We start from the raw sequence: 55,290 nt of genomic DNA on the forward strand, positions 1-55,290 counted from the left end.
TGGCTTTGGCGCTGGCATGCGCATCGCTTGCCGCGCTGCTGCGGGTCCTGAAGGGTCGGCACTTCCTTTCCGACACCCTTGGATCGGTTTTGTTCGTGTCATTGGTCGCCGTTCTGCTGCACTGGCTTCTGGTCGGAAAAGCGGCTGGCAAGCAAAGGGATCCAGCGCAAAAGGCATGACGGCTATGCGGATTTCGGCTTGCCTGCGCGTTTTTTCTTGGGCGCGGCCGGACGTTTCGCCTTTGCTTTGTTCTTGAAGCCACGCGGTTTTCGACCGTTTTCCGGGCGCTTGTGTTTTTTCCCGCGGCTCTTCCGTGGATTATCCGGTCGGCGATTGTTTTCAACGTCGGATTCGTCCGGTTGATATTCGCCGATATGCTCGATCGTCAGATCGGGCTCGACACACCCGTCGTCGCTGATCTTCTTCCAGAACGCGACCACGCAGTCCGGATCGATCTCGAAGAGCGTGTAAGAATTCCTGATCTGGATCGATCCGACAGAGCGGCGCGTGATGCCGCCGGAGCGGCATATGATCGGCAGGAGCCGCCTCGGCTCCGCTTTCTGCTTCCTGCCCGTGCTGATGCGGAACCAGACCCCGTCCTGGAATTCCCGTGTCTTTTTCGGTTCGCTTTCGTCTTGAGCAACGACCGAGATTTCTTCGGCCGCCGGAAGGAAGGACCGGTGCATACGGCAGAAGGCGGCCGCGATCTGCTCAGCCGTGTATCTTTGGAGCAGGGTGCCGGCAAGGTCCCGTTCGCCGTCATCCGGATCGCCGCTCAAATATGCGCTGTTCAAAAGCCTGTCGTCATCGCGCTCGGTGATCTGATCGAGGCTGGGTGCCGGGATCCAGGTCAGCTTTATCTTTGCGCCGCGCACCAGGCGCTCGGCGCTGCGCTTCCGGTCGCCGCCTACCACCACGGCGCAAACGCCCTTGCGTCCGGCGCGGCCCGTGCGGCCGCTTCTGTGCAGCAGTGTTTCCGGATCGTTCGGAAGATCGGCGTGGACCACGAGATCGAGCTCCGGCAGGTCGATGCCGCGCGCCGCGACGTCGGTGGCCACACAAACCCGGGCGCGCCCGTCGCGGATCGACTGCAATGCATGCGACCGTTCGCTCTGGCTCAGTTCACCTGAAAGCGCGACCGCGGAAAAACCGCGATTTGCCAGGCGGCTGGACAGGCGTTTGACCTCGCCACGGGTACCGCAGAATACGATGGACCGGGGCGCATCATGGAAGCGCAGGAGGTTGATGACCGCGTTTTCGCGCTCGTTCGGGGCCACCACATGGGCGAAATAGGTGATATCGGCGTGATGGCTTCGTTCTCCATGGACCGATATGCTTTCCGCGTCCCGCTGATAGCGTTTCGCCAATGCGGTTACCGTGCGCGGCAGGGTGGCCGAGAACATCAGCGTGCGGCGGTCCTGCGGCGCGGCATCGAGAATGAACTCCAGATCCTCGCGAAATCCGAGGTCGAGCATCTCATCCGCTTCATCGAGCACAACCGTTCGCAGCTCTGTTGTGTCGAGCGAGCCGCGTGTGATGTGATCGCGAAGCCGCCCCGGCGTTCCGACGACAATGTCCACGCCGCGCTCAAGGGCACGCCGTTCGCTGCGCGGATCCATGCCGCCGACGCAGGAGGAAACACGCAAACCGGTCCGTTCGAACAGCCATTCGAATTCACGGCGCACCTGCAATGCAAGCTCGCGTGTCGGCGCGACGATAAGCGCGAGGGGCGACGCGCCTTCCGCATCGTTTCGGGCATCGATCACACCGCGCGAAATCGCAAGGCCGAAAGCCACCGTCTTGCCCGAGCCGGTCTGGGCGGAGACGAGAAGATCGCCGTGATCCTTATCCAGAACGGCGGACTGAACGGGTGTGAATTCGGTAAAGCCGCGTTGGTTCAACGCGGCGGCAAGCGCCGGATCGACGCGCTCGAAGGCAGACATATGAGCAGAACTTTCGTGAAGGCGCTTTGAGTTGCCGCGCCGCTTGGCCGCCTGACTGTTCAGGCAGGTTCCGCGCTGCTCTACAGCCTGACGCCCGGAACGTCAATCCGACCAGTTGTTGGTCACGACAATGAAATCCGTGCCCTTGTGGGCTTCGTCGTTGATGCCTCCGTCGGCAATGACGATCGAGGAACCGGCGACGGTCATGACAAGAAGGCGCGAGCGCACATATTGCGGCAGGTGAACGCGGTCGAGCGTGGCATGGACCCCTGACGCGCGGATGGCGCTGTATTCGTCCAGTTCGAGCAGTGGCGAAGTGGCCACGCTATCCGCGAGCTGCATATGCTGCCATTGAAGCTTGTCAGGCTCCATGCGGTGGGCAATCGCCGACAGGAAATGCGTGCCGAGGGGCTGGGTCGGGTTGTCTATGAAGACCGGCGCGTCGAAGAGCGGCCGGAAGCCCTGGCGAACATAGATATGCCCGGTGGAGAAGCCGCCACGGCCGGTGTCCTGCGACAGCTCGCGGGCCAGAGCCACCGAAACCGCCCCGGTCGGCTCCAGCTCCCGGTCCCTCTGGTAGCGCAGGATCGCATCGCCCATCTCGCTGCCGATCAGACCGTCTTCGCTGCCGGCCTCGAAGCCGAGCTGATTGAGCATGGACTGGATGTCGCGAACGAGCTCGCGGCCCGTCCTCTGGGTGATCAGAATGCGAATGGGATCGCGCGATGACGGCATGACAAAACCGTCATCGGCATCAACGAGTTCCATATGCGCGTCAAAGCTGCTGCGAAGCTCGAGATTGTCGGAGGTTGTGTCCGCGTCGCTGCCCGATTCGGCATTGCCTGATCCGAACACCACCATCGAACCGGTGGACTTGCGGTTCATCGGCTTGACCACCACCGGCGTGATGGCCGCAGACCGCGCCACGGTCTGAGCGGGTTTGCCGCCCGGATAGAACAGCTTGTTGTGGGCGATGGGGCGCGGCAGGCGCTCATCTTCCGTAATCAGCACATGTGCCCCGGTTCCGGTAAAGCCGAAAAGCTGTTTCGCAAATGCGCCCGGCATTCGAATGCAGCCATGCGATGCCGGATAATCGGGAACGTGATCGGATTCGTGCAGCGCGATGCCCGACCAGGTCAGGCGCTGCATGAAGGGCATGGGCGCCTGGCTATAGATGTTGGATTTGTGATGACGCCGTTTTTCCAGGATGCTGAAGATGCCCGTCGGTGTTCTGTGACCTTGTTTTCCGGTCGATACATGGGTGCGCGCGACAATTTCGTCGCCGACGATGACCCGCATGGACTGATTGTCCAGCGAAACAAGCATCAGTACCGGCTCGACCGGCCGTTCATTCGGAAGAATGGACGGTATGGCGCCCGAATCCCTGACATGGACGCTGGCCGCCTGTGCCGGCCCATCGGCAAAGAGCGCGGTCGTCGAAATCGCGAGCGTGATGCCTATCGAAGACAGAATACGCATGACAAGGGCTGCCTCCCGTTTGCAGCCTGACCATACGGCCACAGGATTAGAAATCCGTAAACCGGTTTTGCTGCAAGGAAGCGCCCCGCACAAGCAGCCATTAGGTAAGGGAACTCCATTGCCTTTTACGTAAACGTTATTTATCCCTTGTGGACGCTGTCGAGGCGCGGCGCTTGATGTCGCCGCCGAAGGTTACCGTCCAGGAGGTTGGAATTGTCCAAAACCATTGATTTTTATTATGATTTCGTAAGCAGTGCATCCTATATCGCCTACAAGCGGCTGCCTGAGATGATCGAGAAGGCCGGCGGCAAGATCAATTGGAAACCGATGGTTCTGGGCGGTGTGTTCAAGGCGGTCGGCAATAGCGGACCCGCCAATATCCCGGCCAAGGGCAAGTGGATGTTCGACGACATGATGCGGATCAGCGGCAAGCACGGCTTCAAATTTTCCGTCAACCCGAAATTTCCTCTCAACACGATCATGGTCCTGCGTGGAGCCGTGGCGGCGGAAAAGTTCGGCGACGATGTCCTCAAGAAATATATGGATGTCATGTTCGATGGCGCCTGGGCCAATGACGACGATATTTCCGACCCCGCGGTGGTCATGGAGCTGATGGACAAGGCCGGCCTGCCCGCGCAGGAGATCGCCAACATGGTGCAGGACCAGGCCATCAAGGACGAGCTTCGCGCCAATACGGAAGAAGCGGTCGAGCGCGGCGCATTCGGGGCCCCGACGTTCTTCGTCAACGGCGAGATGCATTGGGGACAGGACCGGATTGACGATGTCATGGAGGCTTTCCACAAGGAAAGCTGAGGCAGCATTGACCGGGGATTGCAGCAGTCCGTAACGTCTTGATCCTGGTTGCGGAGGAAAAGGATGCGGGCCCATGTTTGACCTGATGGCGCCGATTCTGTTGCTGGCGGCGCTGCTGGTCGTCGGCCCGATCCTGGGAACCATAGCTTTTTTCAAGGTGCGGACCCTGCAACGGGAAGTCGACAAGCTGCGTGCAAGCCTGGCCGGTTCAGCGCCGGATGTATCGGCAGCGGTGTCGGTCCCGTCCGTCGGGTCCAGGTCCGAGGCTCCTGAGCGGCAGCCGGAAGAAGACGATATCAGGGCCGATGAACCGGCGGCGTCCGAAGAGCCGGCCGATGACGACGGCGATAAGGACGCACCACCCGAAGCGCCCGCTGCGCAGCCGGATACGGGAGGACGGGGCCTCGAAGAAACCGTCGGCGCCAAATGGGCCGTCTGGGTCGGAGGGCTGGCGCTGGCGCTCGGCGCCGTTTTCATGGTCCGCTACTCCATCGAGCAGGGTATTCTCGGGCCGGGCGCCCGTATCCTTGCCGGCCTGTTCTTTTCAGCCGCGCTCATCGCCGTCGGCGAGTGGACACGCGGGCGCGGCGCAGCCTACTCCGTCGGCGGTTTCGAGAGCGCCAATGTTCCGGCGATCCTGACCGCGGCGGGAACACTCGGAGCATTTGCGACCATATACGCGGCTTACCAGCTTTATGGCTTCCTCGCGCCCGGTATGGCCTTCATCGCGCTCGGGCTTGTCGCGGTTGCAACGATGATTGCCGCACTGCTGCACGGGCCGCTGCTTGCAGCAATCGGCATTGTCGGCAGTTACGTCGTTCCCTTCCTGGTCAGTTCGCAGGAGCCGAATACGGCCGGTCTTGGCCTTTACGCATTCGCGGTCTCTATTGCCGCCTTCGGTGTCGGTCGCCTTCGCCTCTGGCGATGGCTGGCGGTGATCGCCGCGCTTGGGCTCGTCTTCTTCGGCGCCCTGATGTTTATCCTTGCAACGCAAGGTGAAAAGCCGATTGTCGGCATTTATATTCTCGCCACCTGGGCAGCCGTCTTCTACGTCTTTGTCTCCAGCCTCTATCAACGGTCGATATCGGAATGTCCGGTCAATGACCGGATTGCCGTTCTGATGCTGTCTCTGGTGCTTGTGTTGGCGCTGGGCTTCGTGGTCACCGATACCGATGCCGCCACCGTAGTCGGCCTGCTGTTGCTGGTCTTCATTCCTTTCGCTTCCGCCTTCTTTTATCCGGCGATCCGCCTGATTGTTCCGGTTGCCAGCCTGGTTGTCGTGCTCGGCTATGCGGGTTGGGAACTCACGGCCGATAGCTGGGCGCCGCTCGCCTATGGTCCCGATGCGCCGGGTTCGATCAATCCGAACATCCTCCCGGGTTATCAGCAGAAGGTGCTGTCGCTCTTCGGCGGCTTGGGCTTTGCGATCGCGGCGCTGGCCGGTGCCATAGGCCTCTTCGGAGCGTTGCGATCGGCCGCCCGGGTGCCGCTCGCCTTTGGCGGCGCGTTCGTGCCGCCGCTGATCCTCGCAGTCTGTTATGCGCGCACCGACTTTCTTGACGTATCCGTGCGTCTCGGCGTCATTGCGCTGGTCTTGAGCATCGCGCTTTACGCGGTGGCGCAATATGCCGATCGCCGGCTGTCGGATACGAGCGCGGGCAGGGCGGGCGTTGCCGCCAACTATATGATCGCGGCTCTTTCGACCTTGACGCTCGGTCTGTGCATGGTCCTCGAACGCGGCGCACTCACGGTCTCGCTTGCGCTGATGGCACCGGCCACCGCTTATATCTACAGTCGCAACCCGCTGGCGGCGCTGCGGCCGCTGGCGCTGGTTCCGGCGGTGCTCTGGGCGGCGCGCATTGCCTGGGATCCGGCCATCGTGGGCGGGTCGCTGGGCGACACACCGGTCTTCAACTGGCTGCTTTACGGTTATGGAATTCCGGCAATCGGTTTCGTTGCGGCCGCCTGGCTGCTCGCCCGCCACGGCCGCGACCGCTGGCTTGACGTGATGGAGGCCGTGGCCGTGGCGACGGTGACGGCGGCTCCTGCGATTGTCGGCTTGCACGCGCTCGATCCCGAGGCCGTTTTCACACCGATCGACACGCTGCCCGAAGCGGCTCTGCTGGTGCTCGTTGGTGGAGGGGTGGCCCTCGGCATCCTGCAGTTGCGGCTGGCAGGCGTCAGCGCGACACTGCGCGTGGCCACCGATATCCTGGGCTATGCCGGCATGATTGTCGCGGTCTTGTGCCTCATCGGAATTTACAATCCGTTGTTGACCGGCGCCACCATCGGAAAAAGCTGGTTCTTCAACATTCTGGCCTTCAGCTATCTGTTGCCCGGTTTACTTTATGGCGTCCTTGGTCTCCGGAGCGCTGCAGTTCGGCCCGTCTATGCGATTGGAGCCTACAGCGTCAGCGGCGTCCTGCTCTTTGCCTGGATCAGCCTTTCCATCCGCCACTGGTTCCATCCGGTCGCCCTTGATGTCGGTCCGACGAGCGATCCGGAGCTGTACACCTATTCGGCGGCGTGGCTGGCCATCGGCATCGCGACGCTTGCGGCAGGCATGATAGGCGGCGTCCGGACGTTGCGCCTGCTTTCCGGTGTCATCATCGTGGTTGTCGTCGCCAAGGTTTTCGTGGTCGATATGTCGAGCCTGACGGGTTTCCTGCGGGCGTTGTCATTCATCGGCCTCGGCGCCGTGCTCGTCGCGATCGGACTTGTCTATCAGCGGCTGTTGCGCCGGCATGCTTAGCCCTTTGACGCATCCTCGTATTCGCCGGACAGAAGCAGCCACTGCTCCTCGGCTTCGGCCAGTTGCGCCTGCGCATTGCTGCGCTCCTTGGCCTTGAGCGCTGCCCTGTCCGGTGACTTTTCGTAGATTTGCGGGTCCGCCAGCTCCGCATCGAGCTGTTGAATCAGCGCCTCAAGACGCCCCGTCAAGGCTTCAATTTCATTGATCTTTTTCTTCAAAGGCGCCAGTTCCTTGCGTCGGTCGGCGGCGGCCCGGCGCTGTTCCGCCTTCGACGCTCCGCCCGGAACGTCCTTTTGCCGGCTCTGCCCGCGCGATCCGCTCACCACAATGCTGCGGTATTCCTCCAGATCGCCTTCGAAACTCTGGACGGTTCCGTCCTTGACCAGCCACAGCCGGTCCGCCGTCGCCTCGATCAGGTGCTGGTCATGCGAAATCAGGATAACCGCGCCATCGAAGGTATTGAGCGCATCGATCAGCGCCGACCGGCTGTCGATATCCAGATGGTTGGTCGGCTCGTCGAGGATCATGAGATGCGGCCCCTCGAATGTCGCGAGACCCATGAGGAGGCGGGCTTTCTCGCCGCCGGAAAGATCGCGGGCAGGGGTGTCCATCTTTTCCGTCGATAGCCCCATCTGCGCCACACGCGAGCGCACCTCGGCTTCCGGCGCATCCGGCAGCCGTTTGCGCACATGTTCATAGGCGCTGGCGGTTGGCACGAGGTCGTCGATCTGGTGTTGCGCGAAATAGCCGATCTTGAGGTTCGGCGCGCGGGTCATGACGCCGCTACCCGGTTGCAGTTTTTCCGATATCAGCTTCGCGAAGGTGGATTTGCCGTTGCCGTTGGCGCCAAGCAGGGCAATGCGGTCGTCATTGTCGATGCGCAGGTTCAGCCTGCTGAGCACCGAATCGCCCGGATTGTATCCGACCGAGACCCCTTCAAGCTTGATGATGGGGGAGGCGGGCTGTTTCTTCGGTGCCTGAAAGGCAAAGCCCTGCACATGCTCCTCGACAACCGCTGAAATGTCGCCGAGGCGTTCGATCGCCTTGAGGCGCGACTGGGCCTGGCGCGCTTTCGAGGCCTTGTAGCGGAAGCGCTCGACAAAGGCTTCCATGTGCTTGCGCCTGGCCTGCTGCTTCTCGCGCGCCTTCATCTGCAACTCGCGCGCGGCGGCGCGCTGGCGCTCGAACTGGTCGAACGGGCCGCGATAGAACACAAGCTTCTTGCGCTCCAGATGCACGATGGAATTGACGGCCCGGTTTAGCAGGTCGCGGTCGTGGCTGATGATGATTACCGTGTGCGGGTATCGCCGCACATAATCCTCAAGCCACAGCGTGCCTTCCAGGTCGAGATAGTTCGTCGGCTCGTCAAGCAGCAGCAGATCGGGTTGCGCGAACAGCACGGCGGCAAGGGCCACGCGCATGCGCCACCCGCCGGAAAAACTCGAAGCCGGGCGCTTCTGTGCCTCGTTGTCGAAGCCGAGCCCGGAGAGAATGCTGGCGGCGCGCGACTCCGCCGAATGCGCACCGATATCGGTCAGCCGGGTCTGAATCTCGGCAATACGGTGCGGGTCCGTTGCCGTCTCGGCTTCCTGCAACAGGGCGACGCGCTCGGTATCGGCCTCGAGAACGATGTCGATCAGCGGCTCCTCGGTTCCCGGCGCTTCCTGCGCGACCTGGCCGATGCGGCAGTTCCTTGGCAGGCTGACCGTGCCGGTTTCGGCGGTAAGATCGCCGCAGATGACGCGAAACAGGGTCGATTTGCCGGCGCCGTTGCGGCCGACCAGACCGGCCTTGGTTCCTTCCGGCAGAGTCAGGGAGGCGTGATCGATCAGCAGGCGTCCGGCGATGCGGGCCGAGATGTCGGACAGGGTCAGCATGCCCGCTTATTGGATCGGCGGCTGCCCGATGGCAAGCGGAAAGTTGCCGTCAAGCGCTGGTGCGCGTGGCAAATTCGGACGCGTAGTGATCGCGCTGCAACCGCGCCGCCGTTACCGAATTCTTCAAAAGGGTCGCCACCGTGACGGGGCCGACACCACCGGGCACCGGGGTGATCCAGCCGGCGACATCCGCGCAGCTTTCGAAATCGGCATCACCGACAACCTTCGGGCCGTCGGCCGTATCGATCTGGTTGATGCCGATATCGATTAGGACCGCGCCGGGTTTGAGCATGGCGCCGGTCACGAGGCCCGGCTTGCCGACGGCGACGAAGACGGCATCCGCCGAGCGCGAATGCATGGCAATGTTGCGCGTCTCGTGATGACAGACCGTAACGGTCGCGCCCTGCGCCATCAGCAGAAAGGCGATCGGCTTGCCGACAATGGCCGAATGGCCGATAACCGTGACCTCCAGGCCTTCCAGATTGACGCCCGTCGACTTGAGCAGCTCCACGGCGGCCACCGCGGTGCAGGGCCCCATCTTCAGGTCGTTGTAAACGATGTCGCCGATATTCGACGGGTGCATGCCCTCGACATCCTTGAGTGGATGCACCGTTCGTTGCAGTCGCCGCTCGGTTAGATGCTTCGGGGTCGGGCGCTGGATGATGATGCCGGTGACGCGCGGATCCGTATTAAGACCCTGGATGATGCCGAGCAGTTCGTCACGGCCGATTTCCGCCGGATAGTGGCGTGCCTCGAAGGCGATGCCTGTTTTCTCGGCTGCTTTCTGCTGGTTGCGGACATAAAGTGCCGACGCCTCCACATCGCCCATGGAAATCGAGACCAGTTTCACCGGCCAGCCTTCCGTCTTGAGCGTTTCCACCTCGGACGCGACATCCTTGCGGATCTGTGCGGCTATCGCCCTGCCATTGAGCAGCTTGTACGAATTGGGCATCGTTTCGCCTCCCTCATTACGGCGCGATCATAGTGTGGGTAAGGCCTGACGATACAGCCCCAAATGCGGCGCATGATGGAGCCAATGCGTCAGCGGTTTACAGCATACTATCAAATTAAGGTGACACGGGAGTGCCGGCTCGCGAAGCTGTTGAAACGCCGGGCAAAAACGGCACAATGCCGCAAAACGCATCCAAGGCAACCATCGCGGAGTATTTCATGACCATCATGCTTTACGAACTGGCCGGCCGTGACGCGGCGCGGCCCTTCAGCCCCCATTGCTGGAAGACCGTCATGTCGCTGGCACACAAGGGTCTGGAATTTGAGCGTTCGGCGGTTCCCTTTACCGGCGTGCCGGAGGTCGAAAACCGTTTCGGCAAGACCGTTCCGGTGCTGCGCGACGGCGACAAGGTCATATCCGACTCCTTCGACATCGCGCTTTACCTTGAGGAGACCTATCCCGACCGGCCGACGCTCTTTGGCGGCGAGGGCGGCGTCGCGCTTTCCCGCTTCATGGAAGCCTGGTCTGCATCGCAAATTCACACGACGATCGGCGGCCGGCTGCTGCTCGACATCCACGCCATGCTGGAGCCGCAGGACCAGGCCTATTTCCGCGAGAGCCGCGAAGCGCGCTTCGGAAGGCCGTTGGAGGATGTTGTCGAGGCCGGCGCTGAGCGGATCAGGGAGTTCGGCGCCAAGCTCGAACCTCTGCGCCTGATGCTCAAGCGACAGCCCTTCATCGGCGGTGAGGGACCGCTTTTTGCCGACTACATTGTCTTCGGCGCTTTCCAATGGGCGCGTGTCTGCTCAGCCGAAGAGTTGCTGGAACCGGACGATCCGGTGTCGCTCTGGTTCGATCGCTGCCTCGATCTTCACGCCGGCATTGGCCGTTCCGTCGCGGCCGCGGCCTGAAGGCAGGGTAATTCCGCAAAGAGCGATACCGGCTGCCTATACGGTGCGCCGAGCCCTTGTCTTGCCAGCCCCGCAAGGCTATAGAGCGCGCAAATCTCCCGCAAACCGATGCAAGGACAAGAATTTCATGGCGATCGAACGCACCTTTTCGATGATCAAACCCGATGCCACAAAGCGCAATCTGACCGGCGAAATTACCAGGATGTTCGAGGATGCCGGCCTGCGGGTCGTCGCCTCGAAGCGGGTCTGGATGAGCCTGCGCGAAGCCGAAGGTTTCTATGCCGTCCACAAGGAGCGTCCCTTCTTCGGTGAACTGACGGAGTTCATGTCGTCCGGCCCGACGATCGTCCAGGTGCTTGAAGGCGAAAACGCTATCGCCAAGAACCGCGAGATCATGGGTGCGACCAATCCGGCCGACGCCGACGAAGGCACGATCCGCAAGAAATATGCGCTGTCCATCGGCGAAAACTCCGTGCACGGTTCCGATGCGCCCGAAACGGCTGCCGAGGAAATCGCCTACTGGTTCTCCGGCACCGAGATCGTCGGATAATTTCCCGACCGTATTCGAGATAAGCCGCCGCCCGCCCGGGCGGCGGTTTTTATTGCCAGCGCTCCAGCGCGTCGTGATCGGTGTCGCGTGCGTCCACCCAGGCGCCTTCACTGCCATCCTTGCGGATTTCGCGTTTCCAGAACGGCGCTTTCGATTTCATGAAATCCATGAGGAAGGCAGCGCTGTCGAAAGCGGCCTGGCGGTGACGTGAGGCGGTCACCACCAGGACGATATTGTCTCCCGGCGCGATCTTGCCGAAGCGGTGGACGACCGTGACGCCGTCGAGTGGCCAGCGTTCGCACGCCTCATCGGCGATACGGCGCATCTGCGCTTCGGCCATGCCCGGATAATGCTCCAGTTCCAGCGCCGCCAGCGTGCCTGCCTCGTCGCGGCACAGCCCGGTGAAGCTGACGACCGCGCCGATATCGCATTTGCCGGCCGTCAAGGCGTTGATCTCTTCCTGCTGGTCGAAATCCTCGGCCTGGACGCGTATCGTCGGAGCGGCAGGCATGGTTCAGCCTCCGGTCATGGGCGGGAACAATGCGATCTCGCGCGCGCCGCTAACGGGATCGCTGTGCTGACGGTGTTCCTGGTTGATCGCCACATGCACGACCTCCGGCACCTGCAGCGCCAGCGCATATTCTTCACCGCGCGTTCTCAGATGGCCGATCAGATCGGCGATCGTCTCCACGTCGTCCGGCAGTTCGATCTCTTCCTCGCTCTTGCCGATGCGTTCGCGGATCCAGGCGAAATAGACCAGTTTGACCATCACTCTTCCACCACATGTTTGAGGCCGGCGCGGAAGTAGTCGTAACCCGTATAGATCGTGATCAGCGCGGCGATCCACAAAAGGCCGATCCCGATAGCTGTTGTGTGCGGAACATAGGCCTCGCCCGCGGGACCGGCCAGCAGGAAACCGATGGCGATCATCTGCACGGCGGTCTTCCACTTGGCGATCCAGGTGACCGGAACGGATACTTTCAGTTCCGCCAGATATTCGCGCAGGCCCGACACCAGGATTTCCCGGCAAAGGATGATGATCGCTGCCCAGATGGTCCAGCCGGCGATCGTTCCGTCCGCCGCCAGCAGAAGCAGGATCGACGAAACCAGCAGCTTGTCGGCGATCGGATCGAGCATCCGGCCGATATTGGAGGTCTGGTTCCAGATACGCGCCAGATAGCCATCGAGGAAATCGGTGATCGAGGCGACGATATAGAGCGCAAGCGCGCTCCACCGCGCCAGGTCCGATCCGTGAAGGCGTCCCTCGACGAAGAAGCAAAGCACGATGAGCGGCACCGCGGCTATGCGTCCGTAGGTCAAAAGGTTTGGAATATTATAGGTATGCGATGCCATGGGGCCTCATTTGCTCGGATTTGACACCATACAAATAGCGCTGTCGCCACCGCGTCAACAATCAATCTGGAGAAAGGCCGGTCCGGCCTATCCGGACGGATCTTCGTGGAAATGATCGTAGATCAGTTGAGCCATGGCTTCCGAGATGCCTTCGACGCTTCGAAGATCCTCGATCCCGGCACGCGATACGGCCTTTGCGGTTCCGAAATGATGCAGAAGCGACCGTTTCCGTGTGGGGCCGATCCCGGCGATCTCGTCGAGCGGATTCGCGGTCATTTCCTTCTTTCGCCGGGCACGGTGGGTGCCGATCGCGAAGCGATGCGCCTCGTCGCGCATTCGCTGGATGAAGTAAAGCACCGGATCGCGCGGCGGCAGCGAGAACGCCTTGCGGCCTGCGGCGAAGAAACGCTCGCGGCCGGCATCCCGGTCGACGCCCTTTGCGACGCCGATGACGGCAACACTGCCAGACAGGCCGAGTTCCTCGAGCACCGTGTTGACCGCCGACAATTGACCTTGGCCGCCATCGATGAGCAGCACGTCGGGCCAGGGAGGAACGGCTGTGTCGGATTTGTCCTCGGCTTCGCCGGGCTCCGGTTTTCCGTGTTCCTTTACCAGGCGCGAGAACCGCCGCTCGATGACCTCGCGCATCATGCCGAAATCGTCTCCCGGCGTCAGGTCCTTGGATTTGATGTTGAATTTCCGGTACTGGTTTTTGACGAAGCCCTCCGGTCCTGCAACGATCATGCCGCCGACCGCGTTCGTACCCATGATGTGCGAGTTGTCGTAGACTTCGATGCGGCGCGGCGTTTCCTCGAGTTCAAAGACATCGGCGAAACCCTTCAGCAGGCTTGCCTGGGTCGATGTTTCGGCCAGCCGCCGGTTGTGCGCGTCCTTGGCATTGGCCCGCGCGTGGTCCATGAGATCGCGCTTTTCGCCGCGCTTCGGCACGCTGATCGATACCTTGTGGCCGGCCCGGATCGAAAGCGCCTCCGACAACAGGTCGAGTTCCGAAATGCTCTCCGAGATCAGGATCTGCCGGGGGCAGGGCTTGTCGTCGTAAAACTGCGACAGGAAAGCTTCCAGCACCTCCGCAGACGACAAAGAGGCATCGGCCTTCGGAAAATAGGCCCGGTTGCCCCAGTTCTGTCCCGTGCGGAAGAAGAACACCTGAATGCAGCTCATGCCGCCTTCCTGGTGGATGGCAAAGACGTCCGCCTCTTCGACCGTGTTGGGGTTGATGCCCTGATGGGCCTGCACATGCGACAGCGCCGCCAGTCGGTCGCGATAGATCGCGGCGCGCTCGAAATCCAGCGCCTCGGACGCTTCCTGCATGGCGCCGGACATGGCGGCTTTGACCTTCTGGCTCTTTCCGGAGAGAAAGTCCTTCGCTTCCGCGATCATCGCCGCATAGTCGTCTTCGGTGACTTCCCCCGTGCAGGGCGCTGCGCAGCGTTTGATCTGGTAGAGCAGGCACGGCCGGGTGCGGCTCTCATAAACGGAATCGGTGCAGGTGCGCAGCAGAAACGCCCGCTGCAGCGAATTGATGGTCCGGTCGACGGCCTGCGCGGAGGCGAAGGGGCCGAAATAGGATCCCTTGCGGGACCGCGCGCCGCGGTGCTTGTAGATGCCCGAGGGCAGCCCGTCTTCCGTCAGCAGGATGTAGGGAAAGGACTTGTCGTCCCGCAGGAGCACGTTGAAGCGCGGCCGCAGACGCTTGATGAGGTTGGCCTCAAGCAGCAGCGCTTCGGTTTCGGTGCGGGTGGTGATGAACTCCATGCTCGTGGTGGCGCGCACCATGCCGGCGATACGGTTCGTGTGCCCGCGCCCCTGGGCGTAGGCCGTGACCCGCTTCTTCAGGCTGCGCGCCTTGCCGACATAAAGCACGTCGCCCTTCTCGTTCAGCATCCTGTAGACACCCGGCGCGTTGGGCAGGATCTTCACGAGGTCCTGGATCAGTTCGGCGCCCCTGAGGCCGGAGCCCGTGCGTCCGCCGTCCTCCCAGCCGTCAACGCCGGCCGTCCGGTCTTTCGCATTGTCGCGATCCGCATGGGCAACGCCGTCCGGCGCGGTTTGATCCGCTTTCGCCATCAGTTCCTTCCAGGGGTTACAATGTCATTATGTGATGCCGGGGCCGCGGACTGTCAAATGCGGCACCGGTCAACGGCAAGGTGTTCCACACCGTTTTGGCTGACGGGACCGGGGAGCTCTAGAAAACCGCCGCCACGTAGGTAACGAAGAGCGCAAGCATGATGAAACCGCCCAAGCGGCTGATCGAGCGCGACGTCAGCGCCAGGACGATGACCAGAGCCGTAACGGCGGCCATGATCCACATGTCGACCATCGTTATGCGCGCCGGGACATAGAGTGGATGCAAAAGGCTGGTGATGCCCAGTATCGCGCCGATATTGAAAATGTTCGAACCGACCGCGTTGCCGATGGCAACCGCGCCGCTGCCGCGCCAGGCGGCCATGACGGTCGTGACGAGTTCCGGAAGCGATGTGCCGATCGCAACGATCGTCAGCCCGATGATCGTGTCGGAAACGCCGAACAGGCTCGCAATATCCACGGCACCGTTGACGGTAAGTTTGGCGCCGATCGGCAGACCGATCAGGCCGAAGAGAAGATAGGCGACGATCCGCGAGTTCTCGGCTGGCAGTTCGTCGAGATCGTCGTGATAGTCGCCGCCCAGCGTTGCCGATGCGCGGTCCTTGCGGGCGTGCACGAATTGCCAGCCGAGGAAAATGACGAGAAGCCCCAGCAGGGCGAGACCGTCGAGATGGGTCAAAACGCCGGACCCCATCATGATCATCAGCACGATGGTCATCGTGGCCATGACCAGGAGGCTGAAACCGATTCCGCCCTCCCTGCAGGCGATCGGCGCGATCAGTGCCGGCGCGCCAAGAACCAGCAGCACATTGGCGATGTTCGAACCCACCACATTGCCGATGGCGATGCCGTACACACCCGTGAACGCGGCATTCAGCGAGACGAACAGCTCCGGAGCGGAGGTGCCGAGCGCGACGATGGTCAATCCGATGATCAGCGGGTTTATACCCAGTTTTTCGGCCAGCGCGACAGCACCTCGAACCAGGTAGTCGCCTGCAAAAATCAGCAGCGTCAACCCGGCTATCAAAATGAGGAAACTGATCATATAGGTGCAGAGTCCGGGCTTCAGGGATTGGCGTGTCGCAATGGAGTGCGGTTCCCTGCATATAGGTTCAAGTGGTTGAAACGCAATGCTGTGTTTGCGAACTATCGTCCGGCTTTTTGCTTGTTTTCGTCAGCCTTTCGACTTGTAGTCATCGTATTCCGGAAAGAACTTCGCGAATTTTCCAGGCCAGTTTTTCAGTTTCGGTCTGCCGCGTTCCCATTGTCCGTCGAAGCGAAGCGCCAGATAACCGATCAGGCCCGCCAGCGCAAAGTGCCCGCCATGCAGCTTCTTGGTCGTTCTCGGCAGATTGTCGTTGAGATAATCCAGCGAACGCTCGATTTTCGACCACTGCCGGTCGAGCCAGGGCTGGTGGACCTTTTCCAGCGGGCGGAAGCGGTTCTCGTAGACCATGGCCAGAAGACAGTCGGTGATGCCGTCGCAAAGCGCCTCCAGCACCTCGGCTTCCGTTCTCTTCTGCGCATTGCGCGGATAAAGGAGCTTGCCGCTCTTGCGATCGAGATACTGCATGATTGCTCGGCTGTCATAGACCGTCATGCCGTCATCGATCAGTGTCGGAATTTTACCCAGCGGGTTTGCATCGACGAGTTCGTCCGGATCGGCGTTGGTATCGACGGGTACGGATTGCGCCTCGAGACCGCAATAACGGGCCGCCATGCGGACCTTTGCCGAATAGGGTGAAGCGGGCGCAAAGAGTATTTTCATCGGGCGAATCCTCTGACTGAACGGTTCGAAAAAGCTGTCGGATCACCGGCCGCGTGCCGGCGGCATGACGATCGATCGGCGATTGCAGGCGCGGCGATCGACCTGCGGGCATGATCGATACTCCAAATCGGCCGTCATGCAAATACGCACCTCGCGCAGCCGGTGCCGATCGCAGGTCACCGCGATGTGGTCTTCGCCAAGACCCGGATTCGACTGCATAAAGGCCCGTTCGACTTCCGCCGGCGAGACGGAACGGTATTGTCCTGCCTCGGGTGCGATGGGCGGAATCGTCACGCGCTCCCGCGCCGCGCGGACCTTATCGAAATAGGTGTCCTGCGAGAGACCTGAACAGGTGCCGTGTTTCTTCCATTGATGCCGGATCAGCCCGCGGCTCGGCATGATGTCCAGCATCCTGCTCTCAAGACGCGTTTCGGTTCGCAGAACATTCGCGTCGCAAAACTCCGGGTAGCCGTCCTCGAATTGCGGCCAGAGTCCATGAACGATGAAATGATAGGGACGGGCGCTGTCGCACTGCTGGCGATTGGCGCGTTCGCCCTCGGCTTCGCAGTAGCTGGGCGACCAGGACAGAGCCAGTACGAAAAAATCGAAGCCATCAGCTTGCGAAGCTTGTGTTGGCTGGTCGCATCCACAAAGCGCCAATAGCCCGGCCAGGGCCAGGAAACGCAGACATCTGAATATACTGGCTACCCCTATCGGACTGACCGGCAATTGGCGCCGTAGATATGCCAGGAGTCCAGCCCGGAGATGCAGAATTCGACATTGTCGCCGATACCGGCAAAACCCTGGCCGCTCTCGATCAGGTACCAGATCGTCCGGGTGTGGCCGTCGCTCATGGCGACCTGGCCGTGACAGTAGCGCCGTTCGATGAATTCGGTGTCCGTGCGCGGCGTGTAGCGATTCTGGTGGATGTTGAAATAGTCCTCGATGGCAATGCCCATATGGAGGACGTTCCGGTCAGCGATACCGAAACGGTGCGTAATGGTGCGCAGCACCGCCGGGCTGTCGCAGCTCTTGAAGGCGTGCAGCCCGAAGGCCTGAGCCGGTGCAACCGCGCCGGCAAACAGGCCGGGCAGGGCTATGGCTGCGGCGATTGCTATTCGCAGAGCGAAGGTGCGGAGCATGAAAATCGGTCCCCTCATTGCTTGGCCGGCCATTGGGCCGGGAACTGCCATCTGGCTCTCCTGCAAAGAGGATGATCGCCCTCCGGCCATGCGTCAAGTCTCGTCGGCGACTGTTATGCGTGTTCGCGGGATATTTGTCGTTCGCCGGCGACCCGGAAGATGGAGCATCCCGAGCGCGGCGTCCGGGCAAGGCTCGTCTCCAGGACCGGCAGCAGCGCCGCCAGTTCCTTTTCCAGCTTCGCCGGCGCGTTGACGAGGATGATCCCGGAACCGGCGAGGCCGTCGGTTTCCGTTCCGTCGCACACACGCAATTCCGCACACAGGATCTTCGGGATGCCGAGTGCCCTGAGCTTTCCATGAAAATCGGCAACCGGCGCCCCCGCCATGACCGGATAGGACAGGCAATAAAGGCCCGACGGCCAGAGCGAATAGGCCCTGGCCAGCCCGTCGACCAGTCGATCATATGCGCCTTCAATTTCAAACGGCGGATCGACGAGGACGACGCCGCGCCGCTCTTTCGGTGGCAGATGGGCGCCGAGCGCAAGCCAGCCGTCAAGTGTGGTCACCCGCGTCTGGTAGTCGCCCTCGAAGAGATCTCTCAGCGCTTCGCTCTGCTGCTTGTGTGATTCGATCGCCGACAGACGGTCCTGTTTGCGGAGCAATGCCCGCGCCAGCTTGGGCGAGCCCGGGTATCGGGAAAGGCTGTCGCCGGGATTGAGCGCCCTGACGACGGAAAGATAGGGCTCAAGCAACCGGTCGGCGTCTTCCGGTAGGCGCGCGCTCAAAAGCCGCCCGATTCCGTCCTGCCACCCGCCGGATCTCCCGGCCTCCTGCAAGGCAAGGTCGTAAATGCCGGCTCCGGCATGTGTATCGATGACACGGATGGCGGCGTCACTGGTTTGAAGTTGAGAGATGATCCGCGCCAGGACCGCATGCTTCAGCACATCCGCGAAATTGCCTGCGTGATGGATATGCTGGTATTGCAACTGTCCTCGCGCCCCGTGTTTGTTGTACAAGGGTAATCTCGAGGCACCCTTGTCGATGCAACGGCGATCACGGCGTGCCATCGGTGCAGTTACCGCTTGTCCGATTCGGTTTCGCACAAACCACCAGTGCTCTATATCCCTCATAACGTGTCAAAATTAGGGTTTTGAATGAACGAACTGGCGCCAGAACGAACCGGCTACACGGCCTGCCCGCATGATTGTCCGTCGACCTGCGCGTTGGAGGTCGAGTTGCTGGACGGGCATACGATCGGCCGCGTGCGTGGCGCGCGCGACAACAGCTATACGGCCGGTGTGATCTGCGCCAAGGTCGCGCGCTATGCCGAACGTGTTCACCACCCGGACCGCCTTTTGAAACCGCTTCGCCGCGTCGGTGCAAAGGGTGAGGGCAGGTGGCAGGAGCTGTCCTGGGACGATGCCCTCGATCTGGCCGCAGAGCGATTCCTGGCAGCCGAGCAGCGCCTCGGTTCCGAAACCGTATGGCCATACTACTATGCCGGCACGATGGGTCTGGTACAGCGCGACTCGATCAACAAGCTGTGTCACGCCAAGGACTATTCGAGGCAGTTCGACAGCATCTGCACCAACGCCGCGTGGACCGGCTTCTTCCTCGGAACGGGCACGGTGGCCGGCCCGGACCCGCGCGAGATGGCCAAATCGGATTGTGTCGTCATATGGGGCACCAATGCCGTGTCGACGCAGGTCAATGTCATGACTCACGCCATCCGCGCGCGCCGGGAGCGCGGCGCCAAAATTGTCGTTGTCGATATCTATGACAATCCGACCGCCAAACAGGCCGATGTCAAACTGATCCTGAAACCCGGAACGGACGGCGCGCTGGCCTGCGCCGTGATGCATGTGCTCTTCCGTGACGGTCTCGCGGACCGGGATTACCTGCAAAGCCATGCCGACGACGCGGCTGGCCTGGAGAAGCACCTGAAAAGCCGGGGACCGGATTGGGCTGCGCCGATTACCGGCCTTTCAGTCGCCGAGATCGAGGCATTCGCGCATCTTGTCGGCGGAACGAAACGGACATTTTTCCGGCTCGGCTACGGCTTTACCCGGCAGCGCAACGGCGTGATCAACATGCATGCGGCATCGTGCATCGCCACCGTCACCGGCGCCTGGAAATATGAGGGCGGCGGTGCCTTCCATTCCAACCATGCGATCTTCGGCCTCGACAAGTCCGAAATCACGGGAACGGCGTTCAGCAATCCCGGCATACGTCACCTCGACCAGTCGCAGATCGGCCGCGTGCTGACGGGGGATGCTGCGGCGCTGCGCGGCGGCCCTGAGGTCACGGCGCTGTTCGTCCAGAACACCAATCCGGTCAATGTCGCGCCGGAGCAGCGCAAGGTGATGGAAGGTTTCGCCCGGCAGGACCTTTTTACGGTGGTGCATGAGCAGTTCATGACCGAAACGGCGGCGATGGCCGATATCGTCCTGCCGGCGACCATGTTCCTTGAGCACGACGATATCTACCGCGGCGGCGGCAACCAGTTCATCGTGCTGGGTCCCAAGCTCATTGAACCGCCGGAGGGCCCACGCCCCAACCTGTTTGTCGTGAACGAGCTGGCCAGGCGTCTCGGAGTGCCGGATCCATCGGAATTCGAAGCCGAGGCGGACACATTGATCAACAATATGCTGCAACGCAGCGGACACGGTGATCTGGCGACATTGAAGGAAAACCGCTGGATCGATTGCCAGCCCGATTTCGAGACCGCGCACTTCGTGCACGGCTTCGCGTGGCCGGACGGCAAATTCCGCTTTCGGCTCGACTGGCAAGGCGCGAATGCGCCGAACCGGCCGCCCGATTCCATGGGTCCGCAAGGCCCGCATGACCGGCTGCCGCCGTTCCCGGACCATATCGACCTTATCGAAGCCGCCGATGACCGGCATCCGTTCAGGCTTGCGACCAGCCCGGCGCGAACGTTCCTGAATTCGACCTTCAGCGAAACCGAATCGTCGCGCAAGCGGGAAGGGCGGCCGGAACTCATGATTGGCCATGACGATGCGCTGGCATTGGGGATCGCGGATGGCGATCTGGTGACGATCGGCAATGACCGCGGCAGTGTCCGGCTGCATGCGCGCCTTGTCGGCGGACTTCGGGCGGGTGTGCTGATTTCCGAGGGCCTTTGGCCCAATGACGCCTTTGTCGATGGCGAGGGCATCAATGTGCTAACCGGCGCGGACAGCATCGCGCCGTTCGGCGGCGCCGCATTCCATGACAATCGGGTCTGGCTGAGACGCTGATCTCTATTCGTCGCCGATTGTGTGTGAATAAAGCACCGCATCCCCGTCGGCTTCCGGATAATCCCGGAAGAGAACCGTACCGCTGTCGGTGATCCTGACCTTGCCTTCGGCGACCAGGCGCAGGGCGGAAGGATAGAGCTTGTGTTCGGCCTTGAGCACACGGGCGGCAAGGGAATCGGCATCGTCGTCGGGAAGGACGGGAACAGCCGCCTGCGCGATAAGCGGGCCTTCATCCATGCCCTCGGTCACAAAATGCACGCTGCATCCGTGCAGTCTGACCTGATGCGACAGGACACGCTGGTGAGTATCGAGGCCGGTGAAGCTCGGCAGCAGGGAAGGGTGGATGTTGATCATGGAGCCCATCCACCGGGAGACGAAGTCACCGGAAAGAAGGCGCATGTAACCCGCAAGGCAAACCATATCCGGCCGCATCGTTTCGAGCACGGCCTGGATCGCATCCTCATGTGCCGCACGGTCCGCGTGATCCTTGCGCTCGACCACGTGTGTTTCGATGTCGTAGTCGGCGGCAAGCTGGAGGCCCGCCGCGTCCAGCCTGTCGGAGACGACACCGACAATGCGGCAGGGATAGTCACTCGCCATGCTGGCCGAGATCAAAGCACCCAGATTGGAGCCGCGTCCGGAAATCATCACGGCAACGCGCTTGTGGCCGGTGTCAGCGGCGCTCATAGCGAAAGCGAGCCCTTGTAGCGGACGCCCGGGTCGTTTTCCCGCGCCTCCAATCGGCCGAGCTCGATCACACTCTCGCCGGCAGCTGTCAGTGCCTCGCTGACCGCGTTGGCGCGCTCGGCGCCGACGATAGCAACCATGCCGATCCCGCAATTGAATGTCCGCAGCATCTCGGTGGTCTCGACCCCTCCGGTTCGCGCCAGCCATCCGAAAACGGGCGATGGGCTGATGCTGTCCAGATCCAGCTCCGCACAAACCCCGTCAGGCAGAACGCGCGGGATATTCTCGGGGAAGCCGCCGCCGGTGATGTGCACGAGTCCCTTGATCGCGCCTGTCTCGCGAATGGCCTTCAGAACGGGGCGTACATAGATCCGCGTCGGTACCAGCAACGCCTCCGCCAGTGTCATGTCGGCATCGAATGGCGCCGGTGCATCCCACGCAAGGTCCGCGGTTTCGACGATGCGCCGCACCAGCGAGAAACCGTTCGAATGCACACCGGATGAAGCAAGTCCAAGCAGCACGTCACCGGCGCCGATATCGCCGGATGGCAGCAAGGCCCCGCGTTCCGCTGCCCCGACGGCAAATCCCGCCAGATCATAGTCTCCGCCGGAATACATGCCCGGCATTTCGGCCGTCTCGCCACCGATCAGGGCGCAGCCGGCGTCGACGCAACCCCTGGCGATGCCTGCGACGATGGCTTCACCCTGGTCGACGTCGAGTTTGCCGGTCGCCAGGTAATCGAGGAAGAACAGCGGTTCCGCTCCCTGCACCAGCAGATCGTTGACGCACATGGCGACAAGATCGATGCCCACAGTGTCGTGAAGGCCGGCCTCAATGGCGACCTTAAGCTTGGTTCCTACGCCGTCATTGGCGGCAACGAGCACCGGGTCTTCAAAACCGGCCGCGCGCAGGTCGAACAGCCCGCCAAAGCCGCCGATTTCGCCATCGGCGCCGGCCCGCCGGGTCGCGCGGATATGCGGTTTGATGCGATCGACAAGGCGGTTGCCCGCATCGATATCGACACCGGCATCACTGTATTTCAGCCCGTTCCTGCGCTCGTTCATGCGCGTCCTCTGGCTTGGCGTTCGGTTTCCGGGCGGAATGACATGTCCTGTTCTGAGAGGCAAGGCTCATCTTGCCCTGGGCCGACAAATACCGCCGGGCTGTTGATAGCCATCAGCGCCAGAAACGATGCAAATGGACCTCATTATGTTGTAAACCCTTGTTCATACGCTGAATTTGTGGATGGACAATGCGCCACATTGGGAATATTCGCCGAAAGCAGGCTGATCCGGCCTGGCTCCTGCCGCACCGGATCCAGTCGCATTTCGGTCACAACAGTCCAGGCGATCCTGACGCATGACGATACCGAATATCATTACCGTGCTGCGTTTCCTGATGGTGCCTGCGGTGGTCTATTCGCTGCTGGTCGGCGCGATGATGCCGGCTTTCGTTATCTTCGTCATCGCTGGCATATCCGACGGCGTGGACGGCTTTATCGCGCGACACTACGACCAGCAGACCGAGTTGGGCGCCTATCTCGATCCGATCGCGGACAAGCTACTGCTCGTGACCGTATTCATCATGCTGGCGATTCTCAATCACCTGCCGCATTGGCTCGTCGTCCTTGTCGTGTCGCGTGATATTCTGATCGTCATCGCCGTCATATTGTCGAGCGTCATGTCTCAGCCGCTCGACATGAACCCGATCCTGGTTTCGAAGGCAAACACGGCTTTCCAGATCGCCCTGGCGGCGGTGGTCCTTGCCGAACTCGCTTTCGGTGTAACATTTGGAGACCTTCGACTGATTCTGATCTATCTGGTGGCGGCCTTGACCATCCTTTCGGCAGCGGCCTATCTCAGGGTCTGGATCGATCATATGGCCGGCTCGGACGGTCGATAGAACAAGTCAGACAAACATCGGCGGGATAAGCCATGGTAACGCAGATCAGCAGAGCTTCGCTACGCAGACAGGCCGTTTTCTGGTTGTCCGCCTTGTTGTTTTTCGGCCTTTTCCTCTACGTCTTCCGCGGCATACTCCTGCCATTCGTGGCCGGCATGGCGCTGGCCTATTTCCTGGACCCGGTTGCAGACAAGCTGGAAAGCTGGGGGGTGTCGCGGCTGATCGCGACAGTGCTGATCCTCATCGCGTTCCTGCTGATATTCATCATTGCGCTGATGATCGTCGTGCCGGTTCTCGCCAGTCAGGCGAGCGGCCTCATCTCCAAACTGCCCGACTATGTTTCCCAGCTCCAGTCGCTGATCGCATCGGTCAATCTGCAATGGCTGGACAACTGGATCGGCAAGGAACTGCCGGATCTGAAAACAGCATTTGGCGATTTGTTGTCACAGGGGGCAGGGCTTGTCGGTCAGTTGTTCCTGCAGGTCTGGAACTCAGGCAAGGCGCTGGCCGACATCGCCTCGTTGTTTGTCGTAACACCGGTGGTGGCCTTCTACCTGCTGCTCGACTGGGATCACATGATCGAATCCGTCGACAAATGGGTGCCGCGCCGGCATCACGATTCGGTGCGCGAGATTTCGCAAGACATGAACAAGGCGATCGCCGGTTTCGTGCGCGGCCAGGGCAGTGTCTGCATCATCCTCGGCATCTACTACGCCGTCGGGCTGACGCTCACCGGCCTTAATTTCGGGCTGCTCATCGGGCTGTTCGCCGGTCTGATCAGCTTCATCCCCTATGTCGGCTCGATCGTCGGCCTGGTCCTGGCGCTGGGCGTCGCTCTTGTTCAATTCTGGCCGGATTATGTCTGGATCGCGGTCGTCGCGGCCGTTTTCTTTTCGGGCCAGTTCATCGAGGGCAACATTTTGCAGCCGCGCCTTGTCGGTCGCAGTGTCGGGCTGCATCCCGTTTGGCTGATGTTTGCCTTGTTTGCCTTCGGCTCGCTTTTCGGATTTGTCGGTCTGCTTGTTGCTGTTCCCGCTTCCGCGGCGCTCGCGGTGCTTGTGCGCTTTGCGCTGAAGCGATATCTGGAAAGTGACCTCTATGACGACGGACCCCCGCGGGCGGGCGTTCAGGACGATGCAAAAAAAGACAACGCGCAGTAGCGGCGAGAAAACGTCCGATCCTTCGGGCGGCCAATTGCCGCTTGAGTTCAAACACAGCCCCAGCAGCAGCCGGGACGATCTTGTCGTATCCGACCGGTTGAGCGCGGCCGTCGGCCTTGTCGATTTGTGGCCGCACTGGCCGTCGCCCGTGGTCATCCTTGCCGGGCCGACGGGCGCCGGAAAGACCCACCTGGCAAATATCTGGACCGGCCGGTCCGGAGCCGTTCCCATTTCTGCAACCGCCGTTTCGGGCGATGCGCTGGAACTCGCCGGCCGTGGCCCGGTGCTGATCGAGGATATCGACCGGTGCGGATTTGACGACACGAAGCTCTTTCACCTGATAAACGCCGTGCGCGAGCATGACACGGGCATGATGATCACCACGCGCATCTGGCCGGCAGCCTGGCCCGTGGAGTTGCCCGATCTGCGCTCTCGGTTGCGTGCGGCCACGACCGTCGAGATCGGTGAGCCCGACGATGATCTGCTTGCCCAGGTCATAGAAAAACTCTTTGCGGACAGGCAGATCGTTGTCGATCCTAAAGTGATTTCCTATCTGGTGCAGCGCATGGAGCGCTCGCTAAACGCCGCGCAGGCGATCGTCGCACGCATGGATCGCCTTGCCCTTGCGCGGCGAGGCAAAATAACGCGTTCCCTCGCGTCGGAAGTGCTCGCCGAGATGGATGCGAACGGTTATGACTCGGAAATTACATAGACTTTTGGCGGCGTGGCCTTATCAATGTCCGCGATATAGGATTGATCCGGAACGGAATCGCATATGGACGATCGGACAACCATAAACCCGTCGGGTGAGCCGGATGCGCCGGACAAGTCTCCGGAAGCGCTGATGAACAGTCCGGAGCGTTTCGTCAACCGTGAGTTCTCCTGGCTTCAGTTCAATCGTCGTGTGCTGGAGGAGACACAGAACAACGCCCATCCGCTATTGGAGCGGGTTCGGTTTCTGTCGATTTCGGCCGCCAATCTGGACGAGTTCTTCATGGTCCGTGTCGCAGGCCTTGAGGGACAGGTCCGCGAGGGCATCACCAGCCGCTCAGCCGACGGCCGCACGCCGCTGCGCCAGCTCAATGAGGCGCTCGAGGAAATCGGCAAATTGCAGCTCGAGCAGCAGGCCTCCCTGGCCGTGCTGCAGCAATATCTCGCTGAGGAAGATATCCTGATCGTTCGCCCGGCCGATCTGGATCAGGAAGATCTTGGCTGGCTCAAGCAGGAATTCCTGTCGTCCATCTTCCCGGTGCTGACGCCGCTGTCGATCGATCCGGCCCACCCGTTTCCGTTTATTCCCAATCTCGGCTTCTCGATTGTGCTGAAACTGTTCAGCCGCAAGAAGAGCGAGCAGATGACCGCGCTGCTGCGCCTGCCGGTGGCGCTCAACCGGTTCGTGCGGCTGCCCGACCGGGACGGTCGAATACGCTACATCACGCTCGAGGACGTGGTGGGACAGTTCATAGAAACGCTCTTTCCGGGCTACAGCGTGCAGGGCGCCGGCACTTTCCGCATCATCCGCGACAGCGACATCGAGGTGGAGGAAGAAGCGGAGGACCTGGTGCGCTTTTTCGAGCGCGCGCTCAAACGCCGGCGTCGCGGCTCGGTCATCCGTATCGAATTCGATTCCGAAATGCCGCAATCGCTGCGTACATTCGTTGCCACCGAGCTTAATGTTCCGGACGATCGCATCGCCGTGCTGCCCGGCCTGCTGGCCCTGTCCACCATATCCGAGATCGTCGACACGCCGCGCGAAGATCTGAAGTTCGAGCCCTACAACGCCCGTTTCCCCGAGCGCATTCGCGAACACGCCGGAGATTGCCTTGCGGCGATCCACGAAAAGGACATCGTCATCCACCACCCCTACGAATCCTTCGATGTGGTGGTGCAATTTCTGCGCCAGGCGGCGCGCGATCCGGACGTGCTGGCGATCAAGCAGACCCTTTACCGCACCTCCAACAACAGCCCCATCGTGCGCGCCCTGATCGACGCCGCGGAAGAGGGAAAATCGGTGACGGCCCTTGTGGAACTTAGGGCGCGGTTCGACGAGGAAGCGAACATTCGCTGGGCGCGCGACCTGGAACGCGCCGGCGTTCAAGTGGTCTTCGGCTTCATCGAACTCAAGACCCACGCCAAGATGTCGCTCGTGGTGCGCCGCGAGGAGGGCAGGCTGGCAAGTTATTGTCATCTCGGGACCGGCAATTACCATCCGGTGACCGCCAAGATCTACACGGACCTTTCGTTCTTCACCTGCAATCCCGACATCGCCCACGATGTGGCGCATGTCTTTAATTTCATAACCGGATACAGCCAGCCGACGGAGGAAATGAAGCTGCTGGTCTCGCCGGAAACCATGCGCTCGCGCCTGCTCGAGCATATCGAGGACGAGATCGAGCACGCCCGCAACGGCAAGCCTGCGGCGATCTGGATGAAGGCAAACTCGCTTGTCGATCCGGCGACGATCGATGCGTTGTACCGCGCAAGCCAGGCCGGCGTGGAGATCGATCTGGTCATTCGCGGGATCTGTTGCCTGCGCCCGCAGGTCGAGGGTCTGTCCGAGCACATCCGGGTAAAATCCATTGTCGGCCGGTTCCTGGAACACAGCCGCATATTCTGTTTCGGCAATGGCAGGGGGCTGCCAAGCGTCGATTCCATCGTCTATATCGGATCGGCCGACATCATGCCGCGCAATCTGGACCGCCGCGTCGAAACGCTGGTTCCGCTGGAGAACCCGACCGTGAAGGAGCAGGTGCAGTCGCAGATCATGCTCGGCAACCTGATCGACAATCAGCAGAGCTACGAGATTCTTGCGGATGGAACATCGCGCAGGATGGATGTGCGCGAAGGGGAGGAGCCATTCAACGCACAGCACTATTTCATGACCAATCCCAGCCTGTCGGGACGGGGCGGAGCGCTGGCATCAAGCGCGCCCAAGCTGATCGCGGGAGTGGTTTCGCAGCAGAAAAGTCAAAGCTAAGAACGCTGTATGGTTGAATCGGAAGCCCAGGGCCGGCTCCCCGGCATCGCACCGGTATCGGTTGTCGACATTGGTTCGAACTCGGTGCGCCTTGTCATCTATGAAGGACCGAACCGCACGCCGACGGTTCTGTTCAACGAGAAGATCCTGTGCGGTCTCGGCAAGGGGATTGCCGCGACGGGGCTGCTGAATATCGAAGGCGTCGAACGGGCTCTCAAGGCACTTCGCCGCTTTCGTGCCTTGTCCGAACAGGCGCGCGCCACCCACCTTCACGTGCTTGCGACCGCCGCCGCGCGCGAGGCCGCCAACGGGCCTGACTTTATCCAGGAAGCGGAAGGCATACTGGGCCAGCAGATCCATGTTCTGAGCGGGCGTCAGGAAGCCTATTATTCTGCGCTTGGTGTGATCGGCAGCTACTTCGAACCGGACGGCATTGTCGGTGACCTGGGCGGCGGCTCCCTGGAACTGGTCGATATTGTCGGCACGGAAATCGGTGATGGCATCACACTTCCAATCGGCGGGCTGAGGCTCTCGGAAGCCGCGGACGGATCGCTGAGCAAGGCGCGCAAGATCGTGCGCACGAACCTGGAAGCGGCGACGCTTCTGAAGAGCGGCCGTGACCGGACGTTCTACGCGGTCGGCGGAACCTGGCGAAACCTTGCCAAGCTCCATATGGAACTGACCGATTACCCGTTGCACATGACACAGGGCTACGAAATTCCGGTTGAGGAAGCGATCGATTTTCTCGCCGGTATCGAGAAGAATGGCGCCGCAAAGGGCAATGCGATGCGGGCCGTATCGCGCAACCGCCGCAGCCTTCTGCCTTTCGGAGCCGTGGCGATGGCGGAAATCCTGCGCGCCATGCATCCGCGGAATGTGAGTTTCTCGGCGCTCGGCGTGCGCGAGGGCTTTCTTTACTCGTTGCTCAGTGACGAGGAAAAGGCGCTGGACCCACTGATCAGCGCCGCCAACGAACTGGCGCTGCTGCGTGCCCGCTCGCCCGAACATGCGCGGGAACTGACGGGCTGGACGGAAAAGGCCTTCAAGGCTTTTGGGGTGATGGAGACGCGCGAGGAGGCGCGCTACCGCTGCGCCGCCTGCCTGCTTGCCGACATCAGTTGGCGCGCACATCCCGACTATCGCGGCTCGCAGTCGCTCAACCTCATCTCCAACGGCACGTTCGGCGGCATCACCCACGCAGGCCGGGCCTATATCGCGCTGGCCAACTATTATCGCTTCGAGGGTCTGCGGGACGACGGGCTGAGCGAAGCCATTGCCGCAGTTGCAACACCCCGTTTGCTGCAATTTGCCAAACTGCTCGGCGGCCTGCTGCGGATAAGCTACCTGTTTTCGGCCTCGATGCCCGGCGTCACACCGTCGATCCGCTTCGAGCCGACAGGTCCCGACGAGCTTGTGCTAATGATACCGGGCCACCTGAGGGAATTCGCCGGCGAGCGCCTTGAGGGCCGCCTTTTGCAGCTCTCGCGCCTCACCGGCAAGACGGTCTATTTCGAAATCGAGGAATGACTAAAATCGGGCAACCGCCTCGTCGCAGTTCATCAGATCCGCATACTTCTGACCCATGTCAAAGAGATTTGCATCATGCGGGCCGAGTGCGCGGTCGCCGACACAGTCCGCAACCACGATGGGTCGAAAATTGTAGCTTACGGCATCGACGACACTGGCCCGGACACAGCCGCTTGTCGTGCAACCGGCAACGAGCACCGTATCAACGCCTTTGGCGATCAGATTGGGCGCGAGGCTGGTGCCGAAAAACGCGGACGCCTGTGTTTTGCGTACAATCAGCTCACCGGACTGCGGCGCCAGCAGGTCGGTTACCTGGCCGACCTCAGCATTTTCGGTCAACAGGCTGAGGCGCGTGGCCTTCCGGCAGAACATGCCTATATCGGAGCCGTCTTCGGCATAAACCACCCGGGTGAATATGACCGGGATATCAGCCTTGCGTGCCGCCGCAAGCAGCTGGGTTGTTTTCTGCGCTGCCTCGACAATGTTGCCGCCACCGAATTGTTCGGGGTCGAGAAATCCGTTGACGAAATCGACGATGAGCAAAGCCGGTGAATTCCCGAAACCCACGGTTCCGCCGTAGCCCTGGCGTTCATAGACCCTCTGTTCGCTCATTGTCGCCTCCAACAATGTCTTGGTGCCGGTCAGTCCTGCAGCTCGACGACCTCGACCTTACGATCAACGAAACGCAGCGCCATCTCGCCGCGCAGAAGCTTGAGTGCCTTTTCGCCGAACAGCTCCCTCCGCCAGCCGGCAAGTGCGCCGACCTCGGCATCCTCGCCATCGGCGGCAATGCGCTCCAGATCATCGGTGTTGGCAATCACTTTCGGCGCGACCCCGTGCTTCTCGGTCGTCAGCTTCAGCAGCACCTTGAGAAGTTCGCTGGCGGCGGCCGCGCCCTCCGGCGGCTGCGAAGGCCGATTTATGCGCGGCAGGTCATCCTTGGGTGTGGCAAGCGCCTTGTCGACCGCCGCAAGCACGGCGCCCCCCGCCTGAGAGCGCTCCCAGCCCTTGGGAATCGTCCGCAGACGCGCCAGGGCCGCCGCGTCCCGCGGCTGTTGCTGCGCGATCTCGTAGATCGCCTCGTCCTTGAGCACCCGGCGGCGCGGCACATTGCGTTCGCGCGCGTCGCGTTCGCGCCACGCCGCAACATGTTTCATGATTTCAAGCTCCATCGGCTTGCGCACCCGCATGCGCAGCCTCCGCCACGCGTCGTCCGGGTGCAGGTCGTAGGTGGAGGCCGATTCCAGCACATCCATTTCTTCCTTCACCCAGTGCTCCCGCCCGTCCTTCTCAAGGCGCGATCTCAGCAGTTTGTAGACATCCCTGAGATGCGTCACATCAGCGAGCGCATAGCGAAGCTGCTTGTCCGAAAGCGGCCTCCGTCGCCAGTCGGTAAAGCGCGATGACTTGTCGATCTGCGCGCCGACGGTTCTTTGCACGAGTTGGTCATAGGACACCGAATCCCCGAAGCCGCAGACCATTGCGGCCACCTGCGTGTCGAAGATCGGATGCGGGATCAGATTGCCCAGGTGATAGACAATCTCGATATCCTGGCGTGCCGCGTGGAAAACCTTGACCACCGAAGTGTCGGCCATCAGTTCGAAGAACGGTTGCAGGTCAATGCCGTCGGCCAGCGGATCGACGATCACGGCGAGATCGTCGGACGCCATCTGGATGAGGCACAGTTCCGGCCAGAACGTCGTCTCGCGGATGAATTCGGTGTCGATTGTAAGGTAATCTGATTGGGAGAGACTGTTACAGGCGGCTTCGAGGCCGCCGGTCGTACTGATGATATCCATGAAGGCTCTTTACCTAATTATCATTGCCTTGTCTTCCCTTACCTGAGCCTTCGTCGCGCGCCCGCCGGCCCTCCTTGCTGGCCATGCGATTGAACGACAAGGACGTCCTGAGCAGCGCGTGGTAGCGGCTGCGCGCGCCACGTGGCACAGCCGCTCTGACCCGCATGCGCCAGAGCGTGATGACGATCAGCGCGCCATGCACGAAACTGGTGAATGTGAACAGGACAGACGGCCCGTAGCCCTGCATGAGCGCCGAGGAGATAAACGGTCCGAGGATCGCGCCGATCGACCAGAAGAAGAGCAGGCCCGCCGCGACGTGCACATATTGCTCTTCGGTCGCATGGTCATTGGCATGGGCGGCGGCAAGCGAAAAGAGGGGCAGGGAGAAAGCGCCGAAGACGAAGATGCCGATATAGTTCAGCATCGCGTCCGTGCCCGCGATGCCGTTGATGAACATGCCGGCAAGCGTGGCGCCCGCCGTCGCGATCAACAGGATGATGCGCCGGTCGTATCGGTCGGAGAGTATGCCGAAGGGATATTGCAGGACCGCCCCGCCCAGAATGCCGGCGCCCATGAAGGTGGCGATGGCCGTGAGCGGCAGGCCGATCGACTGCGCATAGATCGGTCCGATCATGCGGAAGGTCGCATTCGTAAGGCCGATGGCGACGCAACTGATGCAGGCAATGGGTGACAGTTTCCAGATCAGTGTCGGGCTGAAGGAGAAGCTGCGCGGCGGCTTCGGATTGGAGCGGTCGGCCAGCGAGATCGGCACCAGCGACATGCAGATCATGATCGCCAGGATCGCGAAGATGGCAAAGCTCGATGCCCCGAAGACAGGGATGAGATATTGCGACGCCGTGACGACCACCATGTCGATCAACCGGTACATCGACAGCACGCGGGCCCGGTTCTCGTTGGTCACGCCTGAATTCAGCCAACTGTCGACGGTTGTGAAGAGCGACGCGAAGCAAAGGCCGATCATGAATCGCAGGACCATCCAGGCGATCGGATCGACGATCAGCACCAGCAGCAGCGTGCCGCTGGCGGCGATGGCGCACAGCGCGGAGAAGGCCCGGATATGGCCGACGGCGCGCAGGATGCGCGGCACGATGAAACAGCCGCCCATGAAGCCGGCAAAATAGGCCGCGCCGATAATGCCGATCATCAGGGTCGAGAAACCTTCGTCCGCGCCGCGCAGTGCGATCAGCGTTCCCTGCAAACCGTTTCCGGCGAGCAGGATGGCGGCTGCCGCGAACAGCGGCACAAGCGGCTTTATGGAGTTCATCGTCTGAGCGTCACGCTATCGAACAGGAAAAGACCATAGCATCGTCATCATATTTGTCTGCTTCAAATCGCGCCGATTCAGGCGATATTTCGAGCCGCTGCTTGACAAATCACGCCGGTCATGCGCTTGTCCGCGCGGCTTTCACGGTGACTTGCGGCCGCAGCCGGCGCGCAGTCATTTCAAGTTCAGAAAAACAATCAGGAAAGACCGATGCATCGCTATCGCAGCCATAACTGCGCCGCCCTTCGCAAATCCGATGTCGGAAACACCGTCAGACTGTCTGGCTGGGTCCATCGCGTGCGCGACCATGGCGGCGTGCTGTTCATCGATCTGCGCGACCATTACGGCGTGACGCAGGTTGTGGCGGATCCCGATTCGGCGGCCTTCAGCCTTGCTGAAACGGTTCGCGGTGAATGGGTGATCCGCATTGACGGCGAGGTCAAGGCGCGTTCGGACGATACGGTCAATGCCAACCTGCCGACCGGCGAAGTCGAGGTCTATGCCCGCGAGATCGAAGTGCTTTCGGCCGCGAAGGAACTGCCTTTGCCGGTTTTCGGAGAGCCGGAATATCCCGAGGACGTGCGTCTGAAATACCGCTTCCTCGACCTGCGGCGCGAGACGCTGCACCGGAACATCGTGCGCCGCACCGAGATCATCGCCGCGATGCGCGAATTGATGAACGGTGTGGGCTTCACCGAGTATTCGACGCCGATCCTGACGGCGTCCTCGCCCGAGGGCGCGCGTGATTTCCTGGTGCCGAGCCGCATTCACCCGGGCAATTTCTACGCATTGCCGCAGGCGCCGCAGCAATACAAGCAGCTGATCATGGCGTCCGGCTTCGACCGTTATTTCCAGATTGCGCCGTGCTTTCGCGATGAGGACCCGCGCGCCGACAGGCTGCCCGGCGAGTTCTACCAGCTCGATCTGGAAATGAGTTTCGTCGAGCAGGAGGACATCCTGACGGCGATGGAGCCGGTGATCCGCTCCGTGTTCGAGAAATTCGCCGACGGAAAACCGGTGACGCAGGAATTCCCGCGCATCCCCTATGCCGAAGCGATCCGCAAATACGGCTCCGACAAGCCGGACCTTCGCAACCCCATCGAGATGCAGGCCGTGACCGAGCATTTCGCCGGTTCCGGCTTCAAGGTCTTCGCCAACATGATCGCCAACGATGCGAAGGTCGAGGTCTGGGCGATTCCGGCCAAGACCGGCGGCAGCCGCGCATTCTGCGACCGGATGAACTCATGGGCGCAAGGGGAAGGCCAGCCAGGGCTGGGATACATCTTCTGGCGCGAAGAGGAAGGCGCTGTTGCCGGCGCCGGACCGCTCGCAAAGAATATCGGCCCTGAGCGCACCGATGCCATCCGCGGCCAGCTTGGCCTCGAAGCCGGGGATGCCTGCTTCTTCGTCGCCGGTGTTCCCGAGAAATTCGTCGGCTTTGCCGGCGATGCACGCACGCGCGTCGGCGAGGAACTCGAACTGATCGATAAGGAGCGTTTCGATCTGTGCTGGATCGTCGATTTTCCTTTCTACGAGTGGAACGACGAGGAGAACCGGCTCGACTTCTCCCACAACCCGTTCTCGATGCCGCAGGGCGGTCTGGAAGCGCTGGAATCGCAGGATCCGAAATCAATCCTGGCCTACCAGTACGACATCGTCTGCAACGGTTTTGAGATCGGCTCGGGCGGTATCCGCAACCACGTGCCGGAACTCATGGTCAAGGCGTTCGGCCTGGTGGGCTTCGACGCCGCCGTGGTCGAGGAGCAATTCGGCGGGCTTTACCGGGCGTTTCAGTACGGTGTTCCGCCCCATGGCGGCATGGCCGCCGGCATCGACCGGATCGTCATGCTTCTCCTCGGCGCGAAGAACCTGCGCGAGGTGACCATGTTCCCCATGAACCAGCAGGCTCAGGACCTGCTGATGGGTGCGCCGGGCGAGGCGGATGCCGCGCAACTGCGCGAACTCAACCTGCGGGTCATCCCGGTCGTCAAGGACGATTAGTCAGCCAAAAAAGACCCGCCGCGAGGCGGGTCCTTGTCGTCAGTTCTGGTTTGCGGTGACCGAAACGTTCATCACCTGAGGCAGCGTCTGCGGCGCGCCCATCGCCGATCCGGCGATCGAAGCGAAGGGCAGGGGCGCTTCCGGCTTCGCGCTGATCTCGATGCTCTTCGGATCGGACAGGTAAAGGCTGACGGCTTCCGTCACCTGTTTCTGGAAATCGGGGTTCTGCAACTGAGCAAGCACCAGCGGCAGCATGCCTTGCAGGCCCTGGACCATCTGGTCGCGGCTCATGCCCTGCTGGCTGGCCACCATGTCGAGGATCTTGTTGGTGAGTGATGCATCGTCGAAGCGGATCGACATGCTGTTGAATGTCAACTGCTGCATCATGCCCATCATGGCAAGTCCCATGGCCTGCTGGCCCTTGGCATCGTCGCTCTGACTGGCCATCTGCTCCTGCATCTGCTGCAGGCCCTTGATGAAGTCGAGCGTGTAGCCGGAGATCGAGAACTGCAGGTCGAGGCGGCCGACATCGTCGAGCGTCAAGGCGTATTCCGACAGTGTGATCTCGCCCGTGGGCACGGCCCAATAGCCGTTGATGACGATATCGCCGCTGAGGTTCTGGTAACCCATGCCGTCGATGGCCTGCCGGGCCTGCGCGTCGTCTACGGCGCTGAGATCGACATTCAGACCGTCGACGCGTGCGGCGACGTCAACACGCGTATTGTCGGAACTCTTCGAGGTCTTGGTTTCGGACCGTGAGGCCTGGAAAACGTCGTTGCCTTCGACATTCAGCACAATCGGTCCAGTCGTCACCGAATCGTAGAACAGGAGGTCGTCGAGCGTATCGCCACCCGTCTGGGCGGGCACATATAGGTTTTCCACTTTCAGATCGCTGACCGAGAAGCTGACATCCTCTTCCGAGAACTCGATCTTGTCCTTTGAAAGCGATGCGGCTTTGTAGCCGCCCGAGCCGTCCTCCGAAACGCCATCGAAGCTCAGGTCACCGAAATTCAGACCTTCCTCTTCGCCTGGCACTTCCATCTTCACGTTCTTGATCGTAACCGTGTCTCCCTGACCGGAAGCGCTGTCATAGGTGATCTCGGCACCTTGCGCGGCATATGCGGCAGCGAATTTCTTGGCAAAATCGTCCGCATCCAGGGCCGCGGCCCATTGGGTGGTAACCAGCAGGGCAACCCCCGCGGCTAATCCGGTTTTGAAAGACTGGGCGCGCATATCTTTTCCTTCCTGGTCGGTGAAATCTGTACAGGTGCCGGCGCGGTTGCCGCGGCAAGTGCTGTTCAGGCGTGTCTGGTCCTTGAGCAACAGCTTATACGTTCTTTTTTCGGACAGGGAACCTCTCCAAACAGATACATGGTTGCTGGAGCGTTATTGTTCAACAGTGCGACCGTATTGCGGCCCGCGCCAAGCCTTGCCGCGAATCAGCGCATCGGTTAAGTGCAGATCATGGGAAAAAGCCTTGTTCCGCCGGGAAACGGCGACGACAGATCGGAACCTGTCGACCTCAAATCGGCGCTTGAAGAGCGCTATCTCGCCTATGCCTTGTCGACCATCATGCACAGGGCCCTGCCGGATGTGCGCGACGGTCTGAAACCGGTCCACCGCCGCATCGTCTACGCGATGAGCGACATGGGCCTGCGCTCGAATGGCGGCTTCAAGAAATCGGCCAAGATCGTCGGCGAGGTGATGGGTAATTTCCACCCGCATGGCGACCAGGCGATCTACGACGCGCTGGTGCGGCTCGCACAGGATTTCGCCGTGCGCTATCCGCTGGTCAACGGGCAGGGCAATTTCGGCAATATCGACGGCGATAACGCCGCCGCCATGCGCTACACCGAATCCAAGATGACTTCGGTGGCCGAGCTGTTGCTGCGCGGCATTGACGAGGACGCTGTCGATTTCCGCTCGACCTATGACGAGGAGAACGAGGAGCCGGTCGTCCTGCCGGGCGCCTTTCCGAACCTGCTCGCCAATGGCGCGACCGGTATCGCCGTCGGCATGGCGACGTCGATCCCGCCGCACAATGCCGCCGAGCTGTGCGATGCGGCCCTGCATCTCATCAAGCACCCGAACGCGCGGCTGGAGAAGATCGTGGAATTTGTTCCCGGTCCCGACTTGCCGACCGGCGGGATCATCGTCGAGGACGGCGCCTCGATCCTCGACGCCTACCGGACCGGCCGCGGCGGCTTTCGCGTGCGCGCCCGCTGGGAGAAGGAGGATGCCGGCCGTGGCGGTTATGTGATCGTCGTCACCGAGATCCCCTACCAGGTGCAGAAATCGCGGATGATCGAGAAGATCGCCGAACTGCTTCTGGCGCGAAAACTGCCGCTGCTCGACGATATCCGCGACGAATCGGCCGAGGACATCCGCTTGGTACTCGTGCCCAAGAGCCGCAGCGTCGATCCGACCCTGCTGATGGAGTCGCTGTTCAAGCTGACTGATCTGGAGTCCCGCGTCTCGCTCAATCTCAACGTCCTGTCGAAGGGCAGGGTGCCGAAGGTCATGTCGCTGCCCGACGTGCTGCTCGAATGGCTGGAGCACCGCAAGGAGGTTCTGCAGCGGCGCTCGCGGCACCGTCTTGCCGCCATCGAGCGGCGGCTGGAGATCCTCGGCGGCTATCTGATTGCCTATCTCAATATCGACGAGGTGATCCGGATCATCCGTGAAGAGGATGATCCGAAGGCCGAGTTGATGCGCCGCTATGAGCTGACGGACCTTCAGGCCGAGTCGATCCTCAATATGCGCCTGCGTTCCTTGCGCAAGCTCGAGGAGTTCGAGATCCGCAAGGAATTCGACGGCCTTACCGCCGAAAAAGCCGAGATCGAGGCGTTGCTCGCATCGGACGAGCAACAGTGGAAGACGGTCGCCTGGGAGATCGGCGAGGTCAAGAAGAGCTTCGGCAAGGATACGGAAATCGGCAAGCGCCGCACCGGCTTCGACGAAGCGCCGGAGACCGATCTCGAGGCCATCCAGCAGGCGATGATCGAGAAGGAACCGGTGACGGTGGTCGTCTCGCAGAAGGGCTGGATCCGGGCGATGAAGGGCCATTTGGCCGATCATTCGGGCCTCTCCTTCAAGGAAGGCGACAGGCTGAAATTCGCCTTTCCGGCGCATACCACCGACAAGATCATCCTGTTCACCACGGGCGGCAAGTTCTACACGCTCGGCTGCGACCGGCTGCCGGGCGGGCGCGGCCATGGCGAGCCGGTGCGCATCATGGTCGACATGGACAACGACCAGGACATCGTCTCGGCCTTCGTGCACGATCCGGAGCAGAAACTGCTGCTGGCCTCGACGGTGGGCAACGGCTTCATCGTGCCGCAGTCGGAAATCACCGCCAATACCCGCAAGGGCAAGCAGGTAATGAACGTGAAGCTGCCGGTCGAGGCAACGCTGTGCGTTCCGGTCGGCGGCGACAGCGTCGCGGTGATCGGCGAGAACAAGAAGCTGCTGGTCTTCCCGCTCACGCAACTGCCGGAAATGACCCGGGGCAAGGGCGTGCGCCTGCAGCGCTACAAGGATGGCGGCATTGCCGATGTGAAGACCTTTACGATGGAAGAAGGCCTTTCCTGGCAGGATTCGGCCGGGCGCACCCACACCAAGCCGAAGGCCGAACTGACCGAGTGGCTCGGCGACCGCGCCCAGGCCGGCCGCATCGCGCCGCGCGGCTTCCCGCGGTCGGGGCGGTTCGGGGGGTGACGAACCTGCGCGCCGCTGGATGGTTTAATTCCCATGTGTTTTGAGAAACAAAAGGCAATCACTGAATGGGGACTCTCCAGCCAGTTTCTTGACCTCTTCTTGCCGCAACGCTGTGGCTGAAATATCTGACAGCCCGTACTTTTCAGGTGCGTCGTCTCCAAACAGATTTTCGTATGCTTGGCTGTCCAAGGTCTCGACAAATCTGGCGCAGATTGCCTTCAGATCAGAAGTAAGTTCTGATTCTCCGCTTTGCACGAGTTCGCACCGTAGGACGGACTGCAGCAAGTCACCGTCGTAGAAATCACCGGATGCAAACGGATTCCCGCGGATTACATCCATGGCCGGTGGGAGCAAATGAACCAGGCCGATATTCTGACCGATCATGATCCGCAGATCCTCGACAGAGAACTGATCGATCGGTTTGTGTCGCAATGCATGACAGGTCTGAACAAGATAGGAGTCATACTCGGCTTCACCCCAGTAATCATCCTCAAGTTCCTCTAGCGTCTTACTCATCTTTCTTTCCTGAAGCGCACCTTGTCGTTTAGTTGGGGACTCATGTAATATCGCTACAAAGCTCACCAAATATCAAATGCCACCATTTGTAGCATCCTGCCGACAGGAGCAGAATCCATGGATTCGCGCGAGGTCGCCGTTCATTGGGAAAACAATGCCGAGACATGGACGCGGACCACGCGCGCCGGTCACGATGTCTATCGGGACGCGTTGAACACACCGGCCTTTCTGGCGATGCTGCCGCCGGTCGAAGGCCTTGAGGGCCTCGATGTCGGCTGCGGGGAGGGCACCAATACCCGCAGGATCGCGGAGCTGGGCGCCCGCATGACCGGCATCGACATCGCGCCGACCTTCATCCGCCATGCGAGGCAGGCCGAAACCGAACGGCCTCTTGGTATCGCGTACCGGGAAGCCGACGCGCTGGCGCTTTCCTTCGGCGATGCAAGTTTCGATTTCGCCACGGCCTTCATGTCCCTCATGGACATGCCGCACCAGGACAGGGCGCTTGCCGAAATACTCCGCGTGCTGCGTCCGGGCGGATTCCTGCAGTTCTCCATCCTGCATCCCTGTTTCGTGCCGCCCCGGCGGCGCAATGTACGGGACGAGAACGGCGCGGCAGTGGCGGTCGAGGTCGCCGACTACTTCAATGAGGTGGACGGCCAGGTGGAGACCTGGATGTTCTCGGACATTCCGGAAGAAGAGCGCGCGCGGCTCGACCCGTTCAGCGTGCCGCGTTTCCACCGCACGCTGTCAAGCTGGGTTGCGATGATCTGCAACGCGGGCTTTGTCATCCAGCAACTCGGCGAACCGCGCGCATCCGATGAAACGGCCCGGCGACACCCGGTCGTGGCCGACACACAGGTCGCGCCAATCTTTCTGCATGTTCGGGCCGGAAAGCCTGCTTGATGTCCCTGGAAGAGGTCTGCCTACAAGCCGCAGTTTAGGCTTTGCAGACAAAAGAGCGCTCATCCTTTGCAGCATTGTTGTCCGAGGCGTTCGTTTCCATGGACCGCGGTCCCGGTATCCGCCTACAATCCTGCAGGCCGGTTCGGGCCTGTCCGATTCGGGAGGACATCATGCGGGATCTGCGCATTTGCTTTGTCGGCGACAGCTACATCAACGGGTCCGGCGATGAGCAGTGCCTTGGCTGGATCGGGCGCCTTTGCAAGGCGCGGTTCAACCGGCAATTCCGGCTGACCTTCTATGATCTCGGTATTCGCGGCGCCACCACCGACGAGATCCGCGGACGATGGGTGGCCGAATGCGCGGCGCGTTTTCCGGACGGCGCGGACAATCGCGTGGTGCTTCAGTTCGGCATCAATGATGTCGCCGAGATTGTCGGCTCCGGCCGGCGCGTGGAAGAGGAAGCTTCGGTTGCCAATGCCGAAGCGATCGCGCGCGAAGCGGCATCACGCTATCCGACGCTGTGGGTGGGTGTCCCGCCGGCCAATGTCGCATGCTCGCCCATGCGGCCAAGCGAGGGGCTGGAAATCGATTTCTCGCAGGAAACGGCAATCGCGCTCAACCGGCGTTATGCCGAACTGGCTGCAAAGCTTGGCGTTCCCTACCTCGATATTCAGACGCCGCTTCTGGCGGACAAACGCTACATGGACAGTCTCACAAAGGGTGACCGCATGCATTGCGACGGCTCGGGATACGCTATCATGGCCGATCTCGTCGACAAATGGGACGCCTGGGCGGATTGGTTTTAGATCCGGGGCCTTGGGGAGGCGGCGGTTCGGGTGTATGGTGGCAGGTTGATCTCGCGCCAGGGAAGAAGCGGTGTCCAGCCCTTGCGTCGCCGCGCCCTGCGTTTCGCCTCGAAGCTGCGCAGAAGATGTTTGACATCCAACCGCTGCAAAGGGGACATGTCCTCAATGTGGCTATGCTTGCGGTTTCTCCTCGCCCAGCCATTTCAGCAAGGCTTTCAAGAAGCGGTTTGAGGGAGATTTCATCGCTGCGGAAAGCATCGTGGAACAAATGTTACATGGCTGCGACACTTGTGATGCGCCCGTCTATTGCGGTGGGCCGAATGCCGGCTAAACTTCCTCCTGCTCCCGAAATCGATCGGAATTGGAAGGAACGGTCATGCCCCGCACAAAGCAGTTCTACGCCCTGATTGTTTCCCTGAGTGCTATACTCTTTTTTGCCAGCCCGGCGCTCGCAGCTGACGCTCCGGCACCGTCCGGCGCAGAAAAGGTCAGCGAACAACCCCGCCGAGGCGGAACACACACGCTTTATCGGAGTTCGAAATCAGCGACTGAGATTGTCCAGGCCTACCAGACAACTCTTGAATCGGACGGCTGGACCATCCAGAGCAGCGGCAGTGGTGGCGGGTCGTATGGCGGTGGCGGCGGTCTGACGGCGTCCAAGGATAGCCAATACCTTGTCATGACCGCCGGTGGACAGGCCGGCGCAACAAACATTGACCTCTGCGTATGGCCGTCAAAGCCGTCCAATGACGATTGCTAGTGCATATTCTGGAATCATACTTCCGAGGCTTCCGTTGATGCGGCGTCCAACCTGACCATCCGTCATGAATGGCTTGCCAATGCGACACCGCTGCAGAAGAAGGATTCTGGGACGCGAGCCGCTTTTCGGCCTGTTATCGCCGTCACTTTGGCGAGTTGCCTTCTGTAACACGGAGCAGGTTGGCCGAGCGGCTTCCAGTGGTTGCCTGCCAATCTAACGTCACTGGTGTCCAGCTCTTGCGCCGGCGTGCCCTGCGTTCCGCCTCGGTCTCGTTGTCATAGTTTGCCGCAACGGGGTCGGCTGTGAAACTGTCGCGGCTGTCCAGGCTGTTGACGACAACGAGCGCCCGCTCCGGTTCATCCACGGTTATCGCCGCGACATAGACACCGCAAATACGGCAGATCAGATATTCGGCGGTGCCGAGGCCAAAGCGGTAGCGGTTCACCTCCGCCTTGTCGCCGATCCTTATTTCGAGGTGCCCCTCGGGATCAGCGACGGCCAGCACATTGTGCTTTCGGCAGAAGGCGCATTGGCAGGCAACCGGCCTGATGCGGTCCGGCGCGATTTTCGTGCTGAAGGTGATGGCGATATTGCCGCAGTGGCAGCCGCCCGTGTGTTCCATTCGTGCCTCCTCAATCCTGCGCCGGGCGGTGAATCGCAATGCCGGTCATCACCAGCGCAATACCCGCAATATCGCGCATTGTCGGGATCTGTGCCAATATGATTGCCGCGATGATGGTCGCCGTTGCCGGCAGCAGTGCCAGCATCAGGGCGAAACTGGCGCGGGGCAGGCGGGACATGGCGAGTTGATCGCAGATATAGGGAACCACCGACGAGCAGATCCCGACCGCAATGCCTGCAAGCACGAGTTCCGCGTGGCCGAAAACCCGAAGCGCCTCGGCAAAGCCGACCGGCATCAGGAACAAAAACGCGAGCAGCATCGCCGCGCCGAGGATTTCGACGCCGCCGCTTGCACCTTGCGCCGCCGCCCTATGGCCGAGGATGATGTAGCCGACGAAGAGCACCGCGTTGAGTGCCGCGAAGGCGAGCCCGAGCGGATCGGTTGACCAAGTCGCGTCGATCAGGATGTAGACACCGGTAGCGGCAATAACGAGTGCCAGCACGTTGCGCCGCGTACGCAAACCATAAAGCGCGACGGCAATCGTGCCGATGAACTCCATCGCGGCGACCAGGCTCATCGGCAGGCGGTCGAGCGCCAGATAAAAGGATGTGTTCATCACCGCCAGGCAAAGTCCGAGGCCGACGAGCAGAAGGCGCACGCGCCCGTCTGCCTTCCGGATGGTCCGCCAGGGCCGGGTCAGCGGCGCGAGAACAAGCGCGGCCGAGGCCATGCGGAACCAGGCGACGCCGAGCACCCCGACGGCGGGAAAAAGAAGCACGGCGAAGGACGGGCCGAGATAGTGGAATATGGCGCTGATGCCGAACCAGATCTGGGGAGGGACCGCTTTGGAGGCCCGGTTCAGGATCGTTCTATTGGCGGACATATAGGCTCCTTGTCGCTTAAGGATAGCAAGCCTATTGTGCAATCTGAATGAGTGGTTCTCGGACCAGATGCGAATATGGATTTGAAAAACAGGATTTTCCGGTGAAACGCCTTCGATATGAAAACAGCGACCTGGACCGGATCGACGCGGCCATCCTCAAGTTTCTGATCGAGGACGCGCGAACGAGCGTGGCCGAGTTGGCACGGAGGGTCGAACTGTCCGCGCCAAGCGTCTCGGAACGCATCAGGCGGCTCGAGGAGGCAGGCGTCATACGCGGCTACACACTCGACATCGACCCCGCGGCCATCGGACTGCCGCTGACGGTCTGGATACGGATACGGCCGTTGCCGGGCGCCCTGAGCCGCGTCGCCGAAATTCTCAGGGCCCGCCCGGAAATCGTCGAATGCGACCGGATCACCGGCGACGACTGCTATGTTGCGCGCGCCCATGTGTCGGATGTCGCGGCACTCGAGGTCCTGATAGACACATTCGCCGATTGCGCATCGACCAACACATCCGTCGTCCAGTCTTCGCCCGTCGCCAGGCGGCTTCCGCCGGTGACCGGCGGGCAGGGGTGAGGATATTCTGACCGGCGTGGCGCGAGACCGTCAGGGATGCATCTTTGCGCCCTTCGTGATCTTGTCGACGATCTTCCGGTCGTCGCGAAGTGCCAGGCCGACGAGATTCAATTCGTAGGTCGGGAACTGCTTCACGGCAGCCCGGTTGGCTGCATCGTGGCCGGTGGCAAACATCTCCTCGATATAGATTGCCATTTCGGCCCCGCGTCCCAGCGCCCGCGCGTGAATCCTGGCAAGGCCGGCCGCGTCGGCGGCAAGCACGATCATCGGCTGGATCATCAGCGGGCTGTAGGTCTTGCCGCTTGCATCCTCGTAACGCTCGCCCAGGAGATCGGCGTTGGCGCCGAGAACGCCGCTCGTCAGGAAGGCGGTCACATTGAGCTTCTGCCAGACCAGGAGGTCATCCCGCACGATGATGGCGATCTTTGTTTCGAACACGATATTGCCTCATATTGTTCGATATTTTCGGAAAATTGGGAGCCATAATTTCTTCAATTGTCAAAAATGAAATATATTATTCGGAATGCATGCAGGCAAACGAATCTCATTCGGAGGAATGGTTGAAATGGCGTCCCTGGACCGAACAGATCACAGAATTCTGGCGCTTTTGTCGAAGAATGCACGGATGAGCAACAAGGAACTCGCCCATGCGGTGGACCTGTCGCCCTCAAGCGTTCACGAACGGACCCGGCGTCTGTTCGAAAACGGCGTGCTGGCGGGTGCGCATGCGGATGTGCGTCTGGACCGGTTAGGTCTGGCGCTGAGAGCGCTCTTGTTTGTCCAGATGTCCGAGCACGAGAAAACCAATCTCGACGCCTTCGTGAAGGGCGTGCTGCAGATCCCCGAGGTGCAGGCCGCCTGGATGATCAGCGGCCGGTTTGACGCGGTCGTCGAACTTGTCACCCGGAATACGGACCATCTTCATCGGATCGTCGTGGAAAAATTCTCGTCGCGCGATGAAATTCACCGCATCGAGACATCGATCATTTTCGAGAATGCAAGGCAGAACGATCTGTCGGCCACGCTGGAACTCGCGCAGTGAAAGGCACGCGGCCTTCCCATGGCTGACGCCGCCATGCGCCGGCATCGGCTATAGAAAACGCTCCAGATAGTCGTCCGAATAATCGACCTCAAGCTCAATCCAGATGGGCAGGTGGTCTGACATTTCGAACGTGGTCCATTGACGGTAACTGCGCGGAAAATTGGTGTAGGGGTCCTTCTTGTTCGCCTTGCGCTGTGCGTCGCAGACCGGCTTGTAATGCGCCAGCATGTCCTTGTGCGAAATCCGCCGTGTCGGACCTTTCTTCTCCGCCTCGGGCAATTCATCGAATTCCTTTTCGGGGTAGGGCCCGAAAATGGCTCTGCGCCAGTCGAAGAGGCCGTGGCGGATCAGCTTTGTCTTGCGGGTGGCCGCGCCCTTGTCGGTGAATGCCATCTGGTCGTAGAGCTTGTCGCCGCCCAGATTGGCGGCCGGAAACTGCGGCACCACCATCTTGCTGTCCCGCAGCGCCTTCATGATTTTTCCGTCGGCGGATTCGATGTTCATGTCGCCGAGGAAGATGTAGACCTGATCTTCCTTCTTCGCGCGCTGGATCAGCAGTTTCGTGATTGCCGTGATCTCATCGGCCCGCATCTTCTTCTCCTTGGCGGAATCGCCGCCGAATACGATGTGGGTGGAACACAGGCAGAAGCGGAACCAGCCGGCCTGGAAGGCCGCGAAGAACGGCGAGCGCGCCAGCTGATCGCTGTTTTCGAGATCGTCGGGATCGACCACCAGCTCGCCGATCAGCCGGCGGAAGAAAACACGATCGGTGTTGTACACGAAAGCCATGCGCTCATTGTTGCCGCCTTTGTGGGTCGACACGTCGGAGACGAAATATTCCCAATTCGGTCCCAGCAGCTTGCGAAGACGTTCGAGCGGGGCGAGGTCGCTCTTGACCTCTTGTATTGCGCAGATGTCGAAATTGCTGATGATCTCCGCGATGTAATGATAGCTCTCGTCGAGCCGCTCCGCGCCGTCATCGAAAGCGCGTATGTTCCAGCTTCCGACGATCAGCGAGCGCGGCTGGCGTTTGCTGGTGATCGTTTCTGCGAGGTCCTTGCGCAGTGTGAGCAGGCGGCTGGCGATCCAGTTCTTCTTGCCCTTGTAGTCAGGAAACTTGCCGGCATCCGGCCCATCCTCATATGACTTCAGCCCATGGTAAAACGGCATTGGTCGCTCCCCTTTTGTTCCGGATCCCGATATGGCGCGGTGCCCGGGCCGGCAAACCGCATCATCGGCAGGTTAGGCGCGTGTACGCTTCGATTATGTAGCGAATGCCACGTTTGCGTCGCCCGGGGCGGAGCCAGCCGTGCCGGCAATGCGAAGTGTGGTGTCGGCGGGCATCGGCGCTGAGCGTCATTCCTTTTCCACTTCCGCGCGAATGATGCGCCATTCTTCCCCGACCGATCCCGGATGGCGCGTGCGGCCCGCCCGCCGGTACCAGTAGGCGGCGTTCGCGTCGTCGCCCTCGATCCGGTGCACCAGCGCGTGGATCCAGTCATGGAGCGGATCGCCCTCATGCGCCTGGGTGATGGTGTGTGCCTCCTCCATCTCGGTGCCGGGTTGGAGGTTTCCGCGTTCCAGCCAGTCGAGTGCTGATAGCAGATCTGCCTTGGACATCGCATTTGCCTCGTTCTTCTTGTGCCGCGCATGACGCCGTCACCGGAAGGATAGCGATTCCGCAAGCAATTGCTAAGCCCCGACCGCAGTTGCGGTCTCCGGCCTGACCGAACGGAGACTTTCTCTAAGGGTTGGCTGGCCGCTGCGTTGTGCAGCCACGGATTTCGCCATACGTGCGCACCAGCGACACGGCGAGCTTTTCGAGCGTTTTCTGCGAAATGTCGAACTGGCCCGTCGAAATCCTGTCCAGATCGCCGGCAATGCGCGAAAGGTCGTCCCGCACCGCCCGGATGTCTTCTTTCGTCTGGCTGTCCAGCAGCGATTGGGGGTCGCCGAGAATGCCCGCAACCTGCTGCTCCAGCCGCTCGAACTCCGCATAGGCGGCGTCGATTTCCTGAAAGAGGCGTTTTGCATCCTCGTCGATCTCGTGCAGCACGCCGGATTTCACCTCCGTCATGGTGTCGTCCACGAGGGAGCGGGTGGAATTCACCAGCGTGAGCCCGGCAATGGCCGCAATCGCAGCCAAAAGCAGCGTCGCATTGAGCAGCGGCCGCAGGACGGACCACGTGGCCGCAGCCCCGCGCAGGAGACGTTCCTTCCAGATCGGGTTCATTGCTCAACCGCCCTCGGCTGCGGCGGCCGGCCGGCAATTGTCCGGTACATTGCTGCCCGAGACCTTGAAGTCGTAACAGGTCAGGAAACGCGGATGATGGACGCCGATCTCGTAGCCGGCGAGCGCGATAAGGCCTGTGATCGCGAAGACACCGATGCGCAGGCGCGGATGGGTCAGCCGGTCGATATCGGGCACGGCCACCAGGATCAGCACATAGAGAAGATAGGGCAGGGTGACTGCGATGATCGCCATGTTGAGGCCCCAGACCAGCCAGTCGCCCTGTTCGGAGGTGGCAAGATCCGTTCCTTGCAGGGCCGTCGTGACCATCAGGACGCTGGGCAGGATAAGGACGAACCGGCCCCGCCAGGACATGAATTTGGGCAGCGCATCGATGGGCGGCACGAAGAGGCTTGCAATCAGCGCCACGGTGGAGGCGACCCAGACATAGAAGAGCTGGTCGAAGAACACCGTGCCGAAGACGCCGTACCAGAACGCGACGCCGAAAACGCCGGTCGACAGGACGATGGCCGAAAGCACGAAGGCCCGTGCCTCCTCCGGCCGGACAATGTTTGGTGAACGGACAGCTGCTTCCATTTTGTGATCCCTTGCTTGCGCGTTGTCGGGATCACACTGTCAGGCGCGCGGTATCAGAAGGAGTTAGTCACGGTGAATCCGGCGGGTCGAACACAAGGATGAGCCCGGCCTTGCGCCAGTCGTCGAGCATCTTTTTCTGCAACGCTTCCGGCAGGTGCCATAATCTGAAGCTCCACTTTACGAACCCGGTATAGTGGGGCAGGTCCTCGAGAATCTTCTCCGACAGCAATATCGCATCGCCATCCCGGCCCATCTGGCCGAGGATCATCAATTCGAACAGGCCCTGCCGATCCCAGAGGCTGTCTCCCATGAGCCGGGCTTCGGCAAGGGCGGCCTCGTAATCGCCGCGGCGATAGTGATCGAGCACAAGCGCTGCGCGGTACCAGCCGGGCGGGTTGGGGCTGAGGTCGATGGCCCGCTCGAGCAGCGCGAGACCGGTCTCCCAGTCGCCCGACAGCGCTCGGCAGGAGCCGAGATCGGCAAGCATGTCGGGATAGTAGGGGTTGAGCTGCAGTGCCTTCTTCGCCGCCGCCTCGAAGAGCTCGAATTCGCCGCGGTGAAAACGGGTCAGGAACAGCGCGTAATGGCCGGTGGCGTTGGCCGGGTCCAGATCGACGGCCCTTTGCGCCGCCTCCAGTGCCCGATCCAGCGCTGGCCGGCCGGGTTTCAGGTTGAAGCCGGCGCGCGCCTCGTCACCATAGACGATGCCGAGCATTGCCCAGGCGCCGGCATAGTCGGGATCGATGGCGACGGCCCGCTCCAGCAGCCCGACGACCCGCTTATGGTCTTCGGCAGTCGGTGCGCGCCAGTATTCCGACGCCAGCAGCCGGCACTCATAGGCATCAAGCGCCTGTGTGCCGGCCCGCTGTCCGGAACCGATGCGGTGAATGACCCCGAACGGTTCGCCGATCTCGGCGGCAATCTGCGCTGCGATCTCCTGCTGGATGTCGAAGAGACTCTGAGCGCTCATCTCGCGGTCATAGGCATCGCTCGACAGCTGCTCGCCGCTGGCAGCCTCCACCAGCCGCGCGGTTATGCGCAGCTGGTCCTCCCAGCGCCGCACGCTGCCCTCCAGAAGGAAGCGCACACCCAGATCCTGCGCCAACTCGCGCGGGTCCACCGGCCGGTTCTTGTAGCGGAAGGTCGCGTGGCGCGAGACGACGCGGATTTCCCGGAACCGCGACAGCGCGTCGATGATCTCCTCGGTGAACCCGTCGGCCAGGAATTCCTGGGCCGGGTCGCCGGACAGATTGTCGAACGGCATCACGGCGACGGAGGCGCGCCTGGCTGTTGCCGGATCGGTTTTCGCCGGCGCGGTTCCACCGCTCATCTCGGGATCGAGCGCCAGCTCGAAGACGGGCACGTAAGAGCCTTTCGGAATGACGATACGCAGCGGATCGTCACGGCCTTCGCCGGCATAGAAGAGATCCAGCCTGCTGCGCAGCTTTCCGGCCTGTACGCGCACGATAGTGTCGATGGACGGGTCGAAATCCTCGTCCTTGTCGAAGACGTCGAGACCGATGGCGTAGCCCTTCAGGCCCTCCGCATTGCCGTCCAGCGCCTGGCGCACGACGTAGTCGAGGAAACGCGCAAGGCGGGTGGTCTCGGAGAACTGGCTGCTGGCGAGCACCCGTTCAAGCTGCTTTTCGACAATGCCCCGTTCGATGGGCGCCGTGGCTGTCATAGGCCTTTGCCCTTCACCGTGACTCACTGATCTTTCCGGCCGGCTCGTGCGAATTTCGGCCCATCGCAGTCACATTGTTGAAATCCAACCAAAAGGAGCACGTTATGGCAACAGCACCAAGCTTTATGGAACAGGCGAAGATGCATCTCGACCGGGTCGGCGAGGAGCTTTCCGAAGTCGAAAAGAAACTCGCCACCGCGAGCGACGACGCCGACAATTGGACCACCGAGCAGGCCGAGAAGCTCAAAGCTGACTGGAACCGGGCACGCGAAGAGATGGATTCGATCGCCAAGCGCATCGAATCGGAAGGCGAAGAGGCCGTCAACGACGCGAAGGCCAAGGCCGAGCGACACTGGGATGCGCTCAAATCCGCCGTCAAGACCTATCGCGACCACGTCGAGCGTGCCATCTCCTGACATATTTTCGCCCCTTGCTCTAACTCGGCGCGCGGCCGGCTGCGCCTTCATGAGGCGCGGCCGGTTTGTGGTGCCGGACATGCTTTAGCCGGGCATTCCTGCCGCCCGCATGTCAGTAAGCCATCTTTGGAGTGTCCCCTCTGGCTGCCAGTTGGCGGGATTCAGTTTGATCTCGTCTTCGATCGAATAACCGGGCCGCTCCTTGAGGAAGACTTTCATCGCTTCTTCGGCTTTCCCGGTTTGACCGGTACACGCATAAAGCGCCGCCAGCATCGTGTAGGACGCGTTGGGCGGCAAGGCCATGCTCAGCATGGTTTCCAGGCCCTCATCGCATTCTTCGTTTTGCCAGTAGGCCCACCCCAACTGCCACAGGAGCCAGTCGCCATGCAGCGGATCGACCGACCTCGCCTGCAGCAGAACGTCGATTGCACGCTCGTTGTGGCCCGCAAAGAGCAACGGCAGCGACATGCCGATCAGCACCACCGAGTCGGAAGGGTTGAGCTCGATCGCGCGCTCGAAATGCAGGATCGATTCCGCATATTCCTTTCTCGACGTGAGCACCCTGGCGATCGCGTAATGGGCCATGTAGTTTTCCGGAGCAATGGAAAGGGCTTTTTGCGCCAACTCGGCCGCCTGTTTCAGAACCGCATCTTTCGGACGGTCGATCCAGCCCTGAAAGGATCCGTTCACCAGCATGATGGACGTGCCGATATAGCCCCAGGGTGAACCCGGATCTTCCAGCATCGACGTTCTCTCAAGCGCGGACGCCTTTTCCCAGTTTTCTCTTGTCGCATTGCTCATCAACCTCCTTGCCTTGAGGCTGCGCAACAGGGAATCCACTTCTTTCGGGGAACGCTTCGCGGGATAGTCGGTCAGGACCGTTCCGCCGACGGTGGATGCGACATGTCTGACAATGCGGTCCTGCACCTTGAACAGATCGTCCAGATCCTGTTCGATCGTATCGGAGGAGACGTGGGTCCCGGTCGCCGCTTCGATGAGCTGGATGGTGACCCGAAGCTTCTCGCCGTCATATTGCTGGCTGCCCTCCACGACGTAGTCAGCGCCAAGGATTCGGCCGATCCTGCGAACATCCGTGGGCCTATCCCTGAACTGGAAGCTCGAATTGCGGGCGATGACCTTGAAATGCGGAAACTTCGCCAGCTCCGCGATGATTCCTTCGCTCAGCGCATCGCTGAGATGGCCACGATGGGCTGAAACGCTTAGATCATCCAACGGCAGGACGGCGACCGCCGCCGTCTGCGGCTCGCCCGCCATCCGGCTGAAATTCATGAACCCTAATACACCCAGGGTCGCCACCAGAACGAGGACCACCCCGGCAAGGATCGCACGGCGCGGCGCTGATCGCACGGCCGGCTTTTCGGCCATCAACCGGTAGCCGACCTGCGGCACGGTCACGACAAGCCGCTTGTCACCGTCCCCCAGCGCCCGCCTTATATCCGCGATACACTGGGTCAGGCTGTCCTCGCTCACGGTGGTCTGCGGCCAGACCGCCTCGATAATCTCCTGCCGGCTCATGTCCGTGCCCGGCCGTGTTGCCAGGAATATCAATACGCTCATCGAGCGATGGCGCAATTCGACCGGATTGCCGTCCTGATCAAGCAACGTGCGGCGCGATACATCCAGTGTCGCCGTGCCAATTTGTATTTCAGAAGATTTCATAAGATTTCGTTTGATTGCCAGCCATTCCACGCGACCAATAAACCATCATACAGCATTGTTTTGTCCGGTAAAAACTTCGGATGGTCGGCGACATGAATAGGCGAATTCGAAAATACGTAACCGCTTCAGCGGTTTTGCTTCTCTTCAATGGCGCTGCATTGGCAGCGGCGGACAAGACGGCGCAATTCGAAGCATGCATTGATGCGGCTTTGGAGGATCTGGTTTCGACCAGAAGCGAGGTCTTTACGAGCCCTCAATACCGTCTGATGTGCAATCCGGGCCGCAAGTTCGACGGATCCATCGCTGCGGACTGCAAGAAGCAGGAACGAACCCGTTCGTACACCTATGACGCCGGACCGGGGTTTCGAATTGACGGGGCGCAGTTTCAGGTTGCCGTTCAAACCGACCGGACAAGTTTCAGCGAAGTCGTCGCGGAAGGACCGCGCGCGAAAATCGACCTGGAGTGTTACAGCGAATGCGGAGACAAGGGGCACATGATCCTGGCCGGTAACCTGACCGGCCGTCTCGTTTATGTGCCGACTATCGAAGACGGCAAGACAATCGCAAGCACCTGCCTGAAGCAGATCCTCGATTGAGTATCGGTCCCGTTCGTTACGCGTGAAACTGGCGGGCGGCGCAGCATCGCCGACAGGATGTGGCTGCCGCGAAAGGCAGATGCAATGAAACCGCTCAACCGGAAAGGTGAGGCCCGGAATGGAATCGGCTGGAACCGTCTCGTTCATCGCCGCGCTGTCGATCTTGGTGGCGACAGGTGCAGGAACTGCAGCGCATGCATCGGACTGCGATGCCATGTCGGACCTCGTCGATTTTGTCGCCGAGGAGACGGGGCGGCACCGGCTTGAATTTTGTCCGCAGGTCTCGGTTACGACAAGCACAGCGCTCCGGGAGATGTTTGCGGAGGCATCGGCACATGGCGAGGTGCCGATGGCCGCGTTCGTGCCAAAGCAGCACCGGATATTGCTGGGCCCTGAAATCGATCTCGCCACGGTGCTCGGGCGCAGCTATCTGGTTCACGAAATTGTCCATGCCGCGCAGGCCGCCGATCCGCATCCGCATGTTCTGTCCTGTGCCGGACTGAATGAAAGCGAGGCCTATTGGGTGCAGGCGAGCTATCTGCACAACCATGGCATGGCCAAGGCCGCGCGGGGTTTCGAGCTTATGAGCGTGATGAGCGCCGCCTGTCCTCAACCATACTGATCCCCGCTTTTTGTCCGGCTGCTTCACCTGTATGCTGCCGGGCGCGGCGGCCGGGCTGATGAAGGCGTCGAGATGGGGATTATCATGTCAAATTTCAGCGGGTTATCCGCAAACAGCGGTCTGAGCGATGTTCTGAGCAGATTTCAGAAAAACACCGCCGCGCTGCTTCAATTGCTCAATTCCATCATGTGTGCTGACGGAGAACTGGCGCGCGGGGAGCGGGAGGCGATCGCCGCCTATGTTTCCGGGCTGAACAATGTTCCGTACTGCATTTTCTACCATACGATGTTCTCGGAGGTTTTTTCGGGCCCGATCGAAGCCACCAACGCGCGGATATCACCGTTGACCGAATATGCCCGCTGCCTGTGCGAAGGAACGCAAAGCGAGTTGAATGATGCCTTCACGGCGGCCCTTGATGCCGGATGGAGCGAACAGGCGGTCTACGAAGTGGTCGAAATCTGCGGTGTGTTCAATTTCGTCAACGGCATTGTCCGGGCGGCTGATTTGGCGAAACCAGCGGCTGCGCCGGACCCCCGGCCAACCGCGGAAGGGCTGAAGGATTCATATCTGGCCATGGCTGGAAATATCGAGCGCGGCTAAATCCTCACCGCTTCATGTCCCGGCGCGCTGCGGCCGACCACACTTTCAGATCGACGATCACCTTCACCGTCGCCCCGACGACAAGCGCGCACAGCGCCACCTTGGACACTGTTTCCATCGTGCCCTCGATCAGCAGGGCGTGGACGACGCTGCCGACCACGACGATGAGTGCGAGCGACGTGTGTACGCGGCGCCAGATACGCGGCCGCCAGGAAAGGCGCGTGCGCAGCGCGGCGACCAGCGCCGCCGCGAAGAGCGCCCACATGGCGATCGCGCCCCACACGGAAAATGGCGTTGGCGATCGGAAAAGCAGGACATCGATCACATCCGGAGGGCTGGTGACCCACAACGCCGCAACATGGATGACCACAGCAGAGACCAGCGCGCCGCCGACAAACCGGTGCAGGCGCCTTGCCCGATAGGCCGAAAGCCCGGGCAGGAGGCCGCCGGCGGCCAGGGGCTGCAGGAGCAGCATCGCCATGGCGATGACGCCGGCAAATCCTGCGGCGATATAAACCGGGCTGCGCCATGCGAGCAGGGGGCTTGCCGCCGCGGCGGCAATGGGCACGGCAATGACTGCGACAAGCACGGCCCAGATCATGATGCTGCGGATATTGCTGTCGGCTTTCGAACTCAATGCGGTCAGACCGGCTGAAGGACGAAATGTGCCTCCAGGCTTTTGTCTTTCGAGCTTCCCATGATGGGACGCAGGAAGACGGTCTCGAACTCGCCGCTGTCATAGGCGAGGTGGCCGTGCGGCTGGCCGAAGGCGGGCACGATCTGCGGCATCTCCAGACGGAACACGCCATTGGCGTCGGTGAGCGTCGCCCCGTGGCTGTGCCAGTCCCGCTCGTGGCCTTCGGTCGTATGCGCCCAGATCTGGATCCGCTGGCCGGCAAGCGGCGCACCGTCACCGGCGCGGCGCACCGTACCGCTCATCCAGAAGCCACCGCCGCCGATCCGCTCGACGATCGGCGCGTCCGGCCTGTAATTGTTGGACCCGCCCCGCATCGAGCGCGTCGGCGCGAGACCCGCGGCACGGGCCGGAACAACGAGCCCGGACAAACCGGCGGCTGCCACGGCGCCGCCGGTGGCAAGAAGGGTTCGGCGGGTGATGCGATCAGTCGTCATGGAAGTGTCTCCTGCCAGGCGCCCCCCGCCTGCCAAATGGGTTCCGACATGTTCAGTGCGGAATTATAGCGCGATTGCGGCAATTTCCGAGGCCGGGCAGGGGCGGTGCGCGAAAAACAGCGCTCACTGTTTCGTGAAGGAAGGGCCGGAAAGAGCCGGCAATGGCAAATCTCTTGCCCACAGGAGTGAAATTCCCCCGCCTTGCCATGCCGTATTCGGTATTTTAAGCTTGAAGTATGGCCAGGCCCAATCCGTACAGACCGTTCACGCCCGACCCCGAGTTCGTGGCACTTTTGCCGGAAAAGAAGGGCTGTGCGACGATCGGCCTGGGGGAGACGGAAGTACGTCCTCCGACCATGGTCTGGTGGGCGCCGGATATGGATGCGGTCGATTTCGGTGACGCGCAGAAATGGTTTTATCAGCACGAGCCGCCAGATCCGGTCCTGATGGAGAAACGGGCCGAGCGGCGCGCCATACTCAACGCGCCCTTGCCGGAGCTCGCGCTGACCCCGGCCCAGAGGACGCCGCGGGAATGGACGGATGCGCTGAACCGGTTCGTCGCCGACGGTCTCTGCGAGATGGTCGGCGCGACGGCGATGAGGCCCGAATGGGTGTTCGATCACCAGGAAACGGAGTTTGGAACCGTTGTCATGCTGGGCGTTCAGCATGACTATGACGAATTGAAACATGTGCCGGAAACCCGTGGCGGCATCGAGGTGACACGGCAATATTGCCGGGCAGCGGCGGCCGCGAAGGCCGTTGCAGGATGGCTGCGTGAAGAGGGCTGGGATGCGGCCCCGGTGACCGGTCCGATGGTTGGTGAGATATTGATGATCCCGCCGGCGCTCGAATGCGGCTTCGGTGAGCTCGGAAAGCACGGCTCGCTGATCAACCGGGAATTCGGCTCTGCGTTCCGGCTGGGCGCCGTGTTGACGGATGCGCCTTTCGCGCACACGCCCAAACGGACATTCGGTGTCGACGATTTCTGCACGCGATGCCGGGTCTGCGAGGATGCCTGTCCGCCCTTTGCGATCGGGCCGGAGAAACAGATGGTTCGCGGCGTCGAGAAGTGGTTTGTCGATTTCGACAAATGCATCCCGTTCTTTGCCGAGACATCCGGCTGCGCCATCTGCATTGCGGTCTGTCCGTGGTCGCGTCCGGGCGTCGGAATGAACCTTGCCGAGAAGCTGGCAAGGCGAAGCGATCGGGAACAGGCTGACGAATAGCTGATCCGGCCGCCGCCGGCTATTTCTCCGGTGCCGGCCTCTCCGCCTCATCCTCGAAGTGCAGCGGCGGCGATTTCTCCGGCAGGATCCCGGCGCGGAATTTCTGCAGCACATATTGCAGGAGCAGGCCGACCAGCAGCATGCGGATGAAGGACGACCGCGTGGCCCATTCGGGCGGCAGGCGGTTGGTGAAGATTTCCGTCACGGACCACAGCGCCCAGATGCCGAGCGCGCCGACAATGGCGCCGCGGTTGTTGCCGGAGCCGCCGGCCATCAGCATGACCCAGACGAGGAAGGTCACCAGCAGCGGGTCGGTGGCGGAGGGCGACAGGAAGCGGAAATAATGTGCCGACAGGGCGCCGGCGACGCCCATGAATGCGCAGCCGATGACAAATGTCTGCGTGCGGAACCGCTCGACATTCTTGCCCGCCGCGGCG

The 55,290-nt window shown here is 61.3% G+C and carries 55 protein-coding genes (2 of these 55 running past the window's edge); 23 read left to right on the forward strand and 32 right to left on the reverse strand.

Translation table 11 applies throughout. From position 1 onward, the window contains the following. On the forward strand, nucleotides 1-179 hold the end of the coding sequence (locus OOZ53_RS16540) for a phosphatase PAP2 family protein (RefSeq protein WP_271090772.1). Its footprint begins 538 nt before the window's first position; the window shows 179 of its 717 coding nt (coding positions 539-717); its start codon lies beyond the left edge, outside the window; its stop codon occupies nucleotides 177-179. Nucleotides 180-182: 3 nt separating this feature from the next. Here the strand turns inward: OOZ53_RS16540 and OOZ53_RS16545 are convergent, their stop codons facing one another. Next, nucleotides 183-1,943: a DEAD/DEAH box helicase gene (locus tag OOZ53_RS16545; RefSeq protein WP_271090773.1), complete on the reverse strand. Its 1,761-nt coding sequence runs from the start codon at nucleotides 1,941-1,943 to the stop codon at nucleotides 183-185. Between the two features lie 102 nt (nucleotides 1,944-2,045). Continuing rightward, the gene (locus OOZ53_RS16550; RefSeq protein ID WP_271090774.1) at nucleotides 2,046-3,422 is read right to left on the reverse strand and encodes a L,D-transpeptidase family protein; all 1,377 of its coding nucleotides are present in this window, start codon (nucleotides 3,420-3,422) and stop codon (nucleotides 2,046-2,048) included. Nucleotides 3,423-3,635: 213 nt separating this feature from the next. Here OOZ53_RS16550 and OOZ53_RS16555 point away from each other — a divergent pair, with 213 nt between their 5' ends. Continuing rightward, nucleotides 3,636-4,235: a 2-hydroxychromene-2-carboxylate isomerase gene (locus tag OOZ53_RS16555; RefSeq protein WP_271090775.1), complete on the forward strand. Its 600-nt coding sequence runs from the start codon at nucleotides 3,636-3,638 to the stop codon at nucleotides 4,233-4,235. Nucleotides 4,236-4,308: 73 nt separating this feature from the next. Next, nucleotides 4,309-6,987, forward strand: coding sequence for a DUF2339 domain-containing protein (locus OOZ53_RS16560; RefSeq protein ID WP_271090776.1), 2,679 nt, complete (start codon nucleotides 4,309-4,311; stop codon nucleotides 6,985-6,987). On the opposite strand, the gene OOZ53_RS16565 is transcribed toward OOZ53_RS16560, so the two are convergent. Both OOZ53_RS16565 and OOZ53_RS16570 read right to left on the reverse strand, forming a co-directional pair. Further along, the gene (locus OOZ53_RS16565; RefSeq protein ID WP_271090777.1) at nucleotides 6,984-8,864 is read right to left on the reverse strand and encodes an ABC-F family ATP-binding cassette domain-containing protein; all 1,881 of its coding nucleotides are present in this window, start codon (nucleotides 8,862-8,864) and stop codon (nucleotides 6,984-6,986) included. The two genes, OOZ53_RS16560 and OOZ53_RS16565, sit on opposite strands and share 4 nt — an antisense overlap. 49 nt (nucleotides 8,865-8,913) lie before the next feature. Beyond that, nucleotides 8,914-9,816: a bifunctional 5,10-methylenetetrahydrofolate dehydrogenase/5,10-methenyltetrahydrofolate cyclohydrolase gene (locus tag OOZ53_RS16570; RefSeq protein ID WP_271090778.1), complete on the reverse strand. Its 903-nt coding sequence runs from the start codon at nucleotides 9,814-9,816 to the stop codon at nucleotides 8,914-8,916. 218 nt (nucleotides 9,817-10,034) lie between these two features. Between OOZ53_RS16570 and OOZ53_RS16575 the strand changes: the two genes are divergently transcribed. Both OOZ53_RS16575 and ndk read left to right on the forward strand, forming a co-directional pair. Then, nucleotides 10,035-10,727 carry a glutathione S-transferase family protein gene (locus tag OOZ53_RS16575; RefSeq protein WP_271090779.1) on the forward strand — a complete coding sequence of 231 codons (693 nt, stop codon included), beginning with the start codon at nucleotides 10,035-10,037 and terminating at the stop codon, nucleotides 10,725-10,727. Between the two features lie 127 nt (nucleotides 10,728-10,854). Then, nucleotides 10,855-11,277, forward strand: a complete 423-nt coding sequence (gene ndk / locus OOZ53_RS16580) for a nucleoside-diphosphate kinase (protein WP_271090780.1) — start codon at nucleotides 10,855-10,857, stop codon at nucleotides 11,275-11,277. Between the two features lie 49 nt (nucleotides 11,278-11,326). Here the strand turns inward: ndk and OOZ53_RS16585 are convergent, their stop codons facing one another. The 9 genes from OOZ53_RS16585 to OOZ53_RS16625 form a co-directional block, all read right to left on the reverse strand. After that, nucleotides 11,327-11,788 carry a molybdenum cofactor biosynthesis protein MoaE gene (locus OOZ53_RS16585; protein ID WP_271090781.1) on the reverse strand — a complete coding sequence of 154 codons (462 nt, stop codon included), beginning with the start codon at nucleotides 11,786-11,788 and terminating at the stop codon, nucleotides 11,327-11,329. 3 nt (nucleotides 11,789-11,791) lie between these two features. Beyond that, on the reverse strand, nucleotides 11,792-12,046 hold the full coding sequence (gene moaD / locus OOZ53_RS16590) for a molybdopterin converting factor subunit 1 (protein WP_271090782.1): 255 nt from the start codon (nucleotides 12,044-12,046) through the stop codon (nucleotides 11,792-11,794). Beyond that, complete coding sequence (pgsA, locus tag OOZ53_RS16595; RefSeq protein WP_271090783.1) at nucleotides 12,046-12,630, reverse strand: CDP-diacylglycerol--glycerol-3-phosphate 3-phosphatidyltransferase; 585 nt, start codon at nucleotides 12,628-12,630, stop codon at nucleotides 12,046-12,048. The genes moaD and pgsA overlap by 1 nt, the downstream gene beginning before the upstream one ends. A gap of 87 nt (nucleotides 12,631-12,717) precedes the next feature. After that, nucleotides 12,718-14,718 carry an excinuclease ABC subunit UvrC gene (gene uvrC, locus OOZ53_RS16600; RefSeq protein WP_271090784.1) on the reverse strand — a complete coding sequence of 667 codons (2,001 nt, stop codon included), beginning with the start codon at nucleotides 14,716-14,718 and terminating at the stop codon, nucleotides 12,718-12,720. A 118-nt stretch (nucleotides 14,719-14,836) separates the two neighbouring features. Next, on the reverse strand, nucleotides 14,837-15,781 hold the full coding sequence (locus OOZ53_RS16605) for a calcium/sodium antiporter (protein ID WP_271090785.1): 945 nt from the start codon (nucleotides 15,779-15,781) through the stop codon (nucleotides 14,837-14,839). 129 nt (nucleotides 15,782-15,910) lie between these two features. After that, the gene (locus OOZ53_RS16610) at nucleotides 15,911-16,504 is read right to left on the reverse strand and encodes a glutathione S-transferase family protein (RefSeq protein WP_271090786.1); all 594 of its coding nucleotides are present in this window, start codon (nucleotides 16,502-16,504) and stop codon (nucleotides 15,911-15,913) included. Nucleotides 16,505-16,546: 42 nt separating this feature from the next. After that, complete coding sequence (locus tag OOZ53_RS16615; protein ID WP_333780601.1) at nucleotides 16,547-17,233, reverse strand: ribonuclease T2 family protein; 687 nt, start codon at nucleotides 17,231-17,233, stop codon at nucleotides 16,547-16,549. Continuing rightward, nucleotides 17,215-17,646, reverse strand: a complete 432-nt coding sequence (locus OOZ53_RS16620; RefSeq protein ID WP_271090788.1) for a hypothetical protein — start codon at nucleotides 17,644-17,646, stop codon at nucleotides 17,215-17,217. Before OOZ53_RS16620 ends, OOZ53_RS16615 begins: the two co-directional genes overlap by 19 nt. Before the next feature lie 113 nt (nucleotides 17,647-17,759). Further along, on the reverse strand, nucleotides 17,760-18,632 hold the full coding sequence (locus tag OOZ53_RS16625) for a 23S rRNA (adenine(2030)-N(6))-methyltransferase RlmJ (RefSeq protein WP_271090789.1): 873 nt from the start codon (nucleotides 18,630-18,632) through the stop codon (nucleotides 17,760-17,762). A 168-nt stretch (nucleotides 18,633-18,800) separates the two neighbouring features. Between OOZ53_RS16625 and OOZ53_RS16630 the strand changes: the two genes are divergently transcribed. Beyond that, nucleotides 18,801-20,903, forward strand: coding sequence for a molybdopterin-containing oxidoreductase family protein (locus OOZ53_RS16630; RefSeq protein WP_271090790.1), 2,103 nt, complete (start codon nucleotides 18,801-18,803; stop codon nucleotides 20,901-20,903). A gap of 3 nt (nucleotides 20,904-20,906) precedes the next feature. Here OOZ53_RS16630 and purN read toward each other — a convergent pair whose 3' ends face one another. Further along, nucleotides 20,907-21,590: a phosphoribosylglycinamide formyltransferase gene (gene purN / locus OOZ53_RS16635; protein ID WP_271090791.1), complete on the reverse strand. Its 684-nt coding sequence runs from the start codon at nucleotides 21,588-21,590 to the stop codon at nucleotides 20,907-20,909. Next, complete coding sequence (gene purM / locus OOZ53_RS16640) at nucleotides 21,587-22,654, reverse strand: phosphoribosylformylglycinamidine cyclo-ligase (protein WP_271090792.1); 1,068 nt, start codon at nucleotides 22,652-22,654, stop codon at nucleotides 21,587-21,589. Before purM ends, purN begins: the two co-directional genes overlap by 4 nt. A 295-nt stretch (nucleotides 22,655-22,949) precedes the next feature. Here purM and OOZ53_RS16645 point away from each other — a divergent pair, with 295 nt between their 5' ends. From OOZ53_RS16645 to ppx, 5 genes are all read left to right on the forward strand, one after another. Beyond that, the gene (locus tag OOZ53_RS16645; RefSeq protein ID WP_271090793.1) at nucleotides 22,950-23,492 is read left to right on the forward strand and encodes a CDP-alcohol phosphatidyltransferase family protein; all 543 of its coding nucleotides are present in this window, start codon (nucleotides 22,950-22,952) and stop codon (nucleotides 23,490-23,492) included. 32 nt (nucleotides 23,493-23,524) lie between these two features. Next, complete coding sequence (locus tag OOZ53_RS16650) at nucleotides 23,525-24,652, forward strand: AI-2E family transporter (protein WP_271090794.1); 1,128 nt, start codon at nucleotides 23,525-23,527, stop codon at nucleotides 24,650-24,652. Continuing rightward, the gene (hdaA, locus tag OOZ53_RS16655; RefSeq protein WP_271090795.1) at nucleotides 24,627-25,364 is read left to right on the forward strand and encodes a DnaA regulatory inactivator HdaA; all 738 of its coding nucleotides are present in this window, start codon (nucleotides 24,627-24,629) and stop codon (nucleotides 25,362-25,364) included. The genes OOZ53_RS16650 and hdaA overlap by 26 nt, the downstream gene beginning before the upstream one ends. 63 nt (nucleotides 25,365-25,427) lie before the next feature. Beyond that, nucleotides 25,428-27,629 (forward strand): RNA degradosome polyphosphate kinase, encoded by a 2,202-nt coding sequence (locus tag OOZ53_RS16660; RefSeq protein ID WP_271090796.1) that lies wholly within the window; start codon nucleotides 25,428-25,430, stop codon nucleotides 27,627-27,629. Nucleotides 27,630-27,638: 9 nt separating this feature from the next. Continuing rightward, nucleotides 27,639-29,156, forward strand: coding sequence for an exopolyphosphatase (gene ppx, locus OOZ53_RS16665; protein WP_271090797.1), 1,518 nt, complete (start codon nucleotides 27,639-27,641; stop codon nucleotides 29,154-29,156). Here ppx and OOZ53_RS16670 read toward each other — a convergent pair whose 3' ends face one another. The 3 genes from OOZ53_RS16670 to OOZ53_RS16680 are packed head-to-tail and all read right to left on the reverse strand — an operon-like array spanning nucleotide 29,157 to nucleotide 32,240. Next, nucleotides 29,157-29,768, reverse strand: a complete 612-nt coding sequence (locus OOZ53_RS16670; RefSeq protein ID WP_271090798.1) for an isochorismatase family protein — start codon at nucleotides 29,766-29,768, stop codon at nucleotides 29,157-29,159. It lies immediately after the preceding gene. 29 nt (nucleotides 29,769-29,797) lie between these two features. Next, entirely contained in the window at nucleotides 29,798-30,949 is a 1,152-nt protein-coding gene (gene rnd, locus OOZ53_RS16675; protein WP_271090873.1) for a ribonuclease D, read from the reverse strand. A 19-nt stretch (nucleotides 30,950-30,968) separates the two neighbouring features. Then, on the reverse strand, nucleotides 30,969-32,240 hold the full coding sequence (locus OOZ53_RS16680) for an MFS transporter (RefSeq protein ID WP_271090799.1): 1,272 nt from the start codon (nucleotides 32,238-32,240) through the stop codon (nucleotides 30,969-30,971). A gap of 210 nt (nucleotides 32,241-32,450) precedes the next feature. On the opposite strand from OOZ53_RS16680, the gene aspS reads away from it, so the two are divergent. Then, nucleotides 32,451-34,241: an aspartate--tRNA ligase gene (aspS, locus tag OOZ53_RS16685; RefSeq protein ID WP_271090800.1), complete on the forward strand. Its 1,791-nt coding sequence runs from the start codon at nucleotides 32,451-32,453 to the stop codon at nucleotides 34,239-34,241. 39 nt (nucleotides 34,242-34,280) lie between these two features. On the opposite strand, the gene OOZ53_RS16690 is transcribed toward aspS, so the two are convergent. Further along, nucleotides 34,281-35,474 (reverse strand): hypothetical protein, encoded by a 1,194-nt coding sequence (locus tag OOZ53_RS16690; RefSeq protein ID WP_271090801.1) that lies wholly within the window; start codon nucleotides 35,472-35,474, stop codon nucleotides 34,281-34,283. Between the two features lie 231 nt (nucleotides 35,475-35,705). On the opposite strand from OOZ53_RS16690, the gene parC reads away from it, so the two are divergent. Continuing rightward, nucleotides 35,706-37,958 (forward strand): DNA topoisomerase IV subunit A, encoded by a 2,253-nt coding sequence (gene parC / locus OOZ53_RS16695; RefSeq protein WP_271090802.1) that lies wholly within the window; start codon nucleotides 35,706-35,708, stop codon nucleotides 37,956-37,958. 24 nt (nucleotides 37,959-37,982) lie between these two features. On the opposite strand, the gene OOZ53_RS16700 is transcribed toward parC, so the two are convergent. Beyond that, nucleotides 37,983-38,474: a contact-dependent growth inhibition system immunity protein gene (locus OOZ53_RS16700; RefSeq protein ID WP_271090803.1), complete on the reverse strand. Its 492-nt coding sequence runs from the start codon at nucleotides 38,472-38,474 to the stop codon at nucleotides 37,983-37,985. 117 nt (nucleotides 38,475-38,591) lie between these two features. Here OOZ53_RS16700 and OOZ53_RS16705 point away from each other — a divergent pair, with 117 nt between their 5' ends. The 3 genes from OOZ53_RS16705 (at nucleotide 38,592) to OOZ53_RS16715 (ending at nucleotide 40,946) form a co-directional block, all read left to right on the forward strand. After that, a complete protein-coding gene (locus tag OOZ53_RS16705) occupies nucleotides 38,592-39,380 on the forward strand; it encodes a class I SAM-dependent methyltransferase (RefSeq protein ID WP_271090804.1) in 789 nt (262 codons plus the stop codon). A gap of 170 nt (nucleotides 39,381-39,550) precedes the next feature. Beyond that, complete coding sequence (locus OOZ53_RS16710) at nucleotides 39,551-40,186, forward strand: GDSL-type esterase/lipase family protein (protein ID WP_271090805.1); 636 nt, start codon at nucleotides 39,551-39,553, stop codon at nucleotides 40,184-40,186. A gap of 376 nt (nucleotides 40,187-40,562) precedes the next feature. Then, the gene (locus OOZ53_RS16715; protein WP_271090806.1) at nucleotides 40,563-40,946 is read left to right on the forward strand and encodes a hypothetical protein; all 384 of its coding nucleotides are present in this window, start codon (nucleotides 40,563-40,565) and stop codon (nucleotides 40,944-40,946) included. Nucleotides 40,947-41,088: 142 nt separating this feature from the next. Here OOZ53_RS16715 and OOZ53_RS16720 read toward each other — a convergent pair whose 3' ends face one another. Both OOZ53_RS16720 and OOZ53_RS16725 read right to left on the reverse strand, forming a co-directional pair. Then, nucleotides 41,089-41,568: a GFA family protein gene (locus OOZ53_RS16720; protein ID WP_271090807.1), complete on the reverse strand. Its 480-nt coding sequence runs from the start codon at nucleotides 41,566-41,568 to the stop codon at nucleotides 41,089-41,091. Between the two features lie 10 nt (nucleotides 41,569-41,578). Next, nucleotides 41,579-42,451: an EamA family transporter gene (locus OOZ53_RS16725; RefSeq protein WP_271090808.1), complete on the reverse strand. Its 873-nt coding sequence runs from the start codon at nucleotides 42,449-42,451 to the stop codon at nucleotides 41,579-41,581. A 101-nt stretch (nucleotides 42,452-42,552) separates the two neighbouring features. On the opposite strand from OOZ53_RS16725, the gene OOZ53_RS16730 reads away from it, so the two are divergent. Further along, the gene (locus OOZ53_RS16730; RefSeq protein WP_271090809.1) at nucleotides 42,553-43,029 is read left to right on the forward strand and encodes an Lrp/AsnC family transcriptional regulator; all 477 of its coding nucleotides are present in this window, start codon (nucleotides 42,553-42,555) and stop codon (nucleotides 43,027-43,029) included. 30 nt (nucleotides 43,030-43,059) lie between these two features. On the opposite strand, the gene OOZ53_RS16735 is transcribed toward OOZ53_RS16730, so the two are convergent. Further along, nucleotides 43,060-43,467: a DUF2000 family protein gene (locus OOZ53_RS16735; RefSeq protein WP_271090810.1), complete on the reverse strand. Its 408-nt coding sequence runs from the start codon at nucleotides 43,465-43,467 to the stop codon at nucleotides 43,060-43,062. Nucleotides 43,468-43,594: 127 nt separating this feature from the next. Here OOZ53_RS16735 and OOZ53_RS16740 point away from each other — a divergent pair, with 127 nt between their 5' ends. Further along, complete coding sequence (locus OOZ53_RS16740) at nucleotides 43,595-44,071, forward strand: Lrp/AsnC family transcriptional regulator (RefSeq protein WP_271090811.1); 477 nt, start codon at nucleotides 43,595-43,597, stop codon at nucleotides 44,069-44,071. A gap of 48 nt (nucleotides 44,072-44,119) precedes the next feature. On the opposite strand, the gene OOZ53_RS16745 is transcribed toward OOZ53_RS16740, so the two are convergent. The 5 genes from OOZ53_RS16745 to OOZ53_RS16765 form a co-directional block, all read right to left on the reverse strand. Beyond that, nucleotides 44,120-45,241, reverse strand: a complete 1,122-nt coding sequence (locus OOZ53_RS16745; RefSeq protein WP_271090812.1) for an endonuclease/exonuclease/phosphatase family protein — start codon at nucleotides 45,239-45,241, stop codon at nucleotides 44,120-44,122. Nucleotides 45,242-45,427: 186 nt separating this feature from the next. Then, nucleotides 45,428-45,691 (reverse strand): hypothetical protein, encoded by a 264-nt coding sequence (locus OOZ53_RS16750; protein ID WP_271090813.1) that lies wholly within the window; start codon nucleotides 45,689-45,691, stop codon nucleotides 45,428-45,430. 124 nt (nucleotides 45,692-45,815) lie between these two features. Beyond that, on the reverse strand, nucleotides 45,816-46,304 hold the full coding sequence (locus OOZ53_RS16755) for a hypothetical protein (RefSeq protein ID WP_271090814.1): 489 nt from the start codon (nucleotides 46,302-46,304) through the stop codon (nucleotides 45,816-45,818). A 3-nt stretch (nucleotides 46,305-46,307) separates the two neighbouring features. After that, the gene (locus OOZ53_RS16760; RefSeq protein WP_271090815.1) at nucleotides 46,308-46,898 is read right to left on the reverse strand and encodes a hypothetical protein; all 591 of its coding nucleotides are present in this window, start codon (nucleotides 46,896-46,898) and stop codon (nucleotides 46,308-46,310) included. 67 nt (nucleotides 46,899-46,965) lie between these two features. Then, the gene (locus tag OOZ53_RS16765; protein WP_271090816.1) at nucleotides 46,966-48,582 is read right to left on the reverse strand and encodes a hypothetical protein; all 1,617 of its coding nucleotides are present in this window, start codon (nucleotides 48,580-48,582) and stop codon (nucleotides 46,966-46,968) included. A gap of 104 nt (nucleotides 48,583-48,686) precedes the next feature. Here OOZ53_RS16765 and OOZ53_RS16770 point away from each other — a divergent pair, with 104 nt between their 5' ends. Next, nucleotides 48,687-48,998 (forward strand): hypothetical protein, encoded by a 312-nt coding sequence (locus OOZ53_RS16770; protein WP_271090817.1) that lies wholly within the window; start codon nucleotides 48,687-48,689, stop codon nucleotides 48,996-48,998. An 84-nt stretch (nucleotides 48,999-49,082) separates the two neighbouring features. Here the strand turns inward: OOZ53_RS16770 and OOZ53_RS16775 are convergent, their stop codons facing one another. Then, nucleotides 49,083-50,678, reverse strand: a complete 1,596-nt coding sequence (locus tag OOZ53_RS16775) for a winged helix-turn-helix domain-containing protein (protein WP_271090818.1) — start codon at nucleotides 50,676-50,678, stop codon at nucleotides 49,083-49,085. A 92-nt stretch (nucleotides 50,679-50,770) separates the two neighbouring features. Between OOZ53_RS16775 and OOZ53_RS16780 the strand changes: the two genes are divergently transcribed. The 3 genes from OOZ53_RS16780 (at nucleotide 50,771) to OOZ53_RS16790 (ending at nucleotide 52,496) form a co-directional block, all read left to right on the forward strand. Continuing rightward, nucleotides 50,771-51,274 (forward strand): hypothetical protein, encoded by a 504-nt coding sequence (locus OOZ53_RS16780; protein WP_271090819.1) that lies wholly within the window; start codon nucleotides 50,771-50,773, stop codon nucleotides 51,272-51,274. Between the two features lie 118 nt (nucleotides 51,275-51,392). Further along, nucleotides 51,393-51,896 (forward strand): hypothetical protein, encoded by a 504-nt coding sequence (locus OOZ53_RS16785; protein WP_271090820.1) that lies wholly within the window; start codon nucleotides 51,393-51,395, stop codon nucleotides 51,894-51,896. Nucleotides 51,897-51,980: 84 nt separating this feature from the next. Further along, on the forward strand, nucleotides 51,981-52,496 hold the full coding sequence (locus tag OOZ53_RS16790) for a carboxymuconolactone decarboxylase family protein (RefSeq protein WP_271090821.1): 516 nt from the start codon (nucleotides 51,981-51,983) through the stop codon (nucleotides 52,494-52,496). Between the two features lie 4 nt (nucleotides 52,497-52,500). On the opposite strand, the gene OOZ53_RS16795 is transcribed toward OOZ53_RS16790, so the two are convergent. Beyond that, nucleotides 52,501-53,097: a ferric reductase-like transmembrane domain-containing protein gene (locus OOZ53_RS16795; protein ID WP_271090874.1), complete on the reverse strand. Its 597-nt coding sequence runs from the start codon at nucleotides 53,095-53,097 to the stop codon at nucleotides 52,501-52,503. 41 nt (nucleotides 53,098-53,138) lie between these two features. After that, nucleotides 53,139-53,627, reverse strand: a complete 489-nt coding sequence (locus OOZ53_RS16800; protein ID WP_271090822.1) for a peptidase associated/transthyretin-like domain-containing protein — start codon at nucleotides 53,625-53,627, stop codon at nucleotides 53,139-53,141. A gap of 236 nt (nucleotides 53,628-53,863) precedes the next feature. Here OOZ53_RS16800 and OOZ53_RS16805 point away from each other — a divergent pair, with 236 nt between their 5' ends. Further along, entirely contained in the window at nucleotides 53,864-54,853 is a 990-nt protein-coding gene (locus OOZ53_RS16805) for a 4Fe-4S dicluster domain-containing protein (protein WP_271090823.1), read from the forward strand. Between the two features lie 19 nt (nucleotides 54,854-54,872). Here the strand turns inward: OOZ53_RS16805 and OOZ53_RS16810 are convergent, their stop codons facing one another. After that, on the reverse strand, nucleotides 54,873-55,290 hold the 3' end of the coding sequence (locus OOZ53_RS16810) for a branched-chain amino acid ABC transporter permease (RefSeq protein WP_271090824.1). The gene runs 560 nt beyond the window's last position; only the last 418 of its 978 coding nucleotides appear in the window; the start codon falls outside the window, past its right edge — the gene reads right to left on this strand; the stop codon is at nucleotides 54,873-54,875.

Origin of the sequence: Allohoeflea poritis, assembly GCF_027889715.1 — a bacterium.
Lineage (GTDB): Bacteria > Pseudomonadota > Alphaproteobacteria > Rhizobiales > Rhizobiaceae > Hoeflea_A > Hoeflea_A poritis.

Excerpts from the sequence above, each read along its gene's own strand:
- OOZ53_RS16720 (WP_271090807.1), bottom strand. The coding sequence starts at position 41,568 with ATGGAACACACGGGCGGCTGCCACTGCGGCAATATCGCCATCACCTTC.
- OOZ53_RS16605 (WP_271090785.1), bottom strand. The coding sequence starts at position 15,781 with ATGATCAGTTTCCTCATTTTGATAGCCGGGTTGACGCTGCTGATTTTT.
- OOZ53_RS16630 (WP_271090790.1), top strand. The coding sequence starts at position 18,801 with ATGAACGAACTGGCGCCAGAACGAACCGGCTACACGGCCTGCCCGCAT.
- hdaA (WP_271090795.1), top strand. The coding sequence starts at position 24,627 with ATGCAAAAAAAGACAACGCGCAGTAGCGGCGAGAAAACGTCCGATCCT.
- OOZ53_RS16680 (WP_271090799.1), bottom strand. The coding sequence starts at position 32,240 with ATGAACTCCATAAAGCCGCTTGTGCCGCTGTTCGCGGCAGCCGCCATC.
- ppx (WP_271090797.1), top strand. The coding sequence starts at position 27,639 with ATGGTTGAATCGGAAGCCCAGGGCCGGCTCCCCGGCATCGCACCGGTA.
- purN (WP_271090791.1), bottom strand. The coding sequence starts at position 21,590 with ATGAGCGCCGCTGACACCGGCCACAAGCGCGTTGCCGTGATGATTTCC.
- OOZ53_RS16745 (WP_271090812.1), bottom strand. The coding sequence starts at position 45,241 with ATGCCGTTTTACCATGGGCTGAAGTCATATGAGGATGGGCCGGATGCC.
- OOZ53_RS16705 (WP_271090804.1), top strand. The coding sequence starts at position 38,592 with ATGGATTCGCGCGAGGTCGCCGTTCATTGGGAAAACAATGCCGAGACA.
- purM (WP_271090792.1), bottom strand. The coding sequence starts at position 22,654 with ATGAACGAGCGCAGGAACGGGCTGAAATACAGTGATGCCGGTGTCGAT.
- OOZ53_RS16660 (WP_271090796.1), top strand. The coding sequence starts at position 25,428 with ATGGACGATCGGACAACCATAAACCCGTCGGGTGAGCCGGATGCGCCG.
- OOZ53_RS16790 (WP_271090821.1), top strand. The coding sequence starts at position 51,981 with ATGTCAAATTTCAGCGGGTTATCCGCAAACAGCGGTCTGAGCGATGTT.
- OOZ53_RS16750 (WP_271090813.1), bottom strand. The coding sequence starts at position 45,691 with ATGTCCAAGGCAGATCTGCTATCAGCACTCGACTGGCTGGAACGCGGA.
- OOZ53_RS16575 (WP_271090779.1), top strand. The coding sequence starts at position 10,035 with ATGACCATCATGCTTTACGAACTGGCCGGCCGTGACGCGGCGCGGCCC.
- OOZ53_RS16565 (WP_271090777.1), bottom strand. The coding sequence starts at position 8,864 with ATGCTGACCCTGTCCGACATCTCGGCCCGCATCGCCGGACGCCTGCTG.
- OOZ53_RS16710 (WP_271090805.1), top strand. The coding sequence starts at position 39,551 with ATGCGGGATCTGCGCATTTGCTTTGTCGGCGACAGCTACATCAACGGG.
- OOZ53_RS16585 (WP_271090781.1), bottom strand. The coding sequence starts at position 11,788 with ATGCCTGCCGCTCCGACGATACGCGTCCAGGCCGAGGATTTCGACCAG.
- parC (WP_271090802.1), top strand. The coding sequence starts at position 35,706 with ATGGGAAAAAGCCTTGTTCCGCCGGGAAACGGCGACGACAGATCGGAA.
- OOZ53_RS16760 (WP_271090815.1), bottom strand. The coding sequence starts at position 46,898 with ATGGAAGCAGCTGTCCGTTCACCAAACATTGTCCGGCCGGAGGAGGCA.
- OOZ53_RS16755 (WP_271090814.1), bottom strand. The coding sequence starts at position 46,304 with ATGAACCCGATCTGGAAGGAACGTCTCCTGCGCGGGGCTGCGGCCACG.
- aspS (WP_271090800.1), top strand. The coding sequence starts at position 32,451 with ATGCATCGCTATCGCAGCCATAACTGCGCCGCCCTTCGCAAATCCGAT.
- moaD (WP_271090782.1), bottom strand. The coding sequence starts at position 12,046 with ATGGTCAAACTGGTCTATTTCGCCTGGATCCGCGAACGCATCGGCAAG.
- OOZ53_RS16610 (WP_271090786.1), bottom strand. The coding sequence starts at position 16,504 with ATGAAAATACTCTTTGCGCCCGCTTCACCCTATTCGGCAAAGGTCCGC.
- OOZ53_RS16800 (WP_271090822.1), bottom strand. The coding sequence starts at position 53,627 with ATGACGACTGATCGCATCACCCGCCGAACCCTTCTTGCCACCGGCGGC.
- OOZ53_RS16570 (WP_271090778.1), bottom strand. The coding sequence starts at position 9,816 with ATGCCCAATTCGTACAAGCTGCTCAATGGCAGGGCGATAGCCGCACAG.
- OOZ53_RS16690 (WP_271090801.1), bottom strand. The coding sequence starts at position 35,474 with ATGCGCGCCCAGTCTTTCAAAACCGGATTAGCCGCGGGGGTTGCCCTG.
- OOZ53_RS16805 (WP_271090823.1), top strand. The coding sequence starts at position 53,864 with ATGGCCAGGCCCAATCCGTACAGACCGTTCACGCCCGACCCCGAGTTC.
- OOZ53_RS16795 (WP_271090874.1), bottom strand. The coding sequence starts at position 53,097 with ATGATCTGGGCCGTGCTTGTCGCAGTCATTGCCGTGCCCATTGCCGCC.
- OOZ53_RS16650 (WP_271090794.1), top strand. The coding sequence starts at position 23,525 with ATGGTAACGCAGATCAGCAGAGCTTCGCTACGCAGACAGGCCGTTTTC.
- OOZ53_RS16560 (WP_271090776.1), top strand. The coding sequence starts at position 4,309 with ATGTTTGACCTGATGGCGCCGATTCTGTTGCTGGCGGCGCTGCTGGTC.
- OOZ53_RS16645 (WP_271090793.1), top strand. The coding sequence starts at position 22,950 with ATGACGATACCGAATATCATTACCGTGCTGCGTTTCCTGATGGTGCCT.
- pgsA (WP_271090783.1), bottom strand. The coding sequence starts at position 12,630 with ATGGCATCGCATACCTATAATATTCCAAACCTTTTGACCTACGGACGC.
- OOZ53_RS16725 (WP_271090808.1), bottom strand. The coding sequence starts at position 42,451 with ATGTCCGCCAATAGAACGATCCTGAACCGGGCCTCCAAAGCGGTCCCT.
- OOZ53_RS16775 (WP_271090818.1), bottom strand. The coding sequence starts at position 50,678 with ATGAAATCTTCTGAAATACAAATTGGCACGGCGACACTGGATGTATCG.
- OOZ53_RS16620 (WP_271090788.1), bottom strand. The coding sequence starts at position 17,646 with ATGCTCCGCACCTTCGCTCTGCGAATAGCAATCGCCGCAGCCATAGCC.
- OOZ53_RS16785 (WP_271090820.1), top strand. The coding sequence starts at position 51,393 with ATGGAATCGGCTGGAACCGTCTCGTTCATCGCCGCGCTGTCGATCTTG.
- OOZ53_RS16715 (WP_271090806.1), top strand. The coding sequence starts at position 40,563 with ATGCCCCGCACAAAGCAGTTCTACGCCCTGATTGTTTCCCTGAGTGCT.
- OOZ53_RS16670 (WP_271090798.1), bottom strand. The coding sequence starts at position 29,768 with ATGAGCGAACAGAGGGTCTATGAACGCCAGGGCTACGGCGGAACCGTG.
- OOZ53_RS16780 (WP_271090819.1), top strand. The coding sequence starts at position 50,771 with ATGAATAGGCGAATTCGAAAATACGTAACCGCTTCAGCGGTTTTGCTT.
- uvrC (WP_271090784.1), bottom strand. The coding sequence starts at position 14,718 with ATGGCGAAAGCGGATCAAACCGCGCCGGACGGCGTTGCCCATGCGGAT.
- OOZ53_RS16770 (WP_271090817.1), top strand. The coding sequence starts at position 48,687 with ATGGCAACAGCACCAAGCTTTATGGAACAGGCGAAGATGCATCTCGAC.
- OOZ53_RS16550 (WP_271090774.1), bottom strand. The coding sequence starts at position 3,422 with ATGCGTATTCTGTCTTCGATAGGCATCACGCTCGCGATTTCGACGACC.
- OOZ53_RS16740 (WP_271090811.1), top strand. The coding sequence starts at position 43,595 with ATGGCGTCCCTGGACCGAACAGATCACAGAATTCTGGCGCTTTTGTCG.
- OOZ53_RS16545 (WP_271090773.1), bottom strand. The coding sequence starts at position 1,943 with ATGTCTGCCTTCGAGCGCGTCGATCCGGCGCTTGCCGCCGCGTTGAAC.
- OOZ53_RS16765 (WP_271090816.1), bottom strand. The coding sequence starts at position 48,582 with ATGACAGCCACGGCGCCCATCGAACGGGGCATTGTCGAAAAGCAGCTT.
- ndk (WP_271090780.1), top strand. The coding sequence starts at position 10,855 with ATGGCGATCGAACGCACCTTTTCGATGATCAAACCCGATGCCACAAAG.
- OOZ53_RS16700 (WP_271090803.1), bottom strand. The coding sequence starts at position 38,474 with ATGAGTAAGACGCTAGAGGAACTTGAGGATGATTACTGGGGTGAAGCC.